The 43,113-nt window shown below is 34.8% G+C and carries 36 protein-coding genes; 20 read left to right on the top strand and 16 right to left on the bottom strand.

Features of this window, described 5'->3' with window-relative positions; all coding sequences use genetic code 11:
• Window positions 1-593 precede the first annotated feature (593 nt).
• On the top strand, window positions 594-1,628 hold the full coding sequence (locus IP023_RS13615; RefSeq protein WP_241790947.1) for a nucleoside hydrolase: 1,035 nt from the start codon (window positions 594-596) through the stop codon (window positions 1,626-1,628).
• 112 nt (window positions 1,629-1,740) lie between these two features.
• Here the strand turns inward: IP023_RS13615 and IP023_RS13610 are convergent, their stop codons facing one another.
• Entirely contained in the window at window positions 1,741-2,484 is a 744-nt protein-coding gene (locus IP023_RS13610) for a 3-keto-disaccharide hydrolase (protein ID WP_241790946.1), read from the bottom strand.
• 682 nt (window positions 2,485-3,166) lie between these two features.
• Between IP023_RS13610 and amaB the strand changes: the two genes are divergently transcribed.
• The 3 genes from amaB to IP023_RS13595 all read left to right on the top strand — a co-directional run bounded on the left by amaB (window position 3,167) and on the right by IP023_RS13595 (window position 6,983).
• On the top strand, window positions 3,167-4,696 hold the full coding sequence (amaB, locus tag IP023_RS13605; RefSeq protein WP_241790945.1) for an L-piperidine-6-carboxylate dehydrogenase: 1,530 nt from the start codon (window positions 3,167-3,169) through the stop codon (window positions 4,694-4,696).
• A gap of 23 nt (window positions 4,697-4,719) precedes the next feature.
• Window positions 4,720-6,012, top strand: a complete 1,293-nt coding sequence (gene lat / locus IP023_RS13600; protein ID WP_241790944.1) for an L-lysine 6-transaminase — start codon at window positions 4,720-4,722, stop codon at window positions 6,010-6,012.
• Between the two features lie 131 nt (window positions 6,013-6,143).
• On the top strand, window positions 6,144-6,983 hold the full coding sequence (locus IP023_RS13595; RefSeq protein ID WP_241790943.1) for a sulfurtransferase: 840 nt from the start codon (window positions 6,144-6,146) through the stop codon (window positions 6,981-6,983).
• Here the strand turns inward: IP023_RS13595 and IP023_RS13590 are convergent.
• From IP023_RS13590 to IP023_RS13565, 6 genes are all read right to left on the bottom strand, one after another.
• Window positions 6,978-7,769: a GLPGLI family protein gene (locus tag IP023_RS13590; RefSeq protein ID WP_241790942.1), complete on the bottom strand. Its 792-nt coding sequence runs from the start codon at window positions 7,767-7,769 to the stop codon at window positions 6,978-6,980. The two genes, IP023_RS13595 and IP023_RS13590, sit on opposite strands and share 6 nt — an antisense overlap.
• 1 nt (window position 7,770) lies before the next feature.
• Window positions 7,771-10,551, bottom strand: coding sequence for a TonB-dependent receptor (locus tag IP023_RS13585; protein WP_241790941.1), 2,781 nt, complete (start codon window positions 10,549-10,551; stop codon window positions 7,771-7,773).
• Between the two features lie 271 nt (window positions 10,552-10,822).
• Window positions 10,823-11,692, bottom strand: coding sequence for a pirin family protein (locus IP023_RS13580; protein WP_241790940.1), 870 nt, complete (start codon window positions 11,690-11,692; stop codon window positions 10,823-10,825).
• A gap of 126 nt (window positions 11,693-11,818) precedes the next feature.
• On the bottom strand, window positions 11,819-12,406 hold the full coding sequence (locus IP023_RS13575) for an RNA polymerase sigma factor (RefSeq protein ID WP_241790939.1): 588 nt from the start codon (window positions 12,404-12,406) through the stop codon (window positions 11,819-11,821).
• A 220-nt stretch (window positions 12,407-12,626) separates the two neighbouring features.
• On the bottom strand, window positions 12,627-13,898 hold the full coding sequence (locus IP023_RS13570) for a serine hydroxymethyltransferase (protein WP_241790938.1): 1,272 nt from the start codon (window positions 13,896-13,898) through the stop codon (window positions 12,627-12,629).
• A gap of 148 nt (window positions 13,899-14,046) precedes the next feature.
• Entirely contained in the window at window positions 14,047-14,574 is a 528-nt protein-coding gene (locus IP023_RS13565) for a DUF7935 family protein (protein ID WP_241790937.1), read from the bottom strand.
• Window positions 14,575-14,680: 106 nt separating this feature from the next.
• Here IP023_RS13565 and IP023_RS13560 point away from each other — a divergent pair, with 106 nt between their 5' ends.
• The 3 genes from IP023_RS13560 to IP023_RS13550 all read left to right on the top strand — a co-directional run bounded on the left by IP023_RS13560 (window position 14,681) and on the right by IP023_RS13550 (window position 20,884).
• Window positions 14,681-15,034, top strand: coding sequence for a HesB/IscA family protein (locus IP023_RS13560; protein WP_241790936.1), 354 nt, complete (start codon window positions 14,681-14,683; stop codon window positions 15,032-15,034).
• Between the two features lie 638 nt (window positions 15,035-15,672).
• The gene (locus tag IP023_RS13555; RefSeq protein WP_241790935.1) at window positions 15,673-18,981 is read left to right on the top strand and encodes a SusC/RagA family TonB-linked outer membrane protein; all 3,309 of its coding nucleotides are present in this window, start codon (window positions 15,673-15,675) and stop codon (window positions 18,979-18,981) included.
• A 19-nt stretch (window positions 18,982-19,000) separates the two neighbouring features.
• The gene (locus tag IP023_RS13550; RefSeq protein WP_241790934.1) at window positions 19,001-20,884 is read left to right on the top strand and encodes a RagB/SusD family nutrient uptake outer membrane protein; all 1,884 of its coding nucleotides are present in this window, start codon (window positions 19,001-19,003) and stop codon (window positions 20,882-20,884) included.
• 83 nt (window positions 20,885-20,967) lie between these two features.
• Here the strand turns inward: IP023_RS13550 and IP023_RS13545 are convergent, their stop codons facing one another.
• Genes IP023_RS13545 through IP023_RS13530 form a run of 4 tightly spaced genes read right to left on the bottom strand, consistent with a single transcriptional unit; the run spans window position 20,968 to window position 23,337 of the window.
• A complete protein-coding gene (locus IP023_RS13545) occupies window positions 20,968-21,375 on the bottom strand; it encodes an EVE domain-containing protein (protein WP_241790933.1) in 408 nt (135 codons plus the stop codon).
• 8 nt (window positions 21,376-21,383) lie between these two features.
• Window positions 21,384-21,731: a gliding motility protein GldC gene (gldC, locus tag IP023_RS13540; RefSeq protein ID WP_241790932.1), complete on the bottom strand. Its 348-nt coding sequence runs from the start codon at window positions 21,729-21,731 to the stop codon at window positions 21,384-21,386.
• Window positions 21,731-21,970, bottom strand: a complete 240-nt coding sequence (locus tag IP023_RS13535) for a hypothetical protein (RefSeq protein ID WP_241790931.1) — start codon at window positions 21,968-21,970, stop codon at window positions 21,731-21,733. Before IP023_RS13535 ends, gldC begins: the two co-directional genes overlap by 1 nt.
• 2 nt (window positions 21,971-21,972) lie before the next feature.
• A complete protein-coding gene (locus IP023_RS13530; protein WP_241790930.1) occupies window positions 21,973-23,337 on the bottom strand; it encodes a DEAD/DEAH box helicase in 1,365 nt (454 codons plus the stop codon).
• A gap of 129 nt (window positions 23,338-23,466) precedes the next feature.
• Here IP023_RS13530 and IP023_RS13525 point away from each other — a divergent pair, with 129 nt between their 5' ends.
• Window positions 23,467-25,605, top strand: a complete 2,139-nt coding sequence (locus IP023_RS13525) for a S46 family peptidase (RefSeq protein ID WP_241790929.1) — start codon at window positions 23,467-23,469, stop codon at window positions 25,603-25,605.
• A gap of 118 nt (window positions 25,606-25,723) precedes the next feature.
• On the top strand, window positions 25,724-25,903 hold the full coding sequence (locus IP023_RS13520; protein ID WP_241790928.1) for a histone H1: 180 nt from the start codon (window positions 25,724-25,726) through the stop codon (window positions 25,901-25,903).
• A 75-nt stretch (window positions 25,904-25,978) separates the two neighbouring features.
• On the opposite strand, the gene IP023_RS13515 is transcribed toward IP023_RS13520, so the two are convergent.
• Window positions 25,979-26,776 carry a GLPGLI family protein gene (locus IP023_RS13515; protein ID WP_241790927.1) on the bottom strand — a complete coding sequence of 266 codons (798 nt, stop codon included), beginning with the start codon at window positions 26,774-26,776 and terminating at the stop codon, window positions 25,979-25,981.
• Between the two features lie 6 nt (window positions 26,777-26,782).
• Entirely contained in the window at window positions 26,783-29,497 is a 2,715-nt protein-coding gene (locus IP023_RS13510) for an outer membrane beta-barrel protein (RefSeq protein WP_241790926.1), read from the bottom strand.
• 304 nt (window positions 29,498-29,801) lie between these two features.
• Here IP023_RS13510 and IP023_RS13505 point away from each other — a divergent pair, with 304 nt between their 5' ends.
• The 9 genes from IP023_RS13505 (at window position 29,802) to IP023_RS13465 (ending at window position 37,937) form a co-directional block, all read left to right on the top strand.
• Window positions 29,802-31,172, top strand: a complete 1,371-nt coding sequence (locus IP023_RS13505; protein WP_241790925.1) for a dipeptidase — start codon at window positions 29,802-29,804, stop codon at window positions 31,170-31,172.
• Between the two features lie 208 nt (window positions 31,173-31,380).
• A complete protein-coding gene (locus tag IP023_RS13500) occupies window positions 31,381-31,977 on the top strand; it encodes a lysophospholipid acyltransferase family protein (RefSeq protein ID WP_241790924.1) in 597 nt (198 codons plus the stop codon).
• A 141-nt stretch (window positions 31,978-32,118) separates the two neighbouring features.
• Window positions 32,119-32,340 (top strand): DUF2795 domain-containing protein, encoded by a 222-nt coding sequence (locus tag IP023_RS13495; RefSeq protein ID WP_241790923.1) that lies wholly within the window; start codon window positions 32,119-32,121, stop codon window positions 32,338-32,340.
• Window positions 32,341-32,439: 99 nt separating this feature from the next.
• Window positions 32,440-32,895, top strand: coding sequence for a hypothetical protein (locus IP023_RS13490; RefSeq protein WP_241790922.1), 456 nt, complete (start codon window positions 32,440-32,442; stop codon window positions 32,893-32,895).
• 238 nt (window positions 32,896-33,133) lie between these two features.
• Window positions 33,134-34,123: an anthranilate phosphoribosyltransferase gene (gene trpD, locus IP023_RS13485; protein WP_241790921.1), complete on the top strand. Its 990-nt coding sequence runs from the start codon at window positions 33,134-33,136 to the stop codon at window positions 34,121-34,123.
• Window positions 34,124-34,487: 364 nt separating this feature from the next.
• Window positions 34,488-35,108, top strand: coding sequence for a phosphoribosylanthranilate isomerase (locus tag IP023_RS13480; RefSeq protein ID WP_241790920.1), 621 nt, complete (start codon window positions 34,488-34,490; stop codon window positions 35,106-35,108).
• On the top strand, window positions 35,105-36,289 hold the full coding sequence (gene trpB, locus IP023_RS13475; protein ID WP_241790919.1) for a tryptophan synthase subunit beta: 1,185 nt from the start codon (window positions 35,105-35,107) through the stop codon (window positions 36,287-36,289). The genes IP023_RS13480 and trpB overlap by 4 nt, the downstream gene beginning before the upstream one ends.
• A 12-nt stretch (window positions 36,290-36,301) precedes the next feature.
• Window positions 36,302-37,057: a tryptophan synthase subunit alpha gene (gene trpA, locus IP023_RS13470; RefSeq protein WP_241790918.1), complete on the top strand. Its 756-nt coding sequence runs from the start codon at window positions 36,302-36,304 to the stop codon at window positions 37,055-37,057.
• A gap of 136 nt (window positions 37,058-37,193) precedes the next feature.
• A complete protein-coding gene (locus IP023_RS13465; protein ID WP_241790917.1) occupies window positions 37,194-37,937 on the top strand; it encodes an SDR family NAD(P)-dependent oxidoreductase in 744 nt (247 codons plus the stop codon).
• A 60-nt stretch (window positions 37,938-37,997) separates the two neighbouring features.
• Here IP023_RS13465 and IP023_RS13460 read toward each other — a convergent pair whose 3' ends face one another.
• Window positions 37,998-38,495, bottom strand: coding sequence for a GNAT family N-acetyltransferase (locus IP023_RS13460; protein ID WP_241790916.1), 498 nt, complete (start codon window positions 38,493-38,495; stop codon window positions 37,998-38,000).
• A gap of 14 nt (window positions 38,496-38,509) precedes the next feature.
• On the bottom strand, window positions 38,510-39,406 hold the full coding sequence (locus tag IP023_RS13455; protein WP_241790915.1) for an endonuclease/exonuclease/phosphatase family protein: 897 nt from the start codon (window positions 39,404-39,406) through the stop codon (window positions 38,510-38,512).
• Between the two features lie 335 nt (window positions 39,407-39,741).
• Here IP023_RS13455 and asnS point away from each other — a divergent pair, with 335 nt between their 5' ends.
• Window positions 39,742-41,187 (top strand): asparagine--tRNA ligase, encoded by a 1,446-nt coding sequence (asnS, locus tag IP023_RS13450; protein WP_241790914.1) that lies wholly within the window; start codon window positions 39,742-39,744, stop codon window positions 41,185-41,187.
• A 113-nt stretch (window positions 41,188-41,300) separates the two neighbouring features.
• Complete coding sequence (locus tag IP023_RS13445) at window positions 41,301-41,921, top strand: L-threonylcarbamoyladenylate synthase (RefSeq protein WP_241790913.1); 621 nt, start codon at window positions 41,301-41,303, stop codon at window positions 41,919-41,921.
• 364 nt (window positions 41,922-42,285) lie between these two features.
• Here IP023_RS13445 and IP023_RS13440 read toward each other — a convergent pair whose 3' ends face one another.
• Window positions 42,286-42,723, bottom strand: coding sequence for an SRPBCC domain-containing protein (locus IP023_RS13440; protein WP_241790912.1), 438 nt, complete (start codon window positions 42,721-42,723; stop codon window positions 42,286-42,288).
• Between the last annotated feature and the right edge of the window lie 390 nt (window positions 42,724-43,113).

The following is a 43,113-nucleotide window of genomic DNA, read 5'->3' as shown; positions in this document are numbered from 1 at the left end:
TTAAAGTTAAATTGTAACTTTCGTTTCTCAACTACTCATTACGCTACATGATCATTTTCTTAAAGAACTTTCTTCGCATCCGCATCGCGCTTCTGCTTATATTTCGAGCATTACTGCTGTACTTATCATTTTTTGTTTTCCCTTCGTTTCCGTCGGGACTGCAAAGGTAGAAAATTTATTCTAACCTCCAAATTTTATTTGAAGATTTTTCTTTTTGTTTTTCGCATATTTCTATGCTTAAACATCTTCTACTCTACTTTTCAAGGTTGTTACCAACCGTTACTCCCTTGCGGAGTGGTGCAAAGATAGCACAAAATATATCCTACTTCCAAGTGTTTTATTCCTTATTTTCTGAAATAGCAGCTAAGTTGTTGATACGATGACGGATAAAATGAATTTTTAACCTAAAATAATTCGATAAATTAAAAAAAGTATTTAAATTACAATAAACTTATATAATTATATACAATAGCCTTCTTTATAAATAAGCACTGAAACTTATCATATAACCAATTATAAATAAAACAATTATATAGTTACATTAATGATAGTATAATATAAACTAAATAGATAACAACCATTAAAACCATTTTATGAGCATCTTAATAAGATCATTTGCGATCTGCATTGCTACATTAGGCATAATAGCGTGCAATTCAAATTTAACCACAACTAATAAGTCTAACTCAACCTTCGACAGCGAAAAGAAACCTGCTCAAGTAATATTCGACACTGACATGGGGCCTGATTATGATGACATTGGAGCTATAGCTGTTTTACACGCTTTAGCTGATAGTAACGAATTAGAAATATTAGCAACAGTATCAAGCAATGGTCATCCAGATATTTCGCCAACAATTGAAGTATTAAATAGATATTTTGGCAGGCCAAATATACCTATTGGTGATGCCTCATCATCAGCATTAAATTTCACAGCTAGTAATAACTGGAATAATAAACTTATAGCACAGTTCCATCCCGCATCTAAAGGAAAGAAGTACGAACCAGCCGTAACAGTATACAGAAAAATTTTAGCTAGTCAACCAGACAATAGCGTAACTATACTTACTGTAGGCTTTATGACTAACATTAGTGATTTATTAAAATCTAATCCCGATACTATTTCAAATATGAATGGTTTAGAATTGGTAAACAAAAAAGTTAAAAATTGGGTTGCTATGGCAGGGACTTTCCCTGATGGAAGAGAGTTTAATGTATTTGAAGACTCCACCGCATCAGTATATGCATTTAACAATTTCCCTAAACCGATATTATTAAGTGGATTTGAAATCGGTGACAAGATTAAAACAGGCGCAAAAGTCGCTGCACTAAATGACACACTAAGTCCAATATCTGTTGGATATAAATATAATTTTGATACATATTCGAAGGAGGGGGAAAAAGAACGCAGCTCATGGGACCAAACAGCAGTATTAGTAGCTGCACGAGATCCTGAAAGATACTTTTACATAAGCGGTCCTGGTAAATTCATTGTACAGTCAAATGGACTAAATTATTGGCTTCCATCCGAAGAAGGAAATCATCGTTTTTTAATCCATAAATATCCTTCCCGCGAAATAGCAAAAGTAATCGATGATCTCATGCTTCATCAACCCATAAACAAATAATTTCTCATGACCAGGTGATGTTTGTACATCACCTGGTCATGGTTAGCGAATATTATATTTGAAATGCTTCGTATTAAGAGGAGTAATCTAAATTGCAACGCCTAAGAACAGATCAGTTCAAAATCTCTTTTACAATATGTTGATCAGAGATCACGCCTCCATCAAGCTCTATAAGATGTAAATTTTTAAATTCAATAGGCGCTCCCTCAGCTTCTAAACACAAATATCCTTTGCGATTACTGGCTAAGCGTACCCCATTAACATATTTACCATTTACAGATAATTTTATTGTCCCATCAATACAAACTACAGTATACTTATTCCATTGCCCCACACCAAGGCACCGATTTTCAATAGATTTGCTACGCTCTCCCCTTGGATTATCAGGAACAGTAGTGACAGTACCAGCGCCAAATAACTCACCATGAACGTAAGCTATGGGTTGTACTTCACCATTTTTTTTATTTTGATTGACCCAATCCAATTCTAACATTTGAACCTCTACGCCATTAGGCAAACGTGATTCAGCATCAGGTAAGGCATCACACCATACAAAAACACCTGAATTACCACCTTGTTGAAGATGCCTCCACTCCACCTGTAATATAAAATTTTGATACATTTTTTCAGAACGTATAACACCAATAGGATTACCTGTAGAAACTAAAATATCCCCATTGACCTCCCAAGTATCGGAAGAAGTATTAACATCAATCCACCGAAGAGGCTGATCAACAGATTTGCCATCAATCAAGCTATTCAGACATTTGGCATCTCCAAATTCAAAAAGCACATTTTTTTGAGCAAAAGCATTATTGAGATAAAAAAATAAGACGAAGAGAAATAAATAGCGCATAAAATTATAATAGGTTTATTTAAAAATAGCAAAAACTCTATATATAAACCAATTAAAAAAAGATAACCCCTGTAATGTCTTGCCCCATAGACAAAACATAGCTATCATGAGTTCCATCCTATGTGAATAAGGATTCCAAATTCATTATATGCCACATTATTGAAAAATCCTAATCAATTCCCATAACAGCCAATAATAGCGTGATTCACGTGTAACATCCAAAACCATACCTACATTATGGTAATTCTCCACGGAAATCTATTCAGCAAAAATTTATTATCATCCACCCAAGTAGCCCGCTCAAAAGCTGCATATTACTATTATTAATAATCATGTGAGCTAATTTCTTATGCTAGATCGATAATGAGCAATTTGTTTTCCAAATTATATCCTTTCTTTAGTGTAATTCAAAGCAGTCAAACAACGAACAATAGCAGTAACATTAGTACGAAAAAAGATATACCAGATCGTACCGAATTTAAACAAAACAAAGAACCAAACATAATTCATACTTCAGGTAAAAATCCGATCTACAGGAAGAACAACATTCAATAATCATCATGATATTCCAAGATTTATTTGGCAAAACATTTAAAAACACAAAACAAATTCACAACTTTAGTTTAAAAAATAAATTATATTCTCTATTTTGTATTAATTTTCGAATAATATAAACCATTACATGACAACAGAAGAATTAAAATCAATAAACATAGATGTTGAAAATCTAGGTACTTCAACAGGTAACACATGGTTTGCGAAGGGTGATATTATTAAATCATACTCACCTACAAATGGTAAATTAATAGCATCTGTTAAAAGCACCACACGCAATGAATATGATCAAGTATTGGCGGAAGCCGCAAAAGCAAAGCTACTATGGCGTGATATCCCCTCACCAAAACGTGGAGAAATAGTACGTCAGCTAGGTGATAAACTAAGAGAACTAAAGCCTACATTAGGGAAATTAGTATCCTATGAAATGGGCAAATCATACCAAGAAGGTATGGGTGAAGTACAAGAAATGATCGATATCTGTGACTTTGCAGTAGGATTATCAAGACAATTGTACGGTAACACAATTCACTCCGAAAGACCTGGCCATCGGATGTATGACCAATACCACCCGTTAGGCGTTATTGGTATTATCACTGCCTTTAACTTTCCGGTAGCGGTATGGGCATGGAATGCAGCATTGGCGTTGGTGTGTGGAAATGTAATCGTATGGAAACCATCCGAAAAAACACCCATTTGTGCCGTTGCCTGTCAACAGATCATCGCAGATATATTAAAAAAGAATAATCTACCAGAGGGAATTTCATCCTTAGTAACAGGAGACGCTGAGGTGGGGAAATGGATTGCTGAAGATGAGCGTATCACTTTAGTTTCTGCTACTGGATCTACAAGAATGGGGAAAGAAGTAGCTAAAACCGTAGCTGGTCGATTAGGTAAAAGTTTATTGGAGTTAGGTGGCAACAATGCAATCATCGTAACGCCTAGTGCTGATTTAAAAATGACGGTTATTGGCGCTGTATTTGGTGCTGTCGGTACTGCGGGGCAAAGATGTACTAGCACAAGAAGATTAATCATACATGAAAGTATTTACGATAAAGTCAAAAACGCTTTAGTAGATGCTTACAAACAGATAAAAATCGGAGATCCTCTAGATACGAATCATCATATGGGTCCACTTATTGATACTGATGCTGTACATATGTACTTAACAGCGCTTGAAGAAATCAAAAAACAAGGTGGAGAAATACTAGTTCCGGGAGAAGTATTGACAGGAGCAGGTTATGAAAGTGGTTGCTACGTCACACCTGTAATTGCCGAGGTAGAGAATCACTACGACATCGTACAACATGAAACTTTTGCACCTATACTTTATCTTATCAAATACACAGGTGAAGTGGACAATGCTATCCAACTTCAAAATGCGGTACGTCAAGGGTTATCTTCTGCAATAATGACTTCAAATCTTCGTGAGTCCGAAATATTCTTGAGCCAAAATGGTTCTGATTGTGGTATTGCTAATGTGAATATCGGAACATCAGGAGCGGAAATAGGTGGTGCTTTCGGGGGAGAGAAAGAAACTGGCGGTGGTCGAGAATCAGGGTCAGATGCGTGGAAGGCGTATATGCGCAGACAGACAAATACGATCAACTATACAACAAGTTTACCTTTAGCACAAGGGATTAAATTTGATCTATAACCTAATATCATACAACCTATATTATGAGAGAAACACACAAAATACTAGCAAAACACATACTAGCGGATGGTTTTCCGCTAGTAATAGACCTTAACAAATCACATAATTCTTACATTGTTGACATCAATGGGGATGAATACTTGGACATGTTTAGTATGTTCGCTTCATCACCTATCGGTTACAATAATCCTCATATACTAGAGAATAAACATTTACTCGAAGATGTAGCCATAAATAAATTAGCACTATCAGATATTTACCCACAACAATTTGCTGCATTTATGGAAACATTCTCCCGTGTAGCCATACCAGAAGAGTTATCATACTCTTTCTTTATTGATGGAGGAGCATTGGCTGTAGAAAATGCCCTTAAAGCAGCATTTGATTGGAAAACGAGATTGAATATTTCTCAAGGAATAGAAAAGGAAGCTAGTCAAGTCATACATTTCAAGCAAGCATTCCATGGACGTTCGGGTTATACATTATCATTGACCAATACCAAGGATCCTAGAAAGTATATGTACTTTCCAAAATTTGACTGGCCACGTATTATAAATCCGAAATTGACATTCCCATTAACGGAAGAATCTATAGCCAGTACTATTACAGTAGAAAAAACAGCAATAGATCAAATAAATAACGCTATTGCCAATAATCCACATGAAATTGCTTGTTTAATAATAGAAACTATTCAATCTGAAGGTGGAGACAATCATTTCAGAGCAGAGTTTTTGCAACAATTGCGCAGCATCTGTGACGAGCATGATATCCTACTTATATTAGATGAAGTACAAACAGGTATTGCTATGACAGGAAAAATGTGGAGCTACGAACATTATGGTATCATCCCTGATCTAATCGCTTTTGGCAAAAAAACTCAAGTATGTGGCGTTCTAGCCAATAGGGATAAATTTGACCGTGTAGAGAATCATGTTTTTAAAGAGTCAAGCCGTATAAACTCCACCTTCGGAGGTAACTTGGTCGATATGATTCGCTTTCAACTCATACTAGAAGTGATAGAAAAAGAAAACCTTGTTTTCTTAGCACAAGAATTAGGTAATTATATGTTAGCTAAAATTCATCAATTGGTAAAAGACTTTCCTTTTTTATCCAATGCACGTGGCAAAGGGCTACTTTGTTCCTTTGACTTTGAAGATGAAAAAACAAGAGACCAATTTGTTAGTGATGCATTTCAACAGAAGCTATTGATTTTGGGCTGTGGAGAAAAAAGTATACGCTTCAGACCGCATCTAACGGTATCTATCAACGATATAGACAAAACATTTGATATAATCCGAAAAGTTTTAAACCACTAATAACCTACACACTTATTAAGATAAAGGCCTTTAATCATATGAATGAAGGCCTTTTTTGTAATATTAATAACCAAAGTAACAAACTATTAATTTGGAAATGCATACTTTAGTATAACTATAAAAACAGCACCATGACGAGTTTAATTACGATAGAGCAGTCCAAAGAATTATTAGCTAATCCAAAAACTATAGTATTGGATGCTACGATAGACAAAGTCAATCAAAAAATTGATAACAGCCATGTAAAGCTTATTCCCAATTCATTATTCTTTGATATCGAGCATAATTTTTCAGATCATACGACAAGTCTACCTCATACGATGATAGATATGGTGAATTTTACTGCTAAAGCACAACAATTAGGAATAAACGATGATTCTATCCTTATCATTTATGATCGTTGGGGAGTATACAGTAGTCCACGTGCTTGGTGGATGTTCAACTATATGGGGCATAAAAATGTATACGTACTCAATGGAGGTTTACCAGCATGGGAATCCAATGGTTTGCCGACTGTAAGTGAACACATCACCTCCAACGAATTAGGTAATTTTGAAGCCAAAAAACAAAACAATTGGTTTGCCGACACCCAATTTGTACTATCACTATTACCTGAAAAATCAACACGTATCATAGATGCACGCGGAAAAGGACGATTCTTAGGGACTATACCCGAACCTAGAGAGGGGGTCCGTTCAGGACATATTCCACAATCATACAATATACCTTTTGAAGAGGTACTAGCAGGCATCTACATGAAAGATACTACAGCTGTAAAAGAAACATTATCTAGCCTATTAACGCAAGAAGGTTTAAATATATTTTCATGTGGTTCGGGGATTACAGCTTCGGTCTTGGCATTGGCAGCATACGAAGCTGATTACAAAAATATAGCCGTATATGACGGCTCATGGGCAGAATGGGGCGCCGACTCTACCCTACCAATTGCTATTGGAGACGAGTCCTTATAAAAAGACTCGTCTTAATGCTTTTTGAAATTCATTGTCATTTAACCAATCGTAAACCGAAGATCTCAATTTCTTCACTACAACAACCTTCTCCTCAGGGACAACTTTTTTCTTTTTGGTCAAGGTAGAAGATACGACATCATTGTTCAACTGCACTGAAGTAGCAAACATATTGATATTTAAATATGGAATAGATACGCCGAGAATCACACCCGGTAGCCCCTGTATCAACTCAGGTCCTGCCGGAATCGCTAGTTGATTGGAAAAAAAAGCAACTACATAGATCGAATCTTGGATGATACCATTAGCACGTCTACAATCATAACCTGCTATATTGCGGTATTCATCTGTATATTTCCACTTTACGATAGGCACAGTATCTTTAACTATCAACTCATCATCACCAAAAGGTAATAAACGCTGATATTGTCCTATCCTAAAATCAGTATATGTTTTAGAATCTTTGAATGTAGGTAAGTAAGCTATTCCACTTCTATAGTTGTCTGGATATTCTTCTTTTATCGTTTCAAAAAGTGTTTCCTGACCACTAAATTTGAGGGTATATTTGGTTAAGATCTCCTGAGGGCCATTTTTCACGACATTCTCCACGGAAAATTTATCCCACACATCCATAACAGGCTTATTGAGGTAATGATTTTTAATAAAATTTTGCAAATGAAACCTAGATTCATAAGTTATTGTACCGCTATTGGCAAAATAAGCATATTGTGCTGAAGCAGAAAAAATACTAAACAACAAAACCAAATTTACTACGATATACTTTTTCATATTATTCGCCTCCTTTCATACTGGTAAAATTATAAATCAACTTGAGCATAGCATATCTATGCAGCACATCATTGGTTGTCTGTGTAAAAGCATAGCCACTTTGACTCCTACGCACTCCGCTATTGCGGTTGAAGATATCATTTACAAATAGCTGTGTCTCCAAAGATTTATCTTTAAAGAATTTCTTAGAGATAAAACCATTCATATTGAAGACATTGAAAGCTTTCAATGTCTGTGTGGCAGCTTCGTAAGATTGATTCCCATTAAAACCTACTTTGATACCCTTAGTTAAAGTATAATTAAAATTAAAATAAGAACTAAAAGTAAATGTATTACTATTTAAGTCTGGCTGTAAAGTAGATTTCATAAACTGAAATCCAGGATTGACATTTACATAAAAGCTCCATTTATCAGCTATATAAGAATTAAATCCAATATTTGGGGTGATATTATACGTTTCATTATTGTTTAATTCTGATTCTCCATTATTTACAGACAGATAGTTAAAAGAATTGTTATAATTCAAGCTACCGCCTAAATTTCCACTCAAATTAAACCGCTTCCATATAGGTTGACGATATTCGGAATAAAAGGAAATATATGTATTTGGTTTCTTAATATTAACATATTGAATATCCCTTTTCCCCGTCTCACTAAAGTAGTTTACTTTTGCTGTTACAGCATTAAAAGATTGCGTCATATAGATACTGCTATAAAAGCTTTGATCCTTTATTTGTTTGTAGGAATTAAAATAAAGATTATACGAATTTCTAAAACCAGACTGCAGATCAGGATTTGGTAAATAGTTGACCACAGTTTCTCTATTCTGATTCAAGGGTTCTATTTGATTCAAGGATGGTTGTGTAGTACGTCCATTATAATAAAAGCTCAAATTTTTACTTTTCGTGATTTTATAATTTGCCGATACCGTAGGAGCAACAGATTGTTGATTTCTATTCAAGGTACTATTCAAGGTATTATAAACGCGCTCTACTGTTTCAAAACTAAATCTATTACTGGCATTAAATGTTAACTTATCATTCTTATAATTAACACCTGCATTCACCGCATTACTGATCGTATGCTGATTAAAATCATTTAACTGATTTTGATCCAATATATCGTATAATCCTGTTGAAGGATCTTTATCAAAAGATTTATTCAAGATAGCGTTAGTATTATTCCCTACAGCATAACCGACCGTTCCAGTCCATCTTTTGGAAAGAGGCTCTGAATAGCTCAAAGAAGCATTGAAATTAGTATTCTTTGAATTATCCGTCTTATACTGATCAATTAATAGATTTGGATCATTGTTAGCAAATTGAGTTAAAGAATAATAATTAGCATTTCCATTATCTTTATTTGATGCTATAGAAGAATTTAAAGTAATGGATCGACGAAGCTTTAGAAACTTTCGGGTTAATAAAATACTAGCATTTATATTTTCACTCGATCGATGGCCGATATCATCAGATTCCACTTCATTGATGAGCGAAAAATCCAAGTTTTGATCTTGCGAATTGCTATATGATTTATTATCTCTATTCGTTTGTGCATAGCCAAATTTGAAGGTTATATCTGCTAAAGAATCCACTTTAAAATCATAGCGCACATTGGCATTATTATTCTTTGTCTCATTATTGGTAAAGCCTGTAGAATTTTCTATTCGAGCGATATCAGGAAGATTATTTTGAGAAAAATAAGTTCTATTATTATCCACAGACATTTGGGCTCTTTGATAATTGACATTTAACTTATGCTTATCTTTATTGAACTTATTGGAATAACTAGCGCCTAGATTTAATGCTGTAGGTACACCATTACCATTATAATTACCCGCCCATCCACTATTTACAACATCGTCCGATGAAGAAGTAATAAAAATAGCACCATCCTCGGCTTGAACATTAGTGCTACCTCCCACTCCATACTTCTGTCCATCTTCAAAACCGAGACTTACCATTCCATCATTAGAATATATGCCATAAGCAGCAATTTTTTCCGATCCTTTGAATTTGTTAACCATCCCTTTGAATCCGTAATAACGATCCGTACCTCCACCTGCTAATACTTGACCGAAAGTACCTTTTTTCATGTCTTGTTTCAGGGTGATATCTATGGTCTGGGTACGTTCTCCATCATCTATCCCTGTACGTACTGCTACATCAGATTTCTTTTCATATACCATTACTTTATCCACCATATTAGATCGGATATTTTTCGTTATTAACTTAGGATCATTCCCAAAAAATTCCTCTCCGTCCAATAATACTTTCTTTACTTCTTTGCCCTGAGCGGTTATATTACCATTCGCATCTACAGTGATTCCCGGTAATACTTTCAGTAAATCCTCTACATTTGCATCTTTGGCGACCTGAAAACTAGAGGCATTATAAACTGTAGTATCCCCTTTAAGTACTATAGGTACAGCACCTGTTACCGATACTTCTTCTAATAACAAAGCTGCTTTGGACAATTTGAGTGTACCGATATTGATATCCTCGTTTGTTAGTTGAAAATCTCTAGTATAATCGGCATATTTTGGATAGGATACGATCAGTTTATAACTACCTGTATCTAAGTCTGTCAATAAAAACGAACCATTATCTTTGGTCCAGGCAAACTTTACTAAGATAGAATCTACTTGATTCAGAATGGCTATAGAAGCCTTTTCTAATTTCCCATTATCTGCACCATCTACAACTATTCCAGAAATCTTGGTCTGTGAAAAGGTATTAATAGAAAAAAATAAAAATAGAATTGATAGGAGTAATCTTCTCATTTAGTTTATAAGTATGGTAATTAATATCAACTATGCCGTTTTCTTCGAATAATTAAACCATTGGTTTTTAAAACAACGGAATACAAGATATTCTTTCTCATTAACTACAACACACAAATTCCCCTGATAAGTAGATTACTTTTATAATTGATTCTTAAAAGTAGTAATAAACTACGAAAATATCGTTTAAGAGAAAATAATTAACAATACTTAACAAAAAAAGAGAAGCTGTACTATACAGCTCCTCTTATTTTGTTATATTTATTTTATGCTATCGCAATGGTACATAGCCATCATCACCTGGCACTTTATCGAATTGATGATTTTGCCATTTCACTTTAGCTTCTTCAATGGTTTCCTTAGCTGTAGCTACAAAATTCCAATAGATAAAACGCTCTTCAGGAAAGGGCTCTCCACCAAAAATATAAACTGTAGTATTGGGTTTCATTTCAAAAGAACATAGATGCGCATCTAGTGTAATTAATATTTGTTTATTACCGTAGGTAAAACCACCGCTTTCAATCTCTCCATTGAGAATATACAAACCACTTTCACCAAATAATTGACTTTTAAAATCAATGATTTTCCCAACATCACCTGTTTTTATTTCTATCATATAGAGCTTGCTATATACTGGGACAGGTGATTTGTGACCAAAGAGATCCCCTGCAATAAGTTTATAATGAACGGTATCTTCTTCCCATTCCGGAATATCTTTGGCTTCGATATGATGAAATTCGGGATCCATAAATTCCAATTCTTTAGGCAAAGCCACCCAAATTTGCAAGCCGTGCAAAAATTTATCCTTTTGGCGCAGATATTCAGGCGTTCGCTCCGAATGAACGACACCTTTACCAGCTGTCATCCAATTGACAGCACCGGGCATAATTTCAATGGCAGTTCCCAAACTATCGCGATGAAATATGGAGCCTTCGAATAAATACGTCAATGTAGATAGACCAATGTGGGGATGTGGTCCGACATCTAGGTTTTCATGGTCTGCCAAACATGCTGGCCCCATATGATCAATAAATACAAATGGTCCAATTGCTCTTTTCTGACGAAATGGCAATAACCTACCCACTAAAAAATTCCCAATATTAGCAGCTGTTTCTTCCCGAATGAAATCTATATTCGACATGATGTATTTCCCGTTGGTATATATTATAAAAATACTATTTATTGCACATTTGTGTACTATATAAGGCTAAAAAAGCCTATCAGATATAAATATTGATAGGCTTGATACGTAAATAACGAGAAACTCTTAAAAATGAAAAGTTAAATTATGCTCTTCTATCTTACGCCTTAAGTTTGCTAAAGCATAACGCATACGTCCTAATGCCGTATTAATACTGACATCGGTAATTTCTGCAATTTCTTTAAAACTCATACCGCAAAAATGTCTCATTATTAAAACCTCCTTTTGGTCATCTGGTAAAAGTTGAATTATCCGTTTCAAATCCTTATCTATTTGATTTTTTACCATAACATTCTCTGCATTATCATCGGAGAATACTAATACCTCAAAAATATCATAGCCATCTGAATTAACTATGGTAGGAGCTCTTTTTTGTTTTCTAAAATGATCGATTACCACATTATAGGCGACGCGCATTACCCAAGGTAAAAACTTACCTTCTTCATTATAGCGACCCGATTTAATTGTATTGATAACCTTTATAAAAGTATCTTGAAAAAGATCTTCAGCCAAGTACGAATCTTTAACACGTACATATATTGAAGTGTATACTTTTCTTTTATATCGATCTACTAACTCTTTTAATCCATTCTCATCTCCCTGAATATACAAATGGATTATTTCTTGATCTGTCTTATTTTTTAGTAATTTCATACAATTCCCTAATTAAGCTAGAGTTTGGTTTTATATTAAAAGAGTATTAGTGTTTCGATAAGCAATTAGTTTAATTAGTATAACATATTAGTAATTTACTCATAATACCTTAATGTATCAAATCAGACAGATACTTTTAACATTAATTTACATTTATGTATCCATAAAAAAAGCTCCAAGGATATCCCCTTGGAGCTTGATATTATTATGTATTAAATACTTATTTGTACAATGGAAATTCAGCCATTAAGTCTTTCACCTTCGTGTGAATAGATGCTAATTTAGCCTCATCATCTTTCGCTTTCAATGCAGCGTCAATCAATTCACCAATCTGTAACATCTCTGCTTCTTTCACACCACGCGTTGTAATAGCTGCTGTACCAAAACGAACACCAGAAGTTACAAAAGGAGAACGTGTATCAAAAGGAACCATATTTTTGTTCGTCGTAATACCCGCTAAACCTAATACTGCTTCTGCTGCTTTACCAGAGATATCTTTGTTACGTAAATCGACCAACATCAAATGGTTATCAGTACCACCAGAGATAATTTTATAATCGCGATCAACAAAGAACTTCGCTAAAGCTTGCGCATTTGCTTGTACTTGTTTAGCATAAGTTAAATAGTCATCTGTTAAAGCTTCACCATAAGCAATCGCTTTAGCAGCGATAGTATGCTCTAATGGTCCACCTTGCGTACCCGGAAATACGGCTAGATCTAATAATTGAGTGATTGTACGCGTTTCACCTTTTGGTGAAGTTGCACCCCAGGTATTTTCAAAATCTTTGCCTACCATGATCATACCACCACGAGGACCACGCAATGTTTTGTGTGTCGTAGTCGTTACGATATGACAGTGAGGAAGTGGATCATTTAATAAACCTTTAGCAATCAAACCTGCAGGGTGAGAAATATCCGCTAATACCAAAGCACCGATTTCATCAGCTACTTTGCGGATACGAGCATAATCCCAATCACGTGAATAAGCAGAAGCACCACAAATGATCATTTTTGGTTTTTCGCGTAACGCAGTTTCTTCTAATCCTTCGTAATCTATTAAGCCTGTTTCTTCTTTAACACCGTAAAATAATGGTTGGTAAATTTTACCTGACAAGTTCGCTGGAGAACCATGCGTCAAGTGACCACCATGAGATAAATCTAAGCCTAAAATTTTATCGCCTGGTTTGATTGTAGCCAAAAATACTGCTGCGTTAGCTTGCGCACCAGAGTGAGGTTGAACGTTTACCCATGCAGCACCAAATAATTTTTTAGCACGTTCGATGGCGATAGTTTCAATCTCATCTACAACTTCACAACCACCGTAGTAACGTTTTCCCGGAAGTCCTTCTGCATATTTGTTTGTCAAAACTGAACCTGCAGCTTCCATCACTTGTTTACTTACAAAGTTCTCAGAAGCAATAAGCTCAATACCTTCTTCTTGGCGTTTTAGCTCGTTAGCGATAAGATTAAAGATAGCTTGATCTCTTTCCATTATATTTAATTTGTTTATTGTTTTTTCTTCCCAAAGATACAATTATCTATTTTTTTAATCGTATGGATATTTAAACTTTTAAAAAATTTCTGTTTATTTTTCAAATAAGAAACTATATCTCAAAAAACATAAATAATAATATATAATATTATGCAGAAAGCTCTTTTTTCAAAATATTCTGTGCAACATCATACGGGTTTTCACTCCATTCATTTGCATGCTTGAAGACTACAGCGATATAATCATCGACATTAGCGGTCGGAGGCATTATTTTACTTGCATTTTGAAATAATAAAGAAGTATTATTTTTCAAATCTTTAATTATAGTCCAAGCCAAGTCCGAAACATATAACTGTTGCGTAAAATTATGCTGAAATTCAGCTTCCAAATCAGCAATTATATTTTTCTTAAACTGTTCAATTGTCCCCTCAGTATTATGATTACGTAACATTATTTGCTGTGGCGATATACGATTTACAAATAACAATAAACGCTCATAAGCTGCAAATCTTAACTGCAGCGTATCCTTTGTAAGCTCCTTTCTTTCGTGGATTGAATTAATCTTCAATAAAGAAACCTCTATTTTGGGCCATACAATATAGAAAGAAAGTACTACAGCAATACATCCACCTATTGCTGTAACCAATAGCTGTAAAAAAAAAGTCGTATATTCCATATGAATTAATAAGCAATGTTTATATTCTGTCAAAAAAAAGACGAAGGGTTTATTTTATTTAAAAATATGTAATTTTGTTTAACAATCATATAGAAAAGAAAAAGCAATGAGTACAGAAAATATAGCTACTGCAGCACCTGTTACATTAACTGTTGGGGCGGTTGCAGAATTAAAAAAACTAATTGACCAACAAGAAATTACGGAAGAGTACGGTCTACGTATCGGTGTTGAAGGCGGTGGTTGTTCAGGAATGAACTATATTCTTGGTTTTGATCAAAAGAAAGAAGGTGATACGGAATTCGCTATTGAGGGAATTCGTGTATTTATGAATAAAGCACACGGAATGTATTTGGCGGGAATGGAAATTGACTTCAAGAGCGGTCTTGAAGCTAGAGGTTTTACGTTCAACAATCCAAACGCGACAAGCACATGTGGATGTGGCTCAAGTTTTTCAGCATAAACAATTTCTACCAACTAAAAATGGGCAATCATAGTACTATGATTGCCCATTTTTGTTAATAAATAATAGCTACTAAAAAGTCCCTTCAAGATATATTTGCTACATAAACCTGCCATCACCCAATCATTCAATTTTTCAACACTACTCCTATCCATCATTAACAGACTAGTAATTACTATTAAACAGGCTAGTATGGAATTGTAATGCACTTATTTTAGCATGTTACAAATTGAATAACGCATAAATCATACAAAAAAAAGATTACTCCTTAAGGTACAATGATTTATAAAAAACAATCATATTTTATTTTGGTTACAAACATATTTATCATTACGTTTGCCGCCATAAAGCCTAAAGAATCTTATTACCAATCTGTCAAACTACATAAATACAGATTTCTATAAGGAGAAATGAAAATGAACAAACCTAATGATACACGATTATTATTCTGCTATTCTATAGTAAATAAGATAAATAAAAAGGTGTCTACATTAAAAAAGCAGATAAACCCAAAACCGCATAAATATGCACATCAAAGTTATAGTTTTGAATTAGCATATGATGCTAATCTTATATCGTAAGAAATATCAGCTATAAAATAAACCCCTAATAACTAACTAATATATTCAATTTAATTCATGAATGACTTTACTAAAAAAGCATCCATCTATTTACCATTAATTTGCTTAAGTATTGCAGTTAATGCTAAGGAAAACAGCTTTTTAAAAACAAATCAACGCCTGGTAGGCTCAGCGACGAACTATTCACTTATTGAAAAATCCACCTACCAACAAAAAATTACAGGTACAGTAAGAGATGTAAACAACAATCCTATAGCAGGAGCCAATGTCAGTATCTTAGGTACTAACAAGACAACAACAACAAATTCAAATGGTCAATTTGAATTAAATGTATCTCCAAAAAGTATCATACAGATATCATATGCTGGATACAGTGCTCAAACTATAGAAACAGCTAACAAAACAACTTTTCAAATTGTACTTAAAGAAGACAACCAAGAATTGGACGAAGTAGTCGTTGTAGCATTCGGTAAATCAAGCAAAGAAGCATTTACAGGTTCGGCAGGTGTTCTCAAAGCAGATGATCTTGCCAAATCCCAAGTTACCAATCCCGCTAGTGCATTAGCAGGTCGTGTCGCCGGAGTTCAATTAAATGCAACATCGTCACAACCAGGATCTTCACCTTCCATTACTATTCGAGGATTTGGTTCTATATCTTCAGATACAGCGCCCCTTATTGTAGTTGATGGTATGCCTTTTGAAGGAGATTTAAACTTAATTAATGCAAGTGACATAGAATCTATGACAGTATTGAAAGATGCTGCTTCAAATGCTTTATATGGTGCCCGTGGAGCCAATGGCGTAATCATGATTACTACAAAAACGGGTAAAAATGGGGAAGCAAAAATCAATTTAGATGCTAAATGGGGAGTTAATTCTAATGGTTTAAGAAACTATGAAACATTAAACTCACAACAATTTTATGAGACGTATTACAAGATGTTATATAATTATTATATAACAGACAAAGGTGGTGCAATGTCTTCACAAGATGCCCATACTTTAGCAAATAGCCAATTGACAAGCGCTTCGAGTGGAGTTGGTCCAGGTTATATGATATACTCTGTTCCTACAGGGCAAGAATTTATCCAGCAAGGTGGTGCCATGAACCCCAATGCGACAATGGGATCTTTATACAGCTATAACAATCAACAATATTGGTTACAAGCGGATAATTGGGAAAAGGAAGGTTTACAACATGGATTGAGACAAGAATATAATGCTTCAATCTCTGGAGCCAGTGAAAAAATAAACTATTACACATCCGTAGGCTATTTAGATCAAGAAGGTATACAATCTGGCTCTAGCCAAGATCGATTGACTGCTCGCTTAAAATTAGACTACAAAGCAAAAGATTGGTTGAAAGTAGGTGGTAACGCCAATTACAGTAAATATAATTACGCACAAACCTCTGAAGGAACGATTGGAACTGGTACAATTTGGAGTATTATCAAAACCCAAGCCCCAATCTATCCTGTATATTATAGAGGTGCAGACAAAAACATCATGATTGACCAATGGGGTCAACCAATGTACGATTTTGCCAATAACTATGATTTAAGTAAAGCTGGCGGTATAGGCGGAAACGCTATTTTCAACAATAAATACGAAAAATCTGGAAATAATGGCAATTCACTTACCTTAAGTGGCTATGCAGATATAAACTTGACTTCGGATTTGACGTTTACGGTGAATGGTAATATTTACAATTATGACACAAGATATACGTACAGCAAAAGCCCATTTGTAGACTATTACACAAGTTCATCGGATAATGGTTATCTATCAAAAAGCTCTTCACGTACATATTCTTATAATACACAGCAATTATTAAACTATAATAAACGTATTGGATTACATGATATAAGTGGATTATTAGGACATGAATACTACAACTATAAGTATGAATATTTAGGTGCCTCAGGTCGTAATTTCGGTATTGACAATACGACAGAATTAGCAACATTATTAAATTTAAATACAAATCCTAACTCCTATTCAAACGCATACAACAACGAAGGTTTCTTCTTTAGAGGGATGTACAACTATGCGTCCAAATACTTTGGTTCTGTTTCGTTCCGTCGTGATGCTTCGTCCCGTTTTTCAACAGATTACCGTTGGGGTAACTTTTGGTCAATCGGTGGAGCATGGATCATCTCCAAAGAGAATTTCTTCCATGCTGATTGGGTCAATAGTTTGAAAATAAAAGCGTCATTAGGTTCTCAAGGAAATGACAAAATTGGTAACTACTTGTATGCTGACTCTTACAGGGTTATCAACAATGATAATGAAGCAGCGTACCAGTGGAGACAAAAAGGAGCTAAAGATATCACTTGGGAAACGAATACAAACCTAAATATTGGTACAGAATTCGAATTATTTAACAAACGCTTATCAGGTAGTATCGATTATTTCAATCGTACAACGACAGATATGTTATTCTCGCTTAACACACCTCCATCAATTGGCTATACAAGTTATTACCTAAACTTAGGTGATATGCGCAATAGAGGTGTCGAATTAGTATTGAATGCCAATCTAATCAACAAAAAAGATTTTCAATGGGATGTAAACTTTAATATCACTCATGTTAAGAATAAAGTATTAAGCCTTCCAAACGATATTAAGACAACATCAGTAGAAGGTTATGATGGTTACGTAAACTTAGATAAATCTTTTGTTTCAAAGTACAAATATTTCGTAGCTGAAGGATTACCGCTATACACTTGGTACTTACCAAAATTTGCAGGTTTAGATGAACAAACTGGTGAATCATTATACTATAAAGATATCATTGATGGCAATGGAAATATATCAGGTCAAGAAACTACTAAAGATATAACTAAAGCTACAGATTATTTAATCGGTGATGCATTAGCAAAATTCTATGGTGGCTTTGGTACTACAGTATCCTATAAAGGCTTAGATTTATCTATCAATCTAAACTACCAAATAGGTGGTAAAGCATACGATTATACATACCAAACATTGATGCATACAGGTGGTACAACAGCTACAAACTGGCATGTAGATATGCTTAATGCATGGACACCAGAAAATAAAAATACTGATATACCTCGTTTATTATTCGCAGAAACGTATTCACAAAACTCACGTTCAGATCGTTATTTAACGAATGCTAGTTACTTAAATATCCAAAACATCAATTTAGGATATACGCTACCAGCATCCATCAACAACAAACTAAATTTGCAGCGTGTGCGTGTATATATGGCTGTAGAAAACCCTTTCTATATCTCGGCACGTAGAGGATTTGACCCACGCTATACATTACAAGGATATACTAACCCAGAGCTTTATTCTCCTATGCGTACCGTATCTGGAGGTATAAATGTTACATTCTAATTATTACAATAAATACAAAATGAAAAAACGTTATATATATTTATTAGCAGGATCTTTATTAAGCTTAAGTAGTTGTATTAAAGAAACACTACCGACAGAATTTGTATTAGATTCTCAGATCCAGGATTCACCTAGCGCTATAAAAGGATTAGTAAACTCTATCTATTCATCGATGGCAGGCTACCAAAATTCAGATGGTGGTTTAGAGATGATTTCTTATGGAAGTATGCGTGCTATGTTAGAACATGGTACTACCCAAATGGTATGTTCGGGAGCCAATGGATATAATACTATGGGAGCTTATTCGAATGGAAATATCCCTTCTACAGGATCCAACCGCGGACTATACCCTTCTTACCTATATTATGCATACATCAAAAATGTAAATGACATCATTAAATTAATCGGCACTGATGATAATATTGATGACACGAAAAAGGGTTACTTAGGTATAAGTTATGCTTATAGAGCATTGTATTATATGGATTTGGTACAAATCATGGAGTACAAAAAACCTACAGATAAAAGATATACTTATACTACGCCGGAAAATAATTTAGAAAACTTGGGTGTTCCTATTGTTACTGAAAATACTACCTCAGAGGAAGCAACAAACAATCCTCGCGCAACAGTTGATGCAGTATATGATCTTATCTTTAGTGACCTTAAAGCCGCAGAAAAATACTTGGACGGTTACACACGTACCGACAAGACACAACCAAACCTAGCTGTTGTTTATGGTCTTTATGCACGTGCTTATGCAAATATCGCTTCACGTGTAAAAACCTCAGCTACCTATAAAGATGAAAATGCCTATTGGCAAAAAGTAGAAGAATATTCAGATAAAGCAATCAGTACTTCGGGTGCTACTCCACTGACGGAAACAGAATGGACAGATCCTAAGACAGGTTTTAATAACCGCAACTCCCAAAATTCATGGTTATTAGCAACTTCCATATCACAAGGAAATACGGCTGCTGCAAGTGAAGGATCCTTTGTATTTTCAATGATCTTTGGTACTGAGACTGAATTTTCGGTGTACGGCTGGCGTGTTGGTCGTTCATTGGACCGCAAATGGTATGAGCGTCTTTCAGATGATGATTTTAGAAAAAAATCTTGGTTAGCACCAAACTTCTTTTATGAGTCAAAAAATCAAGTTGCTGGAGCCCCTTATTTAATAGAAAAAGATGTTAATGGTAATTTGATAAATAACAAATGGCAAAATACCAACAACAACCAAAGTACAAATGAGCAAGACTGGAATAAAGAATATTCAGGCGTAGGTAACAGTAATTACCAATATCAATTAAACAGTAATCCTGCTTTTATTCGTTCACGCATCAATAAAGGGAATGGATTTACGGGATGGCCATGGTTATATGTAAATATCAAATTCAGACCTTATAATGGTAATAACACAACATATGCTATCGGTGGAGCGACCGATTATCCAGCAATGCGTGTGGAGGAGATGCATTTCTTAAAAGCAGAAGCTGCCCTTCATACAAAAGGAATTGGTGCTGCAAAATCTGCTCTAGAAAATATTGTAAAAACACGTAATAGCAGCTATACATGTACAGCTACAGATGCTACGAGTTTCTTAGATGAGTATATCTTCCAAAAAGGTATTGAATTTTGGGGTGAAGGGATTAACTACTTTGACGCCAAACGTCTAGAAGTAGGTATTCACCGTGCTTATCTGGGTAACAATAATGAACGTTACCAACACCTAATCAATATGGATGGCGTATTTGTTGGATGGACACCAGGATGGAATCAAGCAGAATTGAATGCAAATCGTGCATTATTGTATTACAATAATCCATTTACCAATCCTACAACATTCTATTTCTATCAATCTAATGATGCTTTTAGACCGTATTATGGTATACCATTAAACTAAGCAATAATACCCAAAAAATAAAAACCTGATTGTAATCAATCAGGTTTTTATTTTTTGGGTATTCCGTATCTTTGATAGCGCGATTAAGAATTTCCTAATTCTACAATACGATCAAATTCTTCTGCTTTGAGTGGCATCACAGATAATCTACCTTGACGAACTAACGCTATATTTTGTAAAAATTCATCCGCCTTAACCATCTCTAAAGTAACAGGTTTTTTGAAGGTCTCGACGGGAGATAAATCTACCACTACCCATTTTGTATCATCAGTAGTAGGATCTTGATAATATTCCTTTACTACTTTAGCCACCCCCACTACTTCTTTACCTTCATTGCTATGATAGAAAAGCACTAAATCACCTTCCTTCATTGCTTTCAAATTATTACGAGCTTGATAATTGCGTACACCATCCCAAAATGTCTGGCCGTCTTTATTAAACTGCTCCCAACTATATTTGAAAGGTTCTGATTTGACTAAGAAATAATTCATACTTAAAATTATTGTTGCTCTAACACTTCCATTTTATCTGCAAAATGCGCACAATAATCACGCAAATCACCGATTACATTTTCTGCCATAGGATCACCACCTGAAGATCTTAAAAATGAATCGCCTAATGTCTGTAACGTTTCATAGAAAAAACGCTTCATTTCATCATATGGCATATCTTTGGTCCATAGATCGATACGCATAGAATTTTTGTACTGTGCATCCCAAAGGGCCAAAAACATAGCCTTTGCAGGTAAAGTATCAGATGATTGACCATCTGTAGAAGACCACATGATATTCTCTGGAACGTTATTATCGTCCAGCTCTACATTCAATTTTATTTCTGCTTTTTTCATTATTGTATTTTCAATATTATCATTACTATTCCTACGATAAGAATAAATCCTATCTCTAAGAACCATATTTTTTTCAATTCTTTAAAAATAATGCGAAATGCTAAATCCACCAATGATAAGATGACCAATAGCAAAACTAACCAACCCCAGGAGAAGATCATCTCTTGATCCATCTTCCATTCGGACAGCAGCCATACCAATATAACTGCCAAGGTGATATTCAACGGGGTAAGTTTCATGATTAAGAGTTTTTAAACTTTTTACCTTTTTTCTTAAATCCAGCCTTATTGACGCCCATCTTCTTGACTTTACCTGCCGCTTTCTTCGCTTTAAGACGTTGAGTTTCTTCAATCTTGGCAGCATGCTTTTTCTCATGAAAAGCTCCTTGATAATCGGGATTATCCTTTTTCTTTTGATTATCAATCTCACGCGCTATTGCCTGACGTTCTTCATATGGAGTTTTCTCCACAAAGACCTCCTCTGGCAACTCATATACAGGAATAGACTGTCTTATTAATTTCTCAATTTTCTTAAGGTAATACACCTCTGATTCGTTAGCGAAAGTAATAGAAACACCGTCATTGAAAGCCCTTCCTGTACGACCAATACGGTGTACATAATCTTCAATAACGATAGGAACATCAAAGTTGATTACATGGCTTACATTAGAAACATCCAAACCACGTGCCGCAACATCTGTCGCAACTAAAAAGCGAATCTCCCCAGATTTGAAAGAATTAATAGAATTGATACGTGTATTCTGTCCTTTGTTGGCATGAATAACACGTGCATTCTCTTCTCCAAACTTACGCGTGATAAAACCAAATACATTATCTGCTACTTCTTTTGTTTTACAGAAGATGATGACACGATTGAAAGCTTCCTCATCTTTAAACAAATGCTGTAGCATATTAATCTTGGTTTTTAGATTGGGCACTACATATACTTGTTGGGTAACATTCTTAGCTGGTGTAGCTTGTTCTGTAACTTCTACAATCGTCGGAAAAGCTAAAAAATCACCTGATATCTTACGTACCAATTCGCTCATCGTAGCAGAGAACAAAAGATTTTGGCGTTTGCGAGGAACGACTTCTAATATACGGTGGATTTTACTAATAAAGCCCATATCCATCATCTTATCCGCTTCGTCCATCACCAATACTTTCAGTGACTTCGTCACAATATCTCCTGCTAGATATAAATCTAAAAAACGACCGGGCGTAGCGACAATAATATCACAGCCTTTTGCAAGCTGTTCTTTTTGTGTCTTCGGACCCAAACCTCCATATAATAATACCGTACGTATATCCAAATACGTAGAAAACATACGGATATGTTCTTCAATCTGCATCGCTAACTCACGCGTAGGGCTCAAAATAAGTGCACGCGGATCGTCACCTTGAGCATATTTAAGATTCATCAACAATGGTAATACAAATGCCGCTGTTTTACCTGTTCCTGTTTGGGCTATCCCCATCACATCCTGACCTGATAAAATAGGAACGATAGCTTTTTGCTGAATCTCAGTAGGCTTATCATAGCCTGCTTCAGCAATAGCCGTTAATAATTGCTTGTTGAATTTAAAATCTTCGAATGATACTTGCATCTTGCAAAGATAACTAAAACTTACACTTATTATGTCCAAAGAATGTCAAGCATTTTAAACTATCTAAGTCAAAATTTTGTTTTACCATAGATTTGAAGCATTTTTGTTATTGAATTAAAATAATTTAGAATGAAGAAATTAATAGCATTATTAACGTTTTGCGTTGTTGGCTTTTCAGCAATGGCAGACGAAGGGATGTGGTTCTTAATGCATTTGAAGCGTCTTAATGAGGCTGACATGCAGAAAAAGGGATTGAAATTGACCGCTGAGGAGATATACAGCATTAATAACTCTAGCTTAAAAGATGCAATCGTACAATTCAATGGCGGTTGTACTGCGGAAATCGTATCAGGTAAAGGTTTAGTATTTACAAACCACCACTGTGGATATGGTGCTATTGCAGAATTATCTACTAAAGAGCATGATTATCTAAAAGATGGTTTTTGGGCAAAAAATTTCAGCCAAGAATTAAAGCCAAAATCTCTATATGTACGTTTCTTTGTACGTATGGATGATGTTTCTAAGCGTATCTTAAGTCTTGTAAATGATAAGATGTCCGAAAAAGAACGTAATACAATTATTCAACAAGAAATTGCTAAAATCGAGAAAGAAAACTCCGAAAATGGCAAATATATTGTTAATGTACGTTCTTTCTACAACGGAAATGAATTTTACTACTTCGTATATGAAGATTACACAGATGTTAGATTGGTAGGTACTCCACCAAATAGCATAGGTAAATTTGGCGGTGATACAGACAATTGGGAATGGCCTAGACATACAGGAGATTTTGCTATTTTCCGTATATATGCGGACAAAAATGGTAACCCTGCCCCTTATTCAAAAGAAAATGTACCTTTAAAAACGAAATACTACTTACCTATCAGTTTGAAAGGCGTTAAGGAAGGAGATTTCTCAATGATATTAGGATATCCTGGACGTACCAACCGTTGGATGCCTGCTGCCGGAATTGATCAAAATGTAAATTTTGCTTACCCAGCATGGGTGGAGGCTTCAAAAACAGGTATGGATGCCATGAAGAAACATATGGATAAAGACCAAAGTGTGAATATCAATTATGCTTCTAAATATTCAGGTGTTGCCAACTATTGGAAAAATCGTCAAGGAATGATTGATGCCCTTACCAAACATAAAACATCAGCTTCAAAACGTAAAACCGAAGACAAACTGAATAAATGGGCGAACAAAAAAGAAAATAAAGAGCAATATGGTGATGTCATAAAAACCATCAACGAATACTACGATGCAACAAACCTAAAAGCACGTCATGATAATTACTTGACAGGACTTGTTCGCTCATCGACATTCGGTTCTTTACCTGCTACATTAGGTAATGCATTAAAGCAATATGCTGAAGCTAATGAAGCTAAGCGTTCAGAATTAAAACCTCGCTTAGAAACATTCATTGCTGACAACTATGAGAAGCTATATCTTCCATTGGAAGTAGATGTATTAGCTGACGAGTTAAATCTATACAGTACTAAAGCAGGTCAAATAGCACCTTATATTGCTGAATTAGCTAAGCAAAACAATAATACGTTTGGCCCAACGGTTCAAAATGCTTTTGACAACAGTATTTTTGCCTCTAAAAATAAATTAGAAGCATTTTTAACTAATCCTAATGCTGAGCAGATAGACGAAGACCCATTATACAAGATATCATCTTCATTGATGAACAAATATCGTGAGCGTACAGCAGAACAAGATTTAGCGGAGGAAAAATTTCAAGCAGCACATCGCAAATATATCGCTGGTTTCTTAGCGATGAATCCAAATGGAAAATACTATCCTGATGCAAATAGCACTTTACGTCTTACGTACGGTAAGGTTCGCGCTTTACCAAAAGATGCACGCAATGATGCTAAAATCAACAACTACACAACATTAGATGGTACTATAGCAAAGTACAAACCAAATGATGACGAATTTGATATATCACCACGATTAATCGAACTTAATGAGAAAAAAGATTACGGTAGATATGCGGATAAAAATGGTTATATGCCTGTCAACTTCTTGAGTGATCAAGATATCACAGGTGGTAATTCGGGATCGCCAGTATTGAATGCGAAAGGTGAATTAGTAGGTATTGCATTTGATGGAAACATAGAAGCGATGGCGGGGGATGTTATCTTTGATCCAAAGCTACAACGTACTATTTCTGTTGACATTAGATACGTTTTATTTATCATAGATAAATTTGCAGGTGCACAAAACATCATTGACGAGCTAACAATTGTAGAGTAAACATGATAAAATGTACTTTTTTGTGTAAAAAAGTGCATTTTATTTAATATTTCATTTTTAGTTTTTGTATATTTATTACATCTTAGTAAATAATAGAAACTAAATTATATTAATAGAAATGGAAAACTACACTAAATTAAAAGAATTAGTTGCTTCTATTGAAGCTGACGCTGACAAATTTTACAACAATGCTAATTCGGCAGCGGGTACTCGTGTACGTAAAGGTTTACAAGACATTAAAACTTTAGCACAAGATATCCGTAACGAAATTACAGCTAAGAAAAACGAAGGTAAATAGTCATTTTTCTTCTGAAGAATAAAAAAGGGAGCTTAATATTAAGCTCCCTTTTTTATATTGCTGTTCTTAATCCCCTTAGAGGAAGTATTCAGCCATCAGTAGGTTAAACACTTTGTCGCCTAGCATCCCACCAAGCGTAGAATTCAATTGATCATAAATCCCTTTACGTGTCATGGGTTTAATCTTTTTCTTTGTCAAATTAGGATCAACATAAGGCACGGGCGTTAAATCTACCTGCGTAGCAAACATATTAAAGTGCAACTCCGGTACTGCTACACCAAGGATCATCCCTGGGAGACCTCTAAAAGATGCAGGCCCACCAGAAACAGGAATTTCATCGGTATAAAAAGCTACTACATATACGGAGTCTAATGCTATTCCATTGGCTCTTCTACAGTTATAACCAGCTATATTGCGGTACTCATCTGTTATTTTCCATTTTATACTCAATAACGAATCGGTTATTAATATATCTTGGCCACCTAATGCAAATAAAGATTTTGACTCTTTAGCATTCATATTTTGATAGGTACTACCATCTGACTCTAAAATTCCCATCTGCATTAGCATAGCATAATTGTCCGGAAATTCCTGCTTCACCTGCTCAAAGCGGAGTTCGTTACCTTTGAAACTGAGTGACTTTTTTAGTACTATACTTTCAGGACTAGTGGCTACTATTTGTTCAAAAAATCTTTTTGAATTTTCCTCTTTGGAATAACTAGCATATCGCTTGAGTTTATTTTGCATAAACACAGTTTTATCATATGATATCTTCCCTTCATAAGGAAAGTAAGCATACTGTGCCAAGCCGCTGCTCGCATTAATAACTAAAAATAATATAGTAAGTAGTAATATTGATTTTATATTTTTCATCTTCAATTAGTTCGATTTTACAAACATTTTATTAATCTCCCAAGACATTTTCAACATATAATACCTTCCTATGGTATTATACCTTCTTTCGGTCAACTGTGTACCGGATTGGTTACGTGAGTACCCCACATTTTGATTTAGTATATCATTAACCGCCAAAGTCAGCATCAAAGTTTCATTAGCCAAAAATTTCTTTGATAGAGAAGGATTGATTAAGAAGCGCTCAAATTTCTCTTTATATACCTCCGTTGGTGCTTGATAGATATAGGTAAAGTTGGTTTCAAACTGGAACTTTTTAGGCAAAAAGTATTTGAAGTTCCCATCAACATTAAATGTAAACCCATTACTTTCAGAATCCTTACGGATTGAGTTTCTTTGTACGCTGTATCCAGGCCTCAAATTCAGATCGAAATCCAATCCTTTAGTTGTTGATTTTTGAATTCCATAACCCAATGTGTAATTTTCATTTGTTGCTTTTGCCAAAGTACCATTGATGTAATTATAATTTTCGTACACTGAAAAATTAGGTGAAATACCATGTCTAATTTGATACTTTTTGATCAATGTCGTGTAATAGAAAGCAAATAAAGTGATACTTTTATTATTATTAGCAGATAAATTTTCCCAAGTATAGGTATTCTTACCTTCCGAATCAGTCAACACATTTTGAATCAAAGCGTCTTTCGTACTAGCTCCAGTTATTCCTCCTCCCCAGAAAGTAAAAGTCATAATATTTGTAGAACGCATAAAAGCACTCACATTATGTGTATAAGCATTTATAAGGTTTTCATTACCCAAATACTCATTCAAAGGATCAATATTGGAACGTAGCGGCTGTATCTGACTTAATGAAGGTAATATATTCTCTCCTCTATAGTCAACATTTAACTGTTTGGTTTTAGATATATCATAGTTCAATCGAATATTAGGTGCGTATACTAAGAATGATCTTTTCATCTCATTATTGGTATAATTATCCACTTGCTTCAAACTACTTTGCTCCAAGAAATTGGACATATTGAAATTAATCTTTTCTATAGGCTTATAATTAAACGAAAGAGAATACGTGTTTTTAAAAGTGTTATAATCAAAATTATTACTAAATAGCGCATCAAACTGATCATATTCTCCTGTTGTAGCGTCTTTATTATATGATTCTACTTTATTTGAATTGTTCGTATTGTTCAGTTTATACTCCACAGTAGCGACAAATTTCTTCGAGAAAGGCTCCGAATAACTTAGGCTAGCTCCTTGATCAAATGACTTATCATCATTCAGTTTGCGCTGATCAATAACATCATCACGCACCCAAGCATTATCTACATAATAACTCAATTTAGAATTTATCAATTGATTACCCTTACTTTCAGCACCATTCAAACCATAATAGAAAGACAACGAACGTCCTTGCTTACTAAACTTGCGTGTAAATAATCCTGAAGCATTAAATGACGTCGATTTGCTATCCGCATAAAAATCTCTATTACTTTCATTGATACGATTTCCAAATTGATCTACAGTTTTGGAAATAGAATTACTGATATTCTCCGAATTATTATTCCCTGCTCCTGCCCATATCGTTAATGTTGTTAAGGAGTCAAATTTTGATTCATTTTTAAAACTAAAATTATTACGCTTATTCGAATTGTTACCTTTAGAATCACTATTTGTTAATAGTACCGTATCACGAAGTGAGTTTTGAATAAAAACATTACGATCAACATCTGTACTCAATTGATTGTATTTATAATCCAATCTCCATTTGTGTTTATCATTAGCTGATTTATCAGAATAGAATAACCCTGTATTTGTAGTTACGGGAATTCCCTCACCACGGTAATTTCCATCACCCCACTCGCCACCATCGATAATATCAGACTCATTGCCACTAAGGCTAGTTTTACCGTTATTGCTAGTAATCAAGAATGCAGAAACGCGTAATGATTTTTTGAAATAATTTAAGAACCCTTGGCCCAAATAAAACTTATCTGTGCCAACACCTGCCTCAGCTTTTCCAAAAACACCGTGCTTAGCATCTTCTTTCAACTTCACATTGATAGTCTGCGTACGTATGCCATCATCTACTCCTGTACGCTCGGCTTGATCAGATTTCTTTTCATATACCTGCACTTTATCTACCATATCGGAGCGGATATTTCGCGTTACAAGGATAGGATCATCCCCAAAAAACTCTTCCCCATCAACTAAAACTTTTTCTACAGTCTTACCTTGAGCTGTTATCTTTCCTGAAGCATCTACCGTAATACCTGGTAATACTTTCAGTAAATCTTCTACTTTAGCATTCTTTTCTACTGTAAATTGGGAAGCATCATACTCCGTCGTATCTCCTTTTAGCGTGATAGCTGCACGGCGATTGACCACAACCTCTTCAATCAAATTCTCCACACTTTGAAGTCCAATATCACCTAGGTTGCCCTCACTATTTGGTGATAGTAACTGATAGAAATCAGCATATTTGGGATAAGAAACAATAACTAGAAAATCACCTTGATTAGGTTTCTTCAATTCAAATTTACCAGCAGAATTTGTTCTTACAAAATCTACTAAAATAGAATCTTTGGCTTGCAACAACATAATAGTTGCATTTTCTAATTTCAAATTTTCCTTTTTATCAACTACATTGCCGGTTATGACACTTTGTGAAAAACCTGTTACTTGGAGACAAAAAACAGAAATCAATAATAGGATAACTCCTTTCATAAAATAATTAAGTTTATTATAGATAATGGAAATAAAGTACATTAATTAAACGTATTAGTTGATCAATATCCCAAAATGTTACAGGTGAAATGAATTATAAATAAAAATATTTTCACAAGTATTCAGAGACATACAATTAAAGCCTATACTATGAATGACCATTAATAGTAACTAATAGGTTTAAAAAAAAAGATGTAGCACGATCTTTGGTTTATAAGATGCAAAAGTAATCGTAATTACATAAAAAAATAGAATAAAGAATTATATATATTAATTCGCTATTTTTGTAAAAATCATTTTTGACATGCAAAACATCAAAGATTATGTGGAAGCGAATAAAGATCGCTTCTTAGAAGAATTATTCGAATTATTACGTTTCCCTTCTGTTAGTGCTGATCCTCAGTATAAAGAAGGCGTATTAAATACAGCAGAATTTGTAGCCCAAAAACTAAAAGATGCTGGTGCTGACAATGTAGAAATCTGTCCTACAGCTGGTTATCCAATTGTATATGGTGAAAAAATATTTGACGCTTCATTGCCTACTGTATTAGTATATGGTCACTATGACGTTCAACCTGCAGATCCATTAGAATTGTGGCATACGCCACCATTTGAGCCTACCGTTCGTGATGGTAAAATCTATGCTCGTGGTGCTGCAGATGACAAAGGTCAATTTTATATGCACGTGAAAGCTTTTGAGTATATGGTTCGTGAAAACCAATTAGCGTGTAACGTAAAATTTATGATTGAAGGTGAAGAAGAAGTAGGTTCTGAGAACTTGGGTATTTTTGTTGCTGCAAATAAAGAACGCTTAAAAGCTGATGTAATCGTTATTTCTGATACTTCAATGATTAGCTTAGAAAACCCGTCTCTAGAAACTGGATTACGTGGTTTATCATATGTAGAAGTAGAAGTAACAGGTCCTAACCGCGACTTACACTCTGGTGTATACGGAGGTGCTGTTGCCAACCCAGCTACAATCTTAGCTAAATTGATCGCTTCATTGCATGACGAGAACAACCATATTGCTATCCCAGGATTCTATGACGATGTCGTTGAATTGACAGCTGAAGAAAGAAAAGCTTTAAATGAAGCTCCTTTCGATATCGAAGAATATAAAACTGATTTAGGCGTTAGTGATGTTTGGGGAGAAGAAGGTTATACAACAATTGAGCGTACAGGTATCCGTCCTACGTTAGAAGTGAATGGTATATGGGGTGGTTACATTGGCGAAGGTGCTAAGACAGTATTGCCATCTAAAGCATTTGCTAAGATTTCTATGCGTTTGGTACCAAACCAAGATTCACACAAAATCACAAAATTATTCAAAGATCACTTTGAAGGAATCGCTCCTAGCAATGTTCAAGTGACTGTAAAACCGCATCATGGTGGTGAGCCTGTTGTTACTCCTACGGATAGTATTGCATACAAAGCAGCAGAGAAAGCGTTAGAGGTTACATTTAACAAAAAACCTATTCCTACACGTGGCGGTGGATCTATTCCTATTGTAGCATTATTTGAAAAAGAATTAGGCATTAAAACTGTTCTTTTGGGATTTGGCTTAGATAGTGACAACCTACACTCTCCAAATGAGAAATACGGTATTGAGAATTACTTAAAAGGAATCGAAACTATTCCTTTGTTCCACAAATATTATGCTGAATTAAGCAAATAAAAATAAAGGGGCTGATAATTTAGCCCCTTTATTTTTTATTTACCAACATATTATATCTTTGTGTATGTTAAATCTGTTAAGAAGAGCACATACAACCTTATATTTATCTTCCGTTTTCATTTTCTTTTGTATTTTCTATCCATTTCTTTATTTTTTTATAAAGAATCCACAGAAATATTATCGGCACATAGCCTTTTGTAGAAAATGGATGACTATCCTTGCTGCCTACAGTGTAGGAATAAAGTTTAAGATTGAATATGAAAGTGATATTGACTGGTCTAAAAACTATGTCATCTGTCCCAATCATACTTCATTATTAGATATTACGGCAGTAACCTATCTATGTAAACAACCGATATCTTTTATCGGTAAATCCGAATTACTTCATAATCCTGTAACACGTACATTCTTTAAGACTATAGATATTGCAGTGGATCGCTCTAGTCGTGTGTCAGCATTCAAAGCATTCAAACAGGCTGACAAAGCCTTGAAAGAAGGGAAATCATTAGTCATATTCCCGGAAGGAAAGATAGACGATGAATTCCCGCCACGATTGCATGAATTCAAGTCAGGCTCTTTTCGCTTGGCATTGGATAACGAAGTACAATTACTCCCTGTTGTGATAGTAGATGCTTGGAAAATACTATGGGACGATGGCAAAAAATTTGGCTCGCGACCAGGGACGGTCCATATTAAAGTATTAAAACCAATAACTACAAAAAATCTATCTGCCGTAGAGCTAGCGTCGTTGCAAGAGAGAGTATTCACGCAAATGCAATATCATTGGAAAACTCCAAATAAATAAAAAAAGAAATAAACGTCAAAAAATAAAAATCTAGTTATCAACAAGTTAAAGTTGTTAAATTCATTTAACATGTATTTAACTTGCAATAGTTAAATATATTGCTATTTTTGCGAAAAAGGTAAAACATTAAATAGTAAAACTATGTATTGGACACTAGAATTAGCATCACATTTAGAGGATGCTCCATGGCCTGCAACAAAAGATGAATTAATCGATTATGCAATTCGTTCTGGAGCTCCAGTAGAGGTAATTGAGAATCTTCAAGCTTTGGAAGATGATGGCGAGCCTTATGAAGTTATCGAAGAAATTTGGCCTGATTATCCAACGAAAGACGATTTCTTTTTCAATGAAGACGAGTATTAAAATATCATAAAAATAGCACTTTTTGAAAGTGCTATTTTTATTTTGTATCGTCTAAGCCGTCTCTTACATTGGATGTCAAACCATCATAACCACAATTCTATGCGCACAATTCTAGCTTTTGTATTGACCCTATCTTCTTTTTTTTCATTTGCTCAGCAAGAGCAAAATGCCAATACCACTTGTGACAGTACTATTTTACGTTCATTTATAGCACAGCTTGCCGAAGATAGCATTGCTTATGATGTGATATTGAGCCAATATATGACCATTGAAAAACCTAACAATGACATATATGACTACTTAGAGGCTAGTTTGGGTGAAATCCGTGTCAATCTAATGAATAAAAAATTAGATGAAATTACATATATAGCCTATAGTAAAATGCCTAAAAAAGATATTAAAGACATTGATATCGAATCACTCAACCCAGATAATATCTACTTTTTATACTATCGCAACAAGCAAATGCTTGCGGTATACCTAGAAGAAGAAAAAATTGCATCCTTCACGTTGGTAGCAAATGGAAAAGGGAAAGCACATTTTGTACTTTATTAAAAGAATAAAATCATTTAAAAGAATTATAATAAAAAAACTCAATAAATATTTTGACTTTAATAATTCATTTAGGATATTTGTTTATAAACAATCAACAATTGAATCAATTAGTATCAAACAACGCATGGTGGTGGCACAACAATTAATGTTGTGGCAAATGTCTATTGCTTAAATTTGAATTACAATCAAAAAATAGTAGGCTTGCCAGTAAGGTAAGCCTTTTTCTTTTTTTAAAATTATGAAAGACATATTAAAACATCTATTTGAATACAAATCGTTTAGTCGTGAACAAGCATACGAGATTCTTACAAATATTACGACAGGCCACTATGATCCGCACCAAATTGCCGCCTTTATGACGACTTATGGTATGCGTAGTATTCGTGTTGAGGAGTTAAATGGGTTTCGTGATGCCATGTACGATTTATGTTTGAAGCTTGATTTTAATGGTTATGATTTGATTGATATGTGCGGTACTGGTGGTGACGGTAAGAATACCTTCAACATATCGACATTGGCTTCATTTGTGATTGCTGGAGCGGGGTATAAAGTGGCGAAACATGGTAATGTTGGTGTTTCTTCGGGATGCGGTTCTTCGAATGTAATGGAGGCTTTAGGTTATACTTTTACGAACGATAAAGATATCCTTCACAAACAATTGGATGAGGCAAATATATGCTTCTTGCACGCACCGTTATTTCATCCTGCAATGAAAACTGTTGCTCCAATACGTCGTGCTTTAGGCGTAAAAACATTTTTCAATATGCTAGGTCCTTTAACAAACCCTGCAAATCCTAAGTATCAATCAGTAGGAGTTTTCAGTTTAGAATTAGCACGCTTATATACCTATCTCTACCAAAATACAGATAAACAATATAGTATCATTCATTCATTAGATGGGTATGATGAAATCTCTCTTACAGGAGATTTTAAAGTGATCAACAACAAAGGTGAAAATTACTATTCTGTTGATGAATTAGGATTCAAACCTGTGAATGCTGAAGACTTAGCAGGTGGTGATACAGTTGAAGATGCGACGAAATTATTTAAAGTGATTATCGAAGGACAAGGCAATGAGGTACAAAACAATGTAGTATTAACTAATGCTGCTTTTGGAATCAAAACATTCCATCCTGAGAAATCATTTGCTGATTGTTACTATGAAGCTGAGCAGTCATTACTTGGTCTGAAAGCATTGGATGCATTGAAAAAGTTGACTGGGAGGTAAATCTTAGTAAAGAGGTGTTTGAATGCAGTGTTTTAGATCTTTCATTGCATTCAAGATGACAAATATGTTTTTTGTCATTCTGACGACAGTAGACATAACTTGTCATTCTGATGACAGGAAGAATCTATTTTAGAGAGAGATTAGATTGCTTTAGATCTTTCATTTCATTCAAGATGACAAATATGTTTTTTGTCATTCTGACGACAGTTGACATAACTTGTCATTCTGACGACAGGAAGAATCTATTGTAGATAGAGAGATTAGATTGTAATGTTTTAGATCTTTCATTGCATTCAAGATGACAACAATAAAAGATGTTTTTTAGATCTTGCATACAAGATGATATATTAATAAACAAAAACAAATGACTAAAAAGCTAAAAATAAAAGTTTGTGGGATGCGTGAAGCCAGTAACATAGAGGCGCTCACAGCGCTACCTATTGATTATATTGGCTTTATATTTTATGCAAAGTCATCAAGATTTGTAAGCGATATACCCATATACAACATCCCTAATCATATCAAAAAAGTCGGTGTATTTGTGAATACTACATTAGATGAAATAAAGAAAAAAGTTAAAGAATTTGATTTACAAGTTGTACAATTGCATGGCGACGAAAGTCCTGAATTGTGCAAGCACGTAAGCGAATTGGGAATAGAAACTTTAAAAGCTTTTGGCATAGACGATGATTTTGAATGGAAAACAATCAGCGATTATGAAAATACTGTTGACTATTTCCTATTCGATACCAAAAGCAAGGCTTACGGCGGAACGGGCCAATCTTTCAATTGGGAAAAGTTGAGAGAAAATCCTTACAACAAACCTTATTTATTAAGTGGAGGTATCTCCATTGACAATATCAAAGAAGCTGCAACATTTAAAGACGAAAGATTATACGGATTAGATTTAAATTCTAAATTTGAAATCCAACCGGCAATAAAAAATATAGATTTATTAACACAAGCATTATCAATTATAAAATGAGCAAATATCAAGTAGATAGCAAAGGTTATTATGGACCATTTGGGGGAGCTTATATTCCTGAAATGTTGTACCCAAATGTAGAAGAACTACAAAACCAATATTTGCAAATCATGGATGACCCTTCCTTCAAGGAAGAGTTCGAACAGTTATTAAAAGATTATGTAGGCCGTCCATCCCCGCTTTATCACGCTAAACGACTATCAGATAAATACGGAGCAAAAATATTCTTAAAACGTGAAGATTTAAATCATACAGGAGCACATAAAATCAATAATACGATTGGTCAAATATTACTAGCACAGAAATTAGGCAAAAAACGTATTATTGCCGAAACCGGTGCTGGCCAACACGGTGTTGCAACCGCTACCGTCTGTGCTTTGAAAGGCTTGGAATGTGTCGTTTATATGGGAGCAATCGATATTGAGCGTCAAGCACCCAATGTCGCACGTATGAAAATGATGGGAGCTACAGTCGTTCCAGCGACTTCAGGAAGTCAAACATTAAAAGATGCAACAAATGAAGCGCTACGTGATTGGATAAATAACCCTGTGGACACACACTATATCATCGGTTCGGTAGTAGGTCCGCATCCATATCCAGATATGGTTGCGCGTTTCCAATCTATTATCTCAGCAGAGACACGCAAACAGCTATTAGAAAAAACTGGTAAAGAAACGCCAGATATCGTAATGGCATGTGTAGGTGGAGGCTCAAATGCGGCAGGAATGTTTTATAATTTCTTGGATGATGAAGAGGTCAAAATCATTGCTGTAGAAGCAGCAGGACATGGCGTTGACTCTGGAGAAACTGCAGCTACAACAGCTTTGGGCAGAGAAGGCGTTTTGCACGGTAGTCGCCAAATATTAATGCAGACAGAAGATGGTCAAGTAATCGAGCCTTATTCAATTTCCGCAGGACTGGATTATCCTGGGATTGGCCCTCAACATGCTTGGTTGTTCAAATCAGGACGTGGGGAATATGTATCCGCTACAGACGACGAGGCGATGCAAGCAGGATTGCGCTTGACAAAATTGGAAGGTATTATCCCAGCAATTGAGAGTTCTCACGCTTTAGCACATTTGGAGAAAATGAAGTTCAAGGGTGATGAAACTGTTGTTATCTGTCTTTCGGGACGTGGAGATAAGGATTTGGACAATTATATGAAGTATTTTAATCTGTAAAAGACTACAATTATGCAAGTTACAAAACATTCCAACGGATTGTTATCTATATATTTTACGGCTGGCTATCCAACATTAGATAGCACGGTTACAATAGCAAAAGCACTAGAAGAAGCTGGCGCCGACTTTTTGGAAATAGGTTTCCCCTATTCAGATCCTGTAGCCGATGGACCAACAATTCAGCATTCTTCGGAAGAAGCACTAAAAAACGGTATGACCTTAGCACTTCTATTTGAACAATTGAAGGATTTACGTCAACATGTTTCTATCCCTGTTTATTTGATGGGTTATTTCAACCCGGTATTACAGTATGGTGTAGAAAACTTCTGCAAATCATGTAAAGAGGTAGGTGTCAACGGGTCTATTATCCCGGATCTTCCGATGTATGAGTACGAAGAATTATATCAATCTATTTTCGAAGAAAATGGCATTAGTAATATTTTCTTGGTAACACCGCAAACGTCAGAATCACGTATCCGTAAAATTGATGATTTAACGACAAACTTTATTTATTTGTTATCTTCAAATGCTATAACAGGAGGTAATCTAGAAGTAAAAGATCAGGCTGAAGCTTATTTCAAACGTATAAAGGATATGGATTTAAAAAACCCTTTTATTATAGGTTTTGGTATATCAAATAAGGAAACTTTTGGTAAAGCTACCAAATATGCAAATGGTGCTATTGTCGGAACCGCATTTGTCAAGCTTTTAGCAGAAGAAAATTACTTAACGAAGATTCCAGATTTTATTAAAAGCATTAAAGGATAATAATCATAACAAATTATGAAGGCCTCACGAGTTAAATACTTTATGAGGCCTTTTCATTTTATATAATTACTTTTTATTGAAACATTAATCACTTTTTACCTCATTATAAAGTTCTATTTTAGTAAAAACATTTACTATGAGACAGTTAGAAAATAAAGTAGCCATCGTAACTGGAGGAGCTTCAGGTATTGGAAAAGCTATTGTTGAGCTTTTTGTAAAAGAAGGAGCTAAAGTTGTCATCTCTGACTTAAATGAGGTGCTAGGAAAGCAATTAGCCATCACATGTGGCGAAAATAACGCGACATTTATAAAAGCAGATTCTTCATCTCCAGAAGATAATAAAAAAATTGTCGATCTAGCGATTGAAAAATTTGGTGCACTACATATTGCCGTCAATAATGCTGGAATAGGTGGAGCTGCCGCAACAGTAGGTGATTATAAAATCGAAGATTGGAAAAAAGTAATTGATATAAATCTTAATGGTGTTTTCTATGGTATGCTGTACCAAATTCCTGAGATAGAAAAAGTTGGTGGAAGTATAATCAACATGGCGTCTATATTAGGCCAAGTGGGATTTGCGCAATCATCAGCCTATGTGGCAGCCAAACATGGGGTCGTTGGATTAACGAAATCTGCTGGCTGGGAATATGGAACTAAAGGAGTTCGAGTTAATGCTATTGGTCCAGGATTCATATCTACACCTTTAGTAGACAATGCTTTAGATAAATCAACTTTAGATTATTTAGCTAGCCAACATGCATTTCAACGTCTCGGTAAAGCAGAAGAAGTTGCAGAACTAGCATTATGGTTAGCATCAGACAAATCATCCTTTGTAACTGGCTCCTACTACCCAGTGGATGGTGGATACCTAGCTAAATAAGTAATACGAAAAGATACCAAAGACTTGGATAATCGTGTCTTTGGTATCTTTCAATGAAAATCATATCAACTTCTCAAAAGCTTTGCGAGCTGAACCTCTAAAATAAACTTCACCACAATATTGATAACCCAACCGATCCAAAATTTTGAGCATCGCTATATTGTCAAAATTAGTATCTACTTTGATGCTGTGTACATTTTGGGATAAGGCCAATTCTTCTACATATTTGAAAAAGTGCGTTGCTATTCCCATCCCTTTGGAACGCTCAGCAGCGGCAACACGATGTAAGACTACGTAATCATCCGTAGAAAGCCACTTTCCTTCGATATCATCATATGCAGGCTCGCCGTCAAAAATAACCGCAGCATAAGCCAATACACCTTCGTCATCAGCGATGACATATGCCCAATCATTGTTCAAATCATTACAAATAGCATCTGGATTTGGATAACCGTCTTGCCATTGACTACTACCATCACTTTTTCTACGTGCTATAGCATACTGAAGTACTTCCCAAATCTGGTCTATATCTGATTCTACGGCTTTTCTAAATATCATACCTATATTCAATCCTATTGTCTATTATCACTAACCTCTTCTTTACCTTCCTCTATCAATTCCTCGACCTCAATTTTCTCATCCGAATCTAACGTTTTAATATCAGATTCTTGTTCATCATTATTCTTGTCAATATAAAAAATAGACATAATAGGAAAATGGTCAGAACCTATTGACGGCAAAATCTTTAAATATCTAATAAAAATAGTCGAACTATGATATAACAAATCTAAGGGTATTCTAAAAAACCAATATTTGGTATGAAAAGTAGCTAGATAACCTCTGCCATATCGTGCATCAATTAAACCACTAGTTTTCTTAAACAAAATAGAAGCTCGTGACCAAGCGACAGTATTGAAATCACCTGTTACAAATACGGGTAGCTTATAATCCTTGACCTGTTTTGCGACACTCAACAAATCGCCATCTCTTTCCTTTGATGTCGCTTCTTCTGTCGGACTTGGCGGTGGTGGATGCACGCCAAAAAACACAAATCGATAACCGTCGTTTGTTTCTATTTCAGCTTCAATACTTGGGAGGTCATCGGCAACAAAATGATGTACTTTAAGGCTTATTACTTTGAGCTTAGTATAGAAATGCATACCATAGGTATTCTCCAAAGCAATCTTTTGGGAATAAGGGTAATCTTTTTCTAAGGGTTGCATCGCATTTTCCCAATCCAAATTACTCTCCATAGTTAGAAATATATCAGGCTGCTCCCGATTGATCAGTTCTACTAAGCGTTCATATGCCGTGTTAAATTGATATACATTAACTGAAATTACTTTAATATCATTAGAATGATGTTCGGAGGGAGCATATTTTGTAGATCGCCAGAATTTTGTGAAGCGAGCAAATATATATACATTATATAACACAGAAAATATCAACACTAAACAAATCCATTTCATGTTACCCAACGCATTTAGATAGAACATACTCACAGTCAACAATAGGAGCTGCAAAACGAAAATTTGAGGTCTAATAAAATCAGGCACCCTAAAAACCCAATGTTGATTTCTACTAAACGGCAGGATGCTTAATAAAAGTACGATACATGACAGAACCGACAAAATGCTAACCATAGGATAAGTTTATATATTGTATGATTACTAAAATTAAAATACATCTATCAATATTCCTAAATAATAAAGATAATAAGTCTAAAAAATTAGCTTTTATAACACAATATAATAGCGTATTTTTGTACTCTTAAAGTTAGCATTATAAATTCCTTAGACATACAATGGAACATACACGAATTAAAGAATTATTAAAATCCGAAGAATTTGGAAAAGAGGTTATTGTAAAAGGTTGGGTTAGAACATTCCGTAATAATCAATTTATTGCGATCAATGACGGTTCTACGATTAATAATATACAAGCTGTAGTAGATTTTGAAAATACGCCTGAAGATATCTTAAAAAGAATTACTACAGGTTCGGCTGTTCGTGTAAAAGGTAATTTGGTAGAATCACAAGGCAAAGGTCAACGTGTGGAAGTCCAAGCTACAGAAGTTTCTATTATTGGCGATTCGGATCCCGAAAAATATCCACTACAACCTAAGAAGCATAGCTTAGAATTCTTACGTGAGATTGCTCACTTGCGTGTTCGTACAGGAACATTCAATGCTATTTTCAAAGTACGTAATGCCTTATCATTTGCTATACACAAATTCTTCCAAGAGCGTGACTTCGTATATTTCCACTCACCTATTATCACAGGTTCGGATGCTGAAGGTGCAGGTGAAATGTTCCGAGTAACGACATTGGATCCTATCAACCCTCCTTTGACAGAAGATGGCAAAGTAGATTATAAAGAAGATTTCTTTGGTAAATCAACTAACTTAACGGTTTCAGGACAGCTGGAAGGTGAATTAGCGGCTTTAGCATTCGGTAACATTTACACTTTCGGTCCTACTTTCCGCGCCGAAAATTCCAATACGACACGTCACTTGGCTGAGTTTTGGATGATTGAGCCAGAGATGGCATTTTATGAGCTAGAAGACAATATGGATTTGGCGGAAGACTTGTTGAAATATGTCATCAAATATGCTTTAGAAGCTTGTCCGGAAGAAATTGAGTTCTTAAAAAACCGTTTGCTAGAAGAAGAGAAATCTAAACCGCAAGCGGAGCGCTCGGAATTGAACTTAGTAGATAAATTAAACTTCGTTTTAGAAAATAACTTTGAGCGTTTGACATATACAGAAGCTATCGATATTTTGAAATCTTCTAAACCAAACCAAAAGAAACAATTCAAATATTTAATTGAAGGTTGGGGCGCTGACTTACAATCGGAGCATGAAAGATATTTGGTCGAGAAACACTTCAAAAAACCAGTAATCTTAACAGATTATCCACGTGAGATCAAGTCATTCTACATGAAACAAAATGAAGTAGATGCTGAAGGTCGTCACACCGTACGTGCTATGGATATTCTTTTCCCTGGTATCGGTGAGATGGTTGGCGGATCACAACGTGAAGAAAACTTAGACAAACTTTTAGCGCGTATGGCTGAAGTAGGTATCGAACCTGAGGAAATCGAATGGTTCTTAGACACACGCCGTTTCGGTTCAGTGCCACATTCAGGATTTGGTGTTGGTTTTGAAAGATTGGTATTATTCACTACAGGTATGACGAATATCCGTGACGTAATTCCTTTCCCACGTACGCCAAAGAATGCTGAATTTTAATAAATAAAAAACGTATAACACAACAGCCAAAACATTTTTTTGGCTGTTGTTGTTTACAATAAAAAATAGTATAGATAAATTCACTTTAAGAAAACCTTTTTTATAAATTCAATATGCTAGTAAAAATATATAATGACAATCCTAATCCTAAGATAATAGATCAGGCTGTTGACATTCTAAAAAAAGGAGGTGTGATCATTTATCCTACGGATACTGTTTATGGTATTGGCTGTGATATTACCAATCAGAAAGCTATCGAACGTGTATGTCAAATACGTGGAATAAAACCCGAAAAGGCAAACTTATCCTTCATCTGCTATGACTTAACAGATATCTCTCAATATACAAAGCCTTTTGATACAGCAGTATTTCGTGTTCTGAAAAAAGCACTACCTGGACCATTTACTTTTATCTTCAATGCTAGCGGACAAGTTCCTAAGCTATTGAGCTCAAAAAAGAAAACTGTAGGTATTCGTGTTCCTGACAATGCCATTGTTCGCGAAATAGTAAAGCAATTGGGTAATCCTATCGTCACAACTTCGATTCATGATGAAGATGAAATCATTGAATATTCTACAGATCCTGAATTGATATACGAGAAATACCAAGATTTGGTAGATCTAGTGATCGACGGTGGATATGGCGACAATGTCGCTTCAACAATCGTAGACTTAACGAATGGCGAATTTGAAGTAATCCGTGAAGGAAAAGGTGATTTGGATATGTATATTTAGATAAATCAACAGCCAAAAATATAAAAAACAAAGAGCCGAATACTAAATACATTCGGCTCTTTGTTTTAGTGCTTGATTAAACATTTCAAACCCTGCTAAGCTATCTTTATCAATAATATGCTGGATTAATAGGTGGTTTGTTCCTATAATAATTCAATCTATAAACTTGGAGAGTTACATTTTGATATGCTAATCAATCACTTATAATATCAACATTCTTCGAGAACATTCCTATCATCGTCAAGAAGACCAGACAATTCTACATTGTCATGTTGAACATCTTGAAACATCAAAAAAATATTTTTTTAGCCTTAGCGTATAGCCCAATCTGTATCAGAGTAACCCCATTAATAATGTAGTCTTACTACGTGTTTTCACATCTTATTTTTAGTGCTTGATTAAACATTTCAAACCCTGCTAAGGTATCTTTATCAATCATACGCTTCAGAAAAGGAATTAATACGCCTGAAAAAACTTCCCCTTGAATAAATTCTGTGGTATTTGCATCTATCCTATTCAATATAAAGTAATGCTCACCATCAAACAGTCCTTTGACGAATAACTTACCTTTCCAACGTAACTCTGTATTACTTTCCTTACGCAATATCTTAGGATTCATCGTTATTTGAAAACCATTGGGTTGCGTCAAAAGTACTTTCACATTATTTCCAACTTCAGGGAATACGGATAACGGTTTGATTGTAGGTGACCATTCTGAGTCCGATTTGTAGTCCATTAGGATTTGCCAAATACTTTCTACCGAATTGTTAATAATAATACGTGTTGTTATTGCTCTTTTCATCTATCAAAAGTAGATTATCATAGCGGAAAAGTTCTTGACATATATCAAGAATTCAAATTCTATCGGTGAAGCCAATTTATTGTTAACAAGGGAATACAAACATAAGTAGATAAAAAATGGCATAATTCTGTCAACATCATATCAACATGTTATCCACAAAAAATGTGGATAACTATACTTAAACTGTTTAAAATGACAAATAATAAGCTCAAACTAGCTTGTATTTAATCCTAAAATTAATAATTGCATGAATATTTAGGTCAATTATAGTAGTATAAATTGTATTTACCGAAAAATTTCAAATGAAATTATTATAAACAATAAATTAACAGTTATTACAAACAATTGTTAATAAGTATATTATTAAAACAAGTGAGCTCCAACCTATAC

Source organism: Sphingobacterium rhinopitheci (assembly GCF_022627575.1).
GTDB lineage: Bacteria > Bacteroidota > Bacteroidia > Sphingobacteriales > Sphingobacteriaceae > Sphingobacterium > Sphingobacterium rhinopitheci.
The sequence above is the reverse complement of the archived record's forward strand: the minus strand, read 5'-3'. Positions and strand labels throughout refer to the sequence as shown.

Bases quoted from the DNA above. Each gene is read 5' to 3' on its own strand.
- IP023_RS13615 (WP_241790947.1), top strand. From the start codon at position 594: ATGAGCATCTTAATAAGATCATTTGCGATCTGCATTGCTACATTAGGC.
- IP023_RS13610 (WP_241790946.1), bottom strand. From the start codon at position 2,484: ATGCGCTATTTATTTCTCTTCGTCTTATTTTTTTATCTCAATAATGCT.
- amaB (WP_241790945.1), top strand. From the start codon at position 3,167: ATGACAACAGAAGAATTAAAATCAATAAACATAGATGTTGAAAATCTA.
- lat (WP_241790944.1), top strand. From the start codon at position 4,720: ATGAGAGAAACACACAAAATACTAGCAAAACACATACTAGCGGATGGT.
- IP023_RS13595 (WP_241790943.1), top strand. From the start codon at position 6,144: ATGACGAGTTTAATTACGATAGAGCAGTCCAAAGAATTATTAGCTAAT.
- IP023_RS13590 (WP_241790942.1), bottom strand. From the start codon at position 7,769: ATGAAAAAGTATATCGTAGTAAATTTGGTTTTGTTGTTTAGTATTTTT.
- IP023_RS13585 (WP_241790941.1), bottom strand. From the start codon at position 10,551: ATGAGAAGATTACTCCTATCAATTCTATTTTTATTTTTTTCTATTAAT.
- IP023_RS13580 (WP_241790940.1), bottom strand. From the start codon at position 11,692: ATGTCGAATATAGATTTCATTCGGGAAGAAACAGCTGCTAATATTGGG.
- IP023_RS13575 (WP_241790939.1), bottom strand. From the start codon at position 12,406: ATGAAATTACTAAAAAATAAGACAGATCAAGAAATAATCCATTTGTAT.
- IP023_RS13570 (WP_241790938.1), bottom strand. From the start codon at position 13,898: ATGGAAAGAGATCAAGCTATCTTTAATCTTATCGCTAACGAGCTAAAA.
- IP023_RS13565 (WP_241790937.1), bottom strand. From the start codon at position 14,574: ATGGAATATACGACTTTTTTTTTACAGCTATTGGTTACAGCAATAGGT.
- IP023_RS13560 (WP_241790936.1), top strand. From the start codon at position 14,681: ATGAGTACAGAAAATATAGCTACTGCAGCACCTGTTACATTAACTGTT.
- IP023_RS13555 (WP_241790935.1), top strand. From the start codon at position 15,673: ATGAATGACTTTACTAAAAAAGCATCCATCTATTTACCATTAATTTGC.
- IP023_RS13550 (WP_241790934.1), top strand. From the start codon at position 19,001: ATGAAAAAACGTTATATATATTTATTAGCAGGATCTTTATTAAGCTTA.
- IP023_RS13545 (WP_241790933.1), bottom strand. From the start codon at position 21,375: ATGAATTATTTCTTAGTCAAATCAGAACCTTTCAAATATAGTTGGGAG.
- gldC (WP_241790932.1), bottom strand. From the start codon at position 21,731: ATGAAAAAAGCAGAAATAAAATTGAATGTAGAGCTGGACGATAATAAC.
- IP023_RS13535 (WP_241790931.1), bottom strand. From the start codon at position 21,970: ATGAAACTTACCCCGTTGAATATCACCTTGGCAGTTATATTGGTATGG.
- IP023_RS13530 (WP_241790930.1), bottom strand. From the start codon at position 23,337: ATGCAAGTATCATTCGAAGATTTTAAATTCAACAAGCAATTATTAACG.
- IP023_RS13525 (WP_241790929.1), top strand. From the start codon at position 23,467: ATGAAGAAATTAATAGCATTATTAACGTTTTGCGTTGTTGGCTTTTCA.
- IP023_RS13520 (WP_241790928.1), top strand. From the start codon at position 25,724: ATGGAAAACTACACTAAATTAAAAGAATTAGTTGCTTCTATTGAAGCT.
- IP023_RS13515 (WP_241790927.1), bottom strand. From the start codon at position 26,776: ATGAAAAATATAAAATCAATATTACTACTTACTATATTATTTTTAGTT.
- IP023_RS13510 (WP_241790926.1), bottom strand. From the start codon at position 29,497: ATGAAAGGAGTTATCCTATTATTGATTTCTGTTTTTTGTCTCCAAGTA.
- IP023_RS13505 (WP_241790925.1), top strand. From the start codon at position 29,802: ATGCAAAACATCAAAGATTATGTGGAAGCGAATAAAGATCGCTTCTTA.
- IP023_RS13500 (WP_241790924.1), top strand. From the start codon at position 31,381: ATGACTATCCTTGCTGCCTACAGTGTAGGAATAAAGTTTAAGATTGAA.
- IP023_RS13495 (WP_241790923.1), top strand. From the start codon at position 32,119: ATGTATTGGACACTAGAATTAGCATCACATTTAGAGGATGCTCCATGG.
- IP023_RS13490 (WP_241790922.1), top strand. From the start codon at position 32,440: ATGCGCACAATTCTAGCTTTTGTATTGACCCTATCTTCTTTTTTTTCA.
- trpD (WP_241790921.1), top strand. From the start codon at position 33,134: ATGAAAGACATATTAAAACATCTATTTGAATACAAATCGTTTAGTCGT.
- IP023_RS13480 (WP_241790920.1), top strand. From the start codon at position 34,488: ATGACTAAAAAGCTAAAAATAAAAGTTTGTGGGATGCGTGAAGCCAGT.
- trpB (WP_241790919.1), top strand. From the start codon at position 35,105: ATGAGCAAATATCAAGTAGATAGCAAAGGTTATTATGGACCATTTGGG.
- trpA (WP_241790918.1), top strand. From the start codon at position 36,302: ATGCAAGTTACAAAACATTCCAACGGATTGTTATCTATATATTTTACG.
- IP023_RS13465 (WP_241790917.1), top strand. From the start codon at position 37,194: ATGAGACAGTTAGAAAATAAAGTAGCCATCGTAACTGGAGGAGCTTCA.
- IP023_RS13460 (WP_241790916.1), bottom strand. From the start codon at position 38,495: ATGATATTTAGAAAAGCCGTAGAATCAGATATAGACCAGATTTGGGAA.
- IP023_RS13455 (WP_241790915.1), bottom strand. From the start codon at position 39,406: ATGAAATGGATTTGTTTAGTGTTGATATTTTCTGTGTTATATAATGTA.
- asnS (WP_241790914.1), top strand. From the start codon at position 39,742: ATGGAACATACACGAATTAAAGAATTATTAAAATCCGAAGAATTTGGA.
- IP023_RS13445 (WP_241790913.1), top strand. From the start codon at position 41,301: ATGCTAGTAAAAATATATAATGACAATCCTAATCCTAAGATAATAGAT.
- IP023_RS13440 (WP_241790912.1), bottom strand. From the start codon at position 42,723: ATGAAAAGAGCAATAACAACACGTATTATTATTAACAATTCGGTAGAA.